83 protein-coding genes and 1 pseudogene (2 of these 84 cut by a window edge) are annotated in these 52,549 nt (G+C 43.4%); 7 read left to right on the top strand and 77 right to left on the bottom strand.

The window, feature by feature from the left end; translation table 11 throughout:
• From addB to AB1K91_RS05410, 3 genes are all read right to left on the bottom strand, one after another.
• On the bottom strand, positions 1–810 hold the 5' portion of the coding sequence (addB, locus tag AB1K91_RS05420; protein ID WP_413088763.1) for a helicase-exonuclease AddAB subunit AddB. It extends 2,694 nt beyond the left edge of the window; the window shows 810 of its 3,504 coding nt (coding positions 1–810); it begins with the start codon at positions 808–810; its stop codon lies off the left edge, out of view.
• Positions 811–938: 128 nt separating this feature from the next.
• Positions 939–1,481: a signal peptidase I gene (gene lepB, locus AB1K91_RS05415; protein ID WP_413088762.1), complete on the bottom strand. Its 543-nt coding sequence runs from the start codon at positions 1,479–1,481 to the stop codon at positions 939–941.
• 57 nt (positions 1,482–1,538) lie between these two features.
• The gene (locus AB1K91_RS05410) at positions 1,539–2,186 is read right to left on the bottom strand and encodes a TVP38/TMEM64 family protein (RefSeq protein WP_413088761.1); all 648 of its coding nucleotides are present in this window, start codon (positions 2,184–2,186) and stop codon (positions 1,539–1,541) included.
• A gap of 201 nt (positions 2,187–2,387) precedes the next feature.
• Between AB1K91_RS05410 and AB1K91_RS05405 the strand changes: the two genes are divergently transcribed.
• Positions 2,388–2,777, top strand: a complete 390-nt coding sequence (locus AB1K91_RS05405) for a YhjD family protein (protein WP_413088760.1) — start codon at positions 2,388–2,390, stop codon at positions 2,775–2,777.
• Here AB1K91_RS05405 and AB1K91_RS05400 read toward each other — a convergent pair.
• The 4 genes from AB1K91_RS05400 to AB1K91_RS05385 all read right to left on the bottom strand — a co-directional run bounded on the left by AB1K91_RS05400 (position 2,725) and on the right by AB1K91_RS05385 (position 5,491).
• On the bottom strand, positions 2,725–3,054 hold the full coding sequence (locus AB1K91_RS05400) for a competence protein ComK (protein ID WP_413088759.1): 330 nt from the start codon (positions 3,052–3,054) through the stop codon (positions 2,725–2,727). The genes AB1K91_RS05405 and AB1K91_RS05400 overlap by 53 nt on opposite strands.
• A gap of 173 nt (positions 3,055–3,227) precedes the next feature.
• Positions 3,228–3,644, bottom strand: a complete 417-nt coding sequence (locus AB1K91_RS05395; protein WP_413088758.1) for a hypothetical protein — start codon at positions 3,642–3,644, stop codon at positions 3,228–3,230.
• A 13-nt stretch (positions 3,645–3,657) separates the two neighbouring features.
• Positions 3,658–4,212, bottom strand: coding sequence for a replication-relaxation family protein (locus AB1K91_RS05390; protein ID WP_413088757.1), 555 nt, complete (start codon positions 4,210–4,212; stop codon positions 3,658–3,660).
• Positions 4,181–5,491: an FtsK/SpoIIIE domain-containing protein gene (locus tag AB1K91_RS05385; RefSeq protein ID WP_413088756.1), complete on the bottom strand. Its 1,311-nt coding sequence runs from the start codon at positions 5,489–5,491 to the stop codon at positions 4,181–4,183. Before AB1K91_RS05385 ends, AB1K91_RS05390 begins: the two co-directional genes overlap by 32 nt.
• Before the next feature lie 264 nt (positions 5,492–5,755).
• Here AB1K91_RS05385 and AB1K91_RS05380 point away from each other — a divergent pair, with 264 nt between their 5' ends.
• Entirely contained in the window at positions 5,756–6,091 is a 336-nt protein-coding gene (locus tag AB1K91_RS05380; RefSeq protein ID WP_413088755.1) for a YolD-like family protein, read from the top strand.
• Between the two features lie 292 nt (positions 6,092–6,383).
• On the opposite strand, the gene AB1K91_RS05375 is transcribed toward AB1K91_RS05380, so the two are convergent.
• From AB1K91_RS05375 to AB1K91_RS05060, 64 genes and pseudogenes are all read right to left on the bottom strand, one after another.
• A complete protein-coding gene (locus AB1K91_RS05375; protein WP_413088754.1) occupies positions 6,384–7,436 on the bottom strand; it encodes a peptidoglycan recognition protein family protein in 1,053 nt (350 codons plus the stop codon).
• Between the two features lie 31 nt (positions 7,437–7,467).
• Entirely contained in the window at positions 7,468–7,734 is a 267-nt protein-coding gene (locus tag AB1K91_RS05370; protein ID WP_413088753.1) for a holin, read from the bottom strand.
• Positions 7,735–7,789: 55 nt separating this feature from the next.
• Positions 7,790–8,119, bottom strand: coding sequence for a hypothetical protein (locus AB1K91_RS05365; RefSeq protein ID WP_413088752.1), 330 nt, complete (start codon positions 8,117–8,119; stop codon positions 7,790–7,792).
• A 106-nt stretch (positions 8,120–8,225) separates the two neighbouring features.
• Complete coding sequence (locus AB1K91_RS05360; protein ID WP_413088751.1) at positions 8,226–8,492, bottom strand: hypothetical protein; 267 nt, start codon at positions 8,490–8,492, stop codon at positions 8,226–8,228.
• 57 nt (positions 8,493–8,549) lie between these two features.
• Positions 8,550–9,806, bottom strand: a complete 1,257-nt coding sequence (locus AB1K91_RS05355; protein ID WP_413088750.1) for an SGNH/GDSL hydrolase family protein — start codon at positions 9,804–9,806, stop codon at positions 8,550–8,552.
• Positions 9,807–9,885: 79 nt separating this feature from the next.
• Entirely contained in the window at positions 9,886–12,246 is a 2,361-nt protein-coding gene (locus AB1K91_RS05350; RefSeq protein ID WP_413088749.1) for a GDSL-type esterase/lipase family protein, read from the bottom strand.
• Positions 12,246–12,482, bottom strand: a complete 237-nt coding sequence (locus AB1K91_RS05345; protein WP_413088748.1) for a hypothetical protein — start codon at positions 12,480–12,482, stop codon at positions 12,246–12,248. Before AB1K91_RS05345 ends, AB1K91_RS05350 begins: the two co-directional genes overlap by 1 nt.
• Positions 12,482–14,290: a phage tail protein gene (locus tag AB1K91_RS05340; protein WP_413088747.1), complete on the bottom strand. Its 1,809-nt coding sequence runs from the start codon at positions 14,288–14,290 to the stop codon at positions 12,482–12,484. The genes AB1K91_RS05345 and AB1K91_RS05340 overlap by 1 nt, the downstream gene beginning before the upstream one ends.
• A 5-nt stretch (positions 14,291–14,295) precedes the next feature.
• Entirely contained in the window at positions 14,296–15,216 is a 921-nt protein-coding gene (locus tag AB1K91_RS05335) for a phage tail domain-containing protein (RefSeq protein WP_413088746.1), read from the bottom strand.
• 2 nt (positions 15,217–15,218) lie between these two features.
• Positions 15,219–17,909: a phage tail protein gene (locus AB1K91_RS05330; RefSeq protein WP_413088745.1), complete on the bottom strand. Its 2,691-nt coding sequence runs from the start codon at positions 17,907–17,909 to the stop codon at positions 15,219–15,221.
• A 4-nt stretch (positions 17,910–17,913) separates the two neighbouring features.
• Positions 17,914–18,174: a hypothetical protein gene (locus tag AB1K91_RS05325; protein ID WP_413088744.1), complete on the bottom strand. Its 261-nt coding sequence runs from the start codon at positions 18,172–18,174 to the stop codon at positions 17,914–17,916.
• Between the two features lie 89 nt (positions 18,175–18,263).
• Positions 18,264–18,713 (bottom strand): tail assembly chaperone, encoded by a 450-nt coding sequence (locus tag AB1K91_RS05320; protein WP_413088743.1) that lies wholly within the window; start codon positions 18,711–18,713, stop codon positions 18,264–18,266.
• Positions 18,714–18,773: 60 nt separating this feature from the next.
• Complete coding sequence (locus AB1K91_RS05315; protein ID WP_413088742.1) at positions 18,774–19,286, bottom strand: phage major tail protein, TP901-1 family; 513 nt, start codon at positions 19,284–19,286, stop codon at positions 18,774–18,776.
• Positions 19,287–19,297: 11 nt separating this feature from the next.
• Positions 19,298–19,699 carry a DUF3168 domain-containing protein gene (locus AB1K91_RS05310; RefSeq protein WP_413088741.1) on the bottom strand — a complete coding sequence of 134 codons (402 nt, stop codon included), beginning with the start codon at positions 19,697–19,699 and terminating at the stop codon, positions 19,298–19,300.
• A gap of 4 nt (positions 19,700–19,703) precedes the next feature.
• Positions 19,704–20,099 (bottom strand): HK97 gp10 family phage protein, encoded by a 396-nt coding sequence (locus AB1K91_RS05305; protein WP_413088740.1) that lies wholly within the window; start codon positions 20,097–20,099, stop codon positions 19,704–19,706.
• 22 nt (positions 20,100–20,121) lie between these two features.
• Positions 20,122–20,475 carry a phage head closure protein gene (locus tag AB1K91_RS05300; protein ID WP_413088739.1) on the bottom strand — a complete coding sequence of 118 codons (354 nt, stop codon included), beginning with the start codon at positions 20,473–20,475 and terminating at the stop codon, positions 20,122–20,124.
• Between the two features lie 8 nt (positions 20,476–20,483).
• Entirely contained in the window at positions 20,484–20,750 is a 267-nt protein-coding gene (locus AB1K91_RS05295; RefSeq protein WP_413088738.1) for a hypothetical protein, read from the bottom strand.
• A gap of 12 nt (positions 20,751–20,762) precedes the next feature.
• The gene (locus AB1K91_RS05290) at positions 20,763–21,083 is read right to left on the bottom strand and encodes a phage head-tail connector protein (RefSeq protein WP_413088737.1); all 321 of its coding nucleotides are present in this window, start codon (positions 21,081–21,083) and stop codon (positions 20,763–20,765) included.
• Positions 21,025–21,333, bottom strand: a complete 309-nt coding sequence (locus tag AB1K91_RS05285) for a hypothetical protein (RefSeq protein ID WP_413088736.1) — start codon at positions 21,331–21,333, stop codon at positions 21,025–21,027. The genes AB1K91_RS05290 and AB1K91_RS05285 overlap by 59 nt, the downstream gene beginning before the upstream one ends.
• Positions 21,330–21,737, bottom strand: coding sequence for a hypothetical protein (locus AB1K91_RS05280; protein ID WP_413088735.1), 408 nt, complete (start codon positions 21,735–21,737; stop codon positions 21,330–21,332). The genes AB1K91_RS05285 and AB1K91_RS05280 overlap by 4 nt, the downstream gene beginning before the upstream one ends.
• Before the next feature lie 2 nt (positions 21,738–21,739).
• Positions 21,740–22,660 carry a phage major capsid protein gene (locus tag AB1K91_RS05275; RefSeq protein WP_413088734.1) on the bottom strand — a complete coding sequence of 307 codons (921 nt, stop codon included), beginning with the start codon at positions 22,658–22,660 and terminating at the stop codon, positions 21,740–21,742.
• A gap of 13 nt (positions 22,661–22,673) precedes the next feature.
• Complete coding sequence (locus AB1K91_RS05270; protein ID WP_413088733.1) at positions 22,674–23,252, bottom strand: DUF4355 domain-containing protein; 579 nt, start codon at positions 23,250–23,252, stop codon at positions 22,674–22,676.
• A 270-nt stretch (positions 23,253–23,522) separates the two neighbouring features.
• Positions 23,523–23,792 (bottom strand): hypothetical protein, encoded by a 270-nt coding sequence (locus AB1K91_RS05265; protein WP_413088732.1) that lies wholly within the window; start codon positions 23,790–23,792, stop codon positions 23,523–23,525.
• Positions 23,793–23,796: 4 nt separating this feature from the next.
• Positions 23,797–23,928 carry a hypothetical protein gene (locus tag AB1K91_RS05260; protein WP_413088731.1) on the bottom strand — a complete coding sequence of 44 codons (132 nt, stop codon included), beginning with the start codon at positions 23,926–23,928 and terminating at the stop codon, positions 23,797–23,799.
• Position 23,929: 1 nt separating this feature from the next.
• Positions 23,930–24,847 carry a phage minor head protein gene (locus AB1K91_RS05255; RefSeq protein ID WP_413088730.1) on the bottom strand — a complete coding sequence of 306 codons (918 nt, stop codon included), beginning with the start codon at positions 24,845–24,847 and terminating at the stop codon, positions 23,930–23,932.
• On the bottom strand, positions 24,822–26,228 hold the full coding sequence (locus AB1K91_RS05250) for a phage portal protein (RefSeq protein WP_413088729.1): 1,407 nt from the start codon (positions 26,226–26,228) through the stop codon (positions 24,822–24,824). Before AB1K91_RS05250 ends, AB1K91_RS05255 begins: the two co-directional genes overlap by 26 nt.
• A gap of 8 nt (positions 26,229–26,236) precedes the next feature.
• Complete coding sequence (locus AB1K91_RS05245; protein WP_413088833.1) at positions 26,237–27,457, bottom strand: PBSX family phage terminase large subunit; 1,221 nt, start codon at positions 27,455–27,457, stop codon at positions 26,237–26,239.
• On the bottom strand, positions 27,453–28,172 hold the full coding sequence (gene terS, locus AB1K91_RS05240) for a phage terminase small subunit (protein WP_413088728.1): 720 nt from the start codon (positions 28,170–28,172) through the stop codon (positions 27,453–27,455). Before terS ends, AB1K91_RS05245 begins: the two co-directional genes overlap by 5 nt.
• Positions 28,173–28,221: 49 nt before the next feature.
• A complete protein-coding gene (locus AB1K91_RS05235; protein ID WP_413088727.1) occupies positions 28,222–28,389 on the bottom strand; it encodes a hypothetical protein in 168 nt (55 codons plus the stop codon).
• Between the two features lie 170 nt (positions 28,390–28,559).
• A complete protein-coding gene (locus AB1K91_RS05230) occupies positions 28,560–29,003 on the bottom strand; it encodes a hypothetical protein (protein ID WP_413088726.1) in 444 nt (147 codons plus the stop codon).
• 226 nt (positions 29,004–29,229) lie between these two features.
• On the bottom strand, positions 29,230–29,472 hold the full coding sequence (locus tag AB1K91_RS05225; protein WP_413088725.1) for a hypothetical protein: 243 nt from the start codon (positions 29,470–29,472) through the stop codon (positions 29,230–29,232).
• A gap of 56 nt (positions 29,473–29,528) precedes the next feature.
• Entirely contained in the window at positions 29,529–29,717 is a 189-nt protein-coding gene (locus AB1K91_RS05220; RefSeq protein ID WP_413088724.1) for a hypothetical protein, read from the bottom strand.
• On the bottom strand, positions 29,717–29,923 hold the full coding sequence (locus tag AB1K91_RS05215; RefSeq protein WP_413088723.1) for a hypothetical protein: 207 nt from the start codon (positions 29,921–29,923) through the stop codon (positions 29,717–29,719). Before AB1K91_RS05215 ends, AB1K91_RS05220 begins: the two co-directional genes overlap by 1 nt.
• Positions 29,923–30,345, bottom strand: a complete 423-nt coding sequence (locus AB1K91_RS05210; RefSeq protein WP_413088722.1) for a hypothetical protein — start codon at positions 30,343–30,345, stop codon at positions 29,923–29,925. The genes AB1K91_RS05215 and AB1K91_RS05210 overlap by 1 nt, the downstream gene beginning before the upstream one ends.
• A 1-nt stretch (position 30,346) precedes the next feature.
• Positions 30,347–30,484 (bottom strand): hypothetical protein, encoded by a 138-nt coding sequence (locus tag AB1K91_RS05205; RefSeq protein ID WP_413088721.1) that lies wholly within the window; start codon positions 30,482–30,484, stop codon positions 30,347–30,349.
• Positions 30,485–30,739, bottom strand: coding sequence for a hypothetical protein (locus tag AB1K91_RS05200; RefSeq protein ID WP_413088720.1), 255 nt, complete (start codon positions 30,737–30,739; stop codon positions 30,485–30,487).
• Positions 30,740–30,742: 3 nt separating this feature from the next.
• A complete protein-coding gene (locus AB1K91_RS05195) occupies positions 30,743–31,168 on the bottom strand; it encodes a RusA family crossover junction endodeoxyribonuclease (RefSeq protein WP_413088719.1) in 426 nt (141 codons plus the stop codon).
• A gap of 230 nt (positions 31,169–31,398) precedes the next feature.
• A complete protein-coding gene (locus tag AB1K91_RS05190) occupies positions 31,399–31,839 on the bottom strand; it encodes a hypothetical protein (RefSeq protein ID WP_413088718.1) in 441 nt (146 codons plus the stop codon).
• Positions 31,840–31,939: 100 nt separating this feature from the next.
• Positions 31,940–32,239: pseudogene (locus AB1K91_RS05185) on the bottom strand (nucleoside triphosphate pyrophosphohydrolase family protein); the annotation flags it as partial.
• On the bottom strand, positions 32,236–32,433 hold the full coding sequence (locus tag AB1K91_RS05180) for a hypothetical protein (protein ID WP_413088717.1): 198 nt from the start codon (positions 32,431–32,433) through the stop codon (positions 32,236–32,238). The pseudogene AB1K91_RS05185 and the gene AB1K91_RS05180, both read right to left, overlap by 4 nt.
• Positions 32,434–32,547: 114 nt before the next feature.
• Positions 32,548–32,991, bottom strand: a complete 444-nt coding sequence (locus tag AB1K91_RS05175; RefSeq protein ID WP_413088716.1) for a hypothetical protein — start codon at positions 32,989–32,991, stop codon at positions 32,548–32,550.
• Positions 32,988–33,206, bottom strand: a complete 219-nt coding sequence (locus AB1K91_RS05170) for a DUF3310 domain-containing protein (RefSeq protein WP_413088715.1) — start codon at positions 33,204–33,206, stop codon at positions 32,988–32,990. The genes AB1K91_RS05175 and AB1K91_RS05170 overlap by 4 nt, the downstream gene beginning before the upstream one ends.
• Positions 33,203–33,469 (bottom strand): hypothetical protein, encoded by a 267-nt coding sequence (locus AB1K91_RS05165; RefSeq protein ID WP_413088714.1) that lies wholly within the window; start codon positions 33,467–33,469, stop codon positions 33,203–33,205. The genes AB1K91_RS05170 and AB1K91_RS05165 overlap by 4 nt, the downstream gene beginning before the upstream one ends.
• Positions 33,470–33,551: 82 nt before the next feature.
• Complete coding sequence (locus AB1K91_RS05160; protein ID WP_413088713.1) at positions 33,552–33,827, bottom strand: hypothetical protein; 276 nt, start codon at positions 33,825–33,827, stop codon at positions 33,552–33,554.
• Entirely contained in the window at positions 33,817–34,044 is a 228-nt protein-coding gene (locus AB1K91_RS05155; RefSeq protein WP_413088712.1) for a hypothetical protein, read from the bottom strand. Before AB1K91_RS05155 ends, AB1K91_RS05160 begins: the two co-directional genes overlap by 11 nt.
• Positions 34,041–34,214, bottom strand: coding sequence for a hypothetical protein (locus AB1K91_RS05150; protein WP_413088711.1), 174 nt, complete (start codon positions 34,212–34,214; stop codon positions 34,041–34,043). The genes AB1K91_RS05155 and AB1K91_RS05150 overlap by 4 nt, the downstream gene beginning before the upstream one ends.
• A 13-nt stretch (positions 34,215–34,227) precedes the next feature.
• Positions 34,228–35,169 (bottom strand): ATP-binding protein, encoded by a 942-nt coding sequence (locus tag AB1K91_RS05145; RefSeq protein ID WP_413088710.1) that lies wholly within the window; start codon positions 35,167–35,169, stop codon positions 34,228–34,230.
• A complete protein-coding gene (locus tag AB1K91_RS05140; protein WP_413088709.1) occupies positions 35,105–35,956 on the bottom strand; it encodes a hypothetical protein in 852 nt (283 codons plus the stop codon). The genes AB1K91_RS05145 and AB1K91_RS05140 overlap by 65 nt, the downstream gene beginning before the upstream one ends.
• A gap of 30 nt (positions 35,957–35,986) precedes the next feature.
• Complete coding sequence (locus AB1K91_RS05135) at positions 35,987–36,514, bottom strand: endonuclease domain-containing protein (protein WP_413088708.1); 528 nt, start codon at positions 36,512–36,514, stop codon at positions 35,987–35,989.
• Between the two features lie 169 nt (positions 36,515–36,683).
• Positions 36,684–37,187, bottom strand: coding sequence for a DUF669 domain-containing protein (locus AB1K91_RS05130; RefSeq protein ID WP_413088707.1), 504 nt, complete (start codon positions 37,185–37,187; stop codon positions 36,684–36,686).
• A gap of 15 nt (positions 37,188–37,202) precedes the next feature.
• The gene (locus tag AB1K91_RS05125) at positions 37,203–38,135 is read right to left on the bottom strand and encodes an AAA family ATPase (protein ID WP_413088706.1); all 933 of its coding nucleotides are present in this window, start codon (positions 38,133–38,135) and stop codon (positions 37,203–37,205) included.
• An 11-nt stretch (positions 38,136–38,146) separates the two neighbouring features.
• Positions 38,147–38,629, bottom strand: a complete 483-nt coding sequence (locus AB1K91_RS05120; protein ID WP_413088705.1) for a siphovirus Gp157 family protein — start codon at positions 38,627–38,629, stop codon at positions 38,147–38,149.
• Positions 38,607–38,843 carry a hypothetical protein gene (locus AB1K91_RS05115; RefSeq protein WP_413088704.1) on the bottom strand — a complete coding sequence of 79 codons (237 nt, stop codon included), beginning with the start codon at positions 38,841–38,843 and terminating at the stop codon, positions 38,607–38,609. Before AB1K91_RS05115 ends, AB1K91_RS05120 begins: the two co-directional genes overlap by 23 nt.
• 55 nt (positions 38,844–38,898) lie before the next feature.
• A complete protein-coding gene (locus AB1K91_RS05110) occupies positions 38,899–39,093 on the bottom strand; it encodes a hypothetical protein (RefSeq protein ID WP_413088703.1) in 195 nt (64 codons plus the stop codon).
• Positions 39,094–39,131: 38 nt separating this feature from the next.
• The gene (locus tag AB1K91_RS05105) at positions 39,132–39,365 is read right to left on the bottom strand and encodes a hypothetical protein (protein ID WP_413088702.1); all 234 of its coding nucleotides are present in this window, start codon (positions 39,363–39,365) and stop codon (positions 39,132–39,134) included.
• 11 nt (positions 39,366–39,376) lie between these two features.
• Positions 39,377–39,580 (bottom strand): YqaI family protein, encoded by a 204-nt coding sequence (locus AB1K91_RS05100; RefSeq protein WP_413088701.1) that lies wholly within the window; start codon positions 39,578–39,580, stop codon positions 39,377–39,379.
• Between the two features lie 13 nt (positions 39,581–39,593).
• A complete protein-coding gene (locus tag AB1K91_RS05095) occupies positions 39,594–40,001 on the bottom strand; it encodes a hypothetical protein (RefSeq protein WP_413088700.1) in 408 nt (135 codons plus the stop codon).
• 92 nt (positions 40,002–40,093) lie between these two features.
• Positions 40,094–40,327, bottom strand: coding sequence for a hypothetical protein (locus tag AB1K91_RS05090; protein WP_413088698.1), 234 nt, complete (start codon positions 40,325–40,327; stop codon positions 40,094–40,096).
• A 16-nt stretch (positions 40,328–40,343) separates the two neighbouring features.
• Complete coding sequence (locus tag AB1K91_RS05085; protein WP_413088696.1) at positions 40,344–40,811, bottom strand: hypothetical protein; 468 nt, start codon at positions 40,809–40,811, stop codon at positions 40,344–40,346.
• A gap of 178 nt (positions 40,812–40,989) precedes the next feature.
• Positions 40,990–41,280: a hypothetical protein gene (locus AB1K91_RS05080; protein ID WP_413088694.1), complete on the bottom strand. Its 291-nt coding sequence runs from the start codon at positions 41,278–41,280 to the stop codon at positions 40,990–40,992.
• Positions 41,277–41,807 carry a hypothetical protein gene (locus tag AB1K91_RS05075; RefSeq protein ID WP_413088693.1) on the bottom strand — a complete coding sequence of 177 codons (531 nt, stop codon included), beginning with the start codon at positions 41,805–41,807 and terminating at the stop codon, positions 41,277–41,279. Before AB1K91_RS05075 ends, AB1K91_RS05080 begins: the two co-directional genes overlap by 4 nt.
• 74 nt (positions 41,808–41,881) lie before the next feature.
• Positions 41,882–42,205, bottom strand: coding sequence for a hypothetical protein (locus tag AB1K91_RS05070; protein WP_413088691.1), 324 nt, complete (start codon positions 42,203–42,205; stop codon positions 41,882–41,884).
• Positions 42,206–42,228: 23 nt separating this feature from the next.
• Positions 42,229–43,023, bottom strand: coding sequence for a phage antirepressor KilAC domain-containing protein (locus tag AB1K91_RS05065; RefSeq protein WP_413088689.1), 795 nt, complete (start codon positions 43,021–43,023; stop codon positions 42,229–42,231).
• A gap of 13 nt (positions 43,024–43,036) precedes the next feature.
• Positions 43,037–43,270, bottom strand: a complete 234-nt coding sequence (locus AB1K91_RS05060) for a helix-turn-helix transcriptional regulator (RefSeq protein ID WP_413088687.1) — start codon at positions 43,268–43,270, stop codon at positions 43,037–43,039.
• Positions 43,271–43,424: 154 nt separating this feature from the next.
• On the opposite strand from AB1K91_RS05060, the gene AB1K91_RS05055 reads away from it, so the two are divergent.
• The 4 genes from AB1K91_RS05055 to AB1K91_RS05040 all read left to right on the top strand — a co-directional run bounded on the left by AB1K91_RS05055 (position 43,425) and on the right by AB1K91_RS05040 (position 46,342).
• Complete coding sequence (locus tag AB1K91_RS05055; RefSeq protein WP_413088685.1) at positions 43,425–43,772, top strand: helix-turn-helix domain-containing protein; 348 nt, start codon at positions 43,425–43,427, stop codon at positions 43,770–43,772.
• A gap of 70 nt (positions 43,773–43,842) precedes the next feature.
• On the top strand, positions 43,843–44,502 hold the full coding sequence (locus tag AB1K91_RS05050) for an LptM family lipoprotein (RefSeq protein ID WP_413088683.1): 660 nt from the start codon (positions 43,843–43,845) through the stop codon (positions 44,500–44,502).
• Between the two features lie 172 nt (positions 44,503–44,674).
• Complete coding sequence (locus AB1K91_RS05045; protein ID WP_413088681.1) at positions 44,675–45,139, top strand: ImmA/IrrE family metallo-endopeptidase; 465 nt, start codon at positions 44,675–44,677, stop codon at positions 45,137–45,139.
• An 18-nt stretch (positions 45,140–45,157) separates the two neighbouring features.
• Complete coding sequence (locus tag AB1K91_RS05040; RefSeq protein WP_413088679.1) at positions 45,158–46,342, top strand: site-specific integrase; 1,185 nt, start codon at positions 45,158–45,160, stop codon at positions 46,340–46,342.
• A gap of 53 nt (positions 46,343–46,395) precedes the next feature.
• Here the strand turns inward: AB1K91_RS05040 and AB1K91_RS05035 are convergent, their stop codons facing one another.
• From AB1K91_RS05035 to AB1K91_RS05020, 4 genes are all read right to left on the bottom strand, one after another.
• Positions 46,396–46,662, bottom strand: a complete 267-nt coding sequence (locus tag AB1K91_RS05035; RefSeq protein ID WP_413088677.1) for a competence protein ComK — start codon at positions 46,660–46,662, stop codon at positions 46,396–46,398.
• Positions 46,663–46,789: 127 nt separating this feature from the next.
• Positions 46,790–47,959 carry a M48 family metalloprotease gene (locus AB1K91_RS05030; RefSeq protein ID WP_413088675.1) on the bottom strand — a complete coding sequence of 390 codons (1,170 nt, stop codon included), beginning with the start codon at positions 47,957–47,959 and terminating at the stop codon, positions 46,790–46,792.
• A gap of 50 nt (positions 47,960–48,009) precedes the next feature.
• On the bottom strand, positions 48,010–49,005 hold the full coding sequence (gene lplA, locus AB1K91_RS05025; RefSeq protein ID WP_413088673.1) for a lipoate--protein ligase: 996 nt from the start codon (positions 49,003–49,005) through the stop codon (positions 48,010–48,012).
• A 91-nt stretch (positions 49,006–49,096) separates the two neighbouring features.
• On the bottom strand, positions 49,097–49,828 hold the full coding sequence (locus AB1K91_RS05020; protein WP_413088671.1) for an MBL fold metallo-hydrolase: 732 nt from the start codon (positions 49,826–49,828) through the stop codon (positions 49,097–49,099).
• 155 nt (positions 49,829–49,983) lie between these two features.
• Here AB1K91_RS05020 and AB1K91_RS05015 point away from each other — a divergent pair, with 155 nt between their 5' ends.
• Positions 49,984–50,541 carry a DUF6434 domain-containing protein gene (locus AB1K91_RS05015; protein WP_413088669.1) on the top strand — a complete coding sequence of 186 codons (558 nt, stop codon included), beginning with the start codon at positions 49,984–49,986 and terminating at the stop codon, positions 50,539–50,541.
• Positions 50,542–50,770: 229 nt separating this feature from the next.
• Here the strand turns inward: AB1K91_RS05015 and hemY are convergent, their stop codons facing one another.
• Together hemY and hemH are read right to left on the bottom strand one after the other, a co-directional pair.
• Complete coding sequence (gene hemY, locus AB1K91_RS05010) at positions 50,771–52,192, bottom strand: protoporphyrinogen oxidase (protein ID WP_413088667.1); 1,422 nt, start codon at positions 52,190–52,192, stop codon at positions 50,771–50,773.
• Positions 52,185–52,549, bottom strand: partial view of a ferrochelatase gene (gene hemH, locus AB1K91_RS05005; RefSeq protein WP_413088665.1) — the end only. The gene runs 583 nt beyond the window's last position; 365 of the gene's 948 nt are visible here — the last part of the coding sequence; its start codon lies off the right edge, out of view; it ends in the stop codon at positions 52,185–52,187. Before hemH ends, hemY begins: the two co-directional genes overlap by 8 nt.

Raw genomic sequence — 52,549 nt, 5'->3', positions numbered from 1 at the left:
TCGCTCCTGTGCTGTCTGTTTGATTTGCAGAAAGGTGTCATGTGTGCGTGCAAACAAATCAAGCTCATCGACATCCTGGCGGTTTGCCCCATCCAAAGTAAGCGTCACTGTCACTTGGTCCGCTTCTGTCATCAGTGCACCGATAACCTCCAGCTCCTGCGGGGTGAATTGATGGAAACCATCCAGATAGATCTCCGATCCTTTGACAGAACGCGACAGCGGGATTTTGGATGCCAATATATGCAGCTGATCCTCGCTGTCAATATATTTATCTCGTAAAAGCGCAGTCAGGCGATCGTAAATATAACTGATATCCTCCAGCTTATCCCGAAGCGTACGTTCAGGGGAATGCTGCTGTTGAAACTGCTCCATTTCCTGTATCTGGGCATGGAGAAGCTCCGGTGTAACACGATATCGCTTCAGCTCTGTGATCATGCTTTCCAGCTGCCCCATAAAACCATTCTTCTCGATTGCTTTTTGGAAGACATTCCAGTCGGATTTACGTTCCTCGGTGATTTTCCGGAGCATCATCTGGATACCGGTCGAGGTGATGAACTGCTTGGTCGCACCGCCTGTCTCCTGCAAAATATACCAAGCCAGCCGCGACAGGCTGTACACCTGTGCACGGATGCTGCCTTCCACACCTGTTTGCCTGATAAGCGCCTGTTCTTGCTGGAACGTCATCTGATCCGGAACGAGATAAAAAATATTCGGTCCCATTGGATCATCCTTCAATTTGGCTGCTATCTCATCCAGGCAGGCCCGGCTTTTCCCTGCTCCGGACCGACCGATGATAAAACGTACCCCCATGTTAAACTTCACTCCTGTCTCCCAAACTAGTAATCTTATTTTATCATGTTCCCCGGTTGAAAGGAAAACAGATACGCACATTTGTTCGCTTGCATATATTGGAAAAGCCCCTTATCCAAGATAAGGAGCTAAGCGCCAAGTCCGGATGCGGACATCGGCCAGAATTGGGCGTCAACTTTCCCGACTACCTGCTCGATCGGAATGAAACCGAATGAGCGGCTGTCCAGGCTGTCCCTGCGATTATCACCCATGACAAACAGCATTCCTTCCGGTACTGTTGTCCGCCCGGTGACATCTTCCAATGTAAAATCATACGTCAATTGGCCCTCGACATCATCGCGATAGTCCTCCAAATAATGTTCCGGCCTGTATTCCCCATTTACAAACAGCCTGTCATTTCTGACCTCCAGTGAATCGCCTGGCATTCCGATGACACGTTTCACGTAATCTTCATCTTCTGTAGCGTGGAACACAATGACATCGAAACGCTGGATACTGCTTGCATCATCCATGAACTTGTTCACCATCAAAAAATTGCCATCCTGCAAAGTCGGCTCCATCGACTCTCCTTCCACTCTGTAATCCGCAAAAATCAATTCTTTGAAACAGAAGAGCACAAGCACGATGCCGACAAGCAGGAAAACATGCTTCCAGCGTATTTTGTTTTTCATATGTGCTTTCCTCCGGTGTAGGTGTTTTGCAACACCTTTACCCCGGCTTGGATGGCTTTAATCCTTATCCGACCGCTCCATCTTCCCGTTTTTCTTTTTCAGCCTTCCCTCGACGTACTTTCCTATCATCCAAAACAGGATGATTGCCACAGCAACAATGACAGTCTTTATCGGATTTTCCGCAAATGACGTCAGGCTGTCCCCTACGAAAGCTATCGAGAAAATCATCAGTGCCTTCCCTAGGAATACAGCGAGCGCAAATTGCTGCAGACTGATTTTTGATAGCCCAGCGACGACATTGATGATAGCCGACGGGGAAAATGGGAAGCATAACAAAATGAATAGCGGGCCAAAACCATGACGATCCAGCCACTCTGTTATTCTCTTTACTTGCTTGTTGTGGCGCAACCAATTGATCATGCGTGTGTGGCGGTACCTTCGGATCAGCCAAAAGACCGTGATTGCCCCAAGTGACGTACCCACCCACGAATAAAGGAAGCCCCATAGCAGGCCATAAGCCACTGTATTCGTAAGTACGAATACAACAAGCGGCAGAAACGGCAGGAAAGCTTCCAAGTAAGGAAGCAATATGCCGGGTATAGGACCCAGATTTTCATATCGATCAAGCAGGGACTTGACATAATCGTCCCATGTTCCGTTGCGGAACATTTCCAGCAAATCGTTCCATCCAAAACCTAAGACCATCTAACCATTCTCCTATTCCCAGCAAAAAACATCTTTTTACCATTTTAAACAAAAAAGCCCGAGCCTGCAAAGTCCGACAGGATGACCCCTTCTTTTCCTGCATTTGGTTAGTAATTTATAAATTACCTGTACTATCCTGTTTTCACTTTGCATAGCAATAGGATATAATAGAACGCACGTTCGCGTTAGGAGGAAAGGCATATGCGTTGTCTTAGTGAGTCGGAATATAAGCTGGGATCCCGGTTTCTGTTTCTATCCATGGCCATTGTTGTCCTGCAGCAAGATATCCGGATTGTGGAAGAGGGAAAGCACAAGATAAAAGCGCATCTGTTACATACATTACAAGCAATGGAGAAAACCGCATTGGAGGAGCGCCGTCAGCTGCGCATCGAGCTCCGCCGGCACAATATGCAGATTGTAACGACGGAGAAAAACGACGCGTTCACCACCTTTTTGTTCATCACGAAGGAATGTGAGGAAAAGCGCAACTATTTCAACCCGGCTATACGGAAGAAAGTCGAGGCTATCCTGATGGAACTCACCCAAAAGGCTCCGCAATCTGATCCCCGCCATACTTCCACAAATGCCTGATTCGCTTATCCAGAAGAAAACGATACTGGGCAGTGCGCTGGACCTGATTCATCATCGATCCATACGACACGTCCAAGGTAAGTGTGTGGCCATTTTTGAAGGTAAGGTTTGTGCACTGATGGGCTGCGGCTTCGATCCGCTTGATGTGGGAATGTGAAATCCAAGAGCATGTATGGGAGAGCGGGGAGGAAGTAGGAAAGAAGTACATACCGCTGACGGGATCGATGGATATCGGGGCTTTATGCGTGATGCCGCAGATTTCATAGGCGAAAAACAAAGTTTTTCAATCTGTTTCAAACCATTGCGGTATTAGGGGATTTTAAGGGTTGTGGATATGTGTGTAACTCAAATTTATTCAATTAATATTAATGCGTTTATGGTCATATTATGGTCAATATGGTCACAAAACTTATTATTATTTTTATCCTCTCTTTACGGGAGGATATTTTTTTATGCCGCAATCGAATCCCCCACACTTTTCAATATATCCAAGAACAACGGCAGCATTCTGATCAAACAGTAACCAAGTCCAACACCTTGAATCCTACTCCAAGCTTTGTCAGCCTGACCAAACATAAAATAAAAGCAGTTGGCCAGGACCATGACGGAAGCCACGGGGAATGCAAGGCTGACGAGTATCTCCACCACTGGATCTAAGGCATGAGCTAATGTTTCGAGCGTTGCATCTGCTATATGAGTAGTTACTCCGCTAACAGGCACTACTTCAGTTGATGCATGAGCATGAGTGACAAAGGTAAACGGCACGACTACCGGAGCCGCCACCTTCGCCAATTTCTTCGCCCTGCTCTTCTTCACCGCCGGCTTTCTTTCCATAAACTCCCCGATAGCCATGCTGTGTGTTCTCATGATGTCTTACCTCCTATTGAATGTCTTGTTGAGTAAATGCTTTAAACGGCAGCCCTTCACAAGCTTGTGTCAGCTGCTTCCTTCTTAATTCTGTTGTCGTCAGCCACATCAGATTAGGTATTTGATCAACAACTTTCAAACCACGACTGTATAAGGCCTTGTACGTAGCAATCTTCTTTCGGTTATTAGCCATGCTTTGCTTTATATCCACTTCCAAAAAGGTCCAATGCCCTTTCCACTTGAACATGGCATCACAAATCACTTTATCCTTACCATCCGATATCTCTATCTCATTCTTCCATTGAACGGGACGGCCGGCGAATATAAAGAAGTCATTCCGGGCGATGCAATGGTCAGCAAAGTTACCCTTCTTCCGTACCTTCCTGCTGTCTACGTACTCCCTGCCTTCCTTATTCAGATAATAAATGGTTTGGAAGCCATCCCTGTATGAATTGAGATAGTCCTTCATCTTATTAAGGACAAAATTTGTATTTCGAACACTGCCCAGGCTGGCAAGCTTACTGATCTGGTCACGATTAAGAAAGTCGAGTTTCTTTAAAAGTAACAATATGTTCTCTTCTCTCTGGCTTAGGTTCCTCATGGTCCTTCTCCTTTTTGGCTACGATATTTATCTTTACGGCATCTTGTATGGCAGCTGCTGTAATAACTGGAGTCTGGACGATGATGCTATTGTCTGCTGTCTGATATATGGCCCTTCCTTTTACTTGTGGCAGCTTTTCTGCACCTTCATTGTCGAGCGCAACCCGGCTGGCTGTGCCGTTCTGCACCCGGAAGCATATTTTTGTATCGCTGTTCTGCTTACACTGGCGAGGAATAACGTCACCAGTAGGGTATTGAGTAGCAAGTATCTGACGGAAGCCCAGACCGGCTCCCAATCGCGCTATCTGGCTCATGTATGTTTGGCATTCTTCCTTAATTTTCTTTTCTGCTGCCGTGACTGCTTCCGATGGATTCAGCTCCCCAGCTTCATCGATGATGATAAAATATCGTTCCGGTATGCCGGCTTCCTGGACATTCTTTTTCCCTTTGTTCCGAAGTCTTTCCTGCACGCTTCGCATCTTCTGGTATGCTTGTTTAAGCGTTACTAAAGCTTCTTCCGGCTCGTATGCGATGCTTTCAGTCTGACGGATATTCTCATAGTCGCACAGCTCTACACCGCCCTTAAGATCGATTAGATAGAAGTGAACGTGCTCGGGTTTTGTGGTCAGTAAGCTAGATATTATCCCATTGATGTAATTGGACTTGCCGTAGCGTGTAGCCCCACCTAAAACAATGTGAGGGGTCGTCTCGAAATCATGTAGCAAGTATTCATTCTTCTGCCGGGTAATGCCGACCGGTACCTTCCACCCTTCCCCTGCTGCATATGGGACATTTGTCGGCATCGGTTGATTGTACACTCGAATAATCAACGCTCCATCATAAGACAACTCTATCTCTTTCCTGGCTGACAGCTGCTTATGGAACAAGTTTTGCAGATTTCGAATGATATTCCGGTCGATTTTAAGCTCCTTGAGTGCTTTCAGATCAGACAAGTTTAGCTTGATTCTACGGCGATTCAGTCCATCTTCCAGGACAGCTTGCTTTGCTGCAAAATCATTGAATGAGCGACCCAACGGGATACGATAGCGATACTCAATTCCCCAGTTGTACTTTTTCTTTTTCAATAGCTGCGTTGTGTAATGCTTACCGGCATGCTGCACATTTAGCCCGGCCAGCGTGAAAATCTTCTGGATCTTATCCGAATCATTGCTCGTTTCCGACTGCCGGAATTTAGCGTACAAAGCGACACCGCCAAAGCATACCATGGTGATACCTTCGAATAACATCGCCCCACTCCTTCCTCGCGCCACCACCTGTTATCTTATGGAATAAGAGTTGCAGCAATCGAGATAATAGAAACAGTCTGTACTTCGCTTGATGTTGTTGTATCAGGCTTTTTCCTGAACGAGCTGGTGGGCTGGCAATGAAATTGGATATAGTTTAGGATACGAATCTGGAAATTGTCCTATTACATGAAATTTTAATGGGACTAGATTTATTTTTTCTTGGGGATTATAATAGGAACAAATGTTCTTATAGGGGTGGACAAAATGGACATACATGAGCGTGGTACGAAGAAATGGACTGCATTGATGATGCCGGAGCATATCGGAATGATACAGGCTATGGTCGGGAGAATGTTCCATGAAGATATGCCGATCATAGCTGAGGATAAGCAAGAAGATATGCAGGTGGACATTGAATGCGCTGTAAAGTATGACAAGGAAATCAGGGTTACATACCATGATGGAAAGTACATTGATACTGTGGTAGGTCGAATAGCATCGGTAAACCATCAGCAGAGACGACTGGAAATGCTGGTGCCAGAAGAATATGGATTGGTTTATATCCCTTATAACAAGTTAGTGGATACGGAGATATTATGAGGACATACTTATAGAGTAAGACTCCGCAAACACAGAAAAAAGCCCCTTTCCAATTACGGAGAGGGGCTTTTGATTTTATATGTACCAGGGGTCGTAACTTGACCTTGCAGGTGCGCCCCTAACACTGTTCATTCATCTACTTGTTCGCGACCAAGCAAATAAACTAGCAAGATAACTACGCAGGATGGACGGGATCAGCGCCACTTACAACCTGTTCCCCGTAGAAGTTGTCTTAATTATAACACCTCGGATAAAATATGTAAATTCCCTCCAATTAAGGAGGGGCTTTTTATTAGAACATCATATTCCAAGTATCAGGTCCAACAATACCATCAGCAGATAAGCCTTTTCGCTTCTGATAAGCTTTGACAGCTGCTTCTGTCCCGCTTCCGAATATACCGTCAGCTTTTACTTTAACAGCCCGCTGAATGCGCTCCACATCTTTACCCCTGGAGCCTTTCCGAATCAGTTTACCTGGATAAGGAACGATGGCCGAACCAGATGCCTTACTGGTCGTTTTCTTTGCTGCTGGCTTCTTGTAAGAATTAAGAGCCTTTGCAGACGCTGGACCATAGATTCCATCAACTGTGATGCCGGCCGCTTTCTGCAATGACTTGACTGCCGCAACAGTTTCATCGCCGTAATGACCATCTGTACCGTATTTAGGAAGAGAGAAACCTTTGGCAATCAATTTCTCCTGAAGATCCTTGACTGCTTCTCCTCTGCTACCTTTACGCAACACTTTCTCCGGATTCGAAGCCACAGCAGTTGCTGTCTTGGTCGGCTGCTTGATTTTAACGTTTGCATCGCCTTCCCATGCATTTACGTAAGTCTTAACGTCTGCGATGAACTCCGCCCATGTTATGCCGTTCGGGTTTAGCCAGCTTTCAGGATCTGTACGACGCTCGGGATCAAGCGTTTTATGAGCGACAATGCGACTGGTGCTTATACCAAACTTCTTACATAGATAAGCGTTGTACCAAACATATCGATCATATGCTTTAGCGAAATTCCCAGTCCGGCAAAGTTCGATGCCAATAGCATCATCATTGGCATCATCGCCGAACATCTGGTTATCAATAGGCTTTTGGTATTGAACATGATAGGCAACCTCATCCAGTGGAATAATCTCTAAGATAGTGTCAGCGTCGATGAATGTATGCGCAGATGCAGCAATCTTGGTTCCTTGGAAATATCGGTAATGAGCTTCAGCATCAGCGCTGTTATTAGCTGTTTCGTGATCTACAATGAAGCTCGGCTTACCTCCAGTCAACTTCTTACGAGGACGAGCAACCTTGTTTGTGATGTACTTTTGTTCAATAGTGTATTTATTTTTAATGGCCATTCCTTTTCCTCCTCATAATAAAAGGCCGCCCTTAGGCAGCCTCGTCATTGTTTGATATAGTTTTTTTACCTAATGAAAATAAGCCCGAACCTGCCAGCCCAGCAAAGCCACCAGCCCACAATCGCAGTACTGTGTCCAATTCGGTGAACGGTGACGCCATAAATCCCACTACCAACCCGATAAGCAAGCTGATCAGTGGCAAGTATCTGTTACTGACAGGAGCCGTCTTTTTCACCAGCTGTACAAGTGCCAAAGCGATAGGGCTGATAACTGTTGCGAAAATCAATACTTCTTCCATTTAAACCTCTCCTTTTTTGTGCATAATTAAAGCCCACCGGCTAGGCCCGGTAGGCTTATTTAGCAAGATATTGTAATAATGCTTGAATTACTGAGTAAAGCGCCCCTGCGCTCCCTCCGATAGCAAGAGTTAGCTTCCAAAAGTTCTGCTTATCGATCAATCGCAATTCATGTTTTCGCTCATGCATCTTATTATTGATGCCCACGAGTTTCTCAATCATATTTTGGTTTTGTTCCCGTAAAAACTTATTATCCTGTTCAATCTTAGTGTTACCATCTGCAACCTGTCGGGATAGATCATTCATCTGTTGTTTAATAGCTTCCTGCCCTTGTTCCAGCTTTGATATGCGCTCTTCGTGGTCATGTAACATAGCTGTCTCCTCCAATGTGTACTCCCCCCTTTACCTTTCTTTCTATTTTTGGCAATAAAAAACCACCAGCTTTCCCTTTCAGGCTGGTGGCAGCCAAGGGGCTTGACCCCTGGCGATTTTATTATGAAAACGTCGGTTCTCCTGCAACTAAATATTCAACCGTGTCTTTTGTATTTAAATCAGATATGGAAATTTGCATTACAGCTTTCTCTCCAGTTTTTGTGGTGACGATTACTTCATCTACTGTAAAGACATCAGGTTTGTTACGGGCGTCAGACACTCTCAAGATATAACAAGGTCGTCCATTATGTTTACCTAAATAAAACGTGGCGCTTCTGAATGTCATCTCTGTGTCGCCGTATTTAATTCTGCTAATTTCTTTTTTCATGTAAAAACCTCCTTTTCCGTCTTTATTCGACAGATTGGGAGGTTATTCCTTTCATAATCATTTCTTAGTATTTTCTCCAAAGAAAAATTCTTCCCCTAATTCATCTACTATTGCATCAGCGATGTTTTCTCCAGCGGCCTTAACCCCTTCAGAATCTGGGTGTACTGCATCAGAATAGGATATCTTCCATCCTTTAGTTGGAATAACATGAATATTATCATCCTTATAATCCTTAGCAACTTCCCTTATTTCGTTGGCAAATGATTGGTTAAAAGGTATTACCAAGAATATAGGTTTATCAGGAAATTTCTTTTTAGCTTTATCCACTAAATCTTTATAAGACTTGCTGAACTCTTTCGCAGTAATATCTTCCTTTTCCATATTCGCGTAATCATTAGTACCATGATTGATTACTACCAAATCTGGATTGTAATCATAATTATCTTCTAGCCCCTCCGCAAGGTAATCAATTGCCTCTAAAGCATTAGCCGTGTCCAACTCCCGCACTACTCCTGTTCCTCCAAAAGAGTTATTTATTACGCGACTATGAAGATAGTATCCTGTATAACTGATATATCCTTTCTCTCCCCTAGAACCGGCAGTTGTACCCTCGAACCCATCTTCTTTATCTTCTTTTGTCCAGTTGGCTTTACCAGCTGTAATACTATCACCCATTGCGTAAATAACACGTCCGTCAGGCTTTACTGGGGTTACTTCAGCACCTTTATCTAAATTAGTTCCTGCAAACAGTACACCTGCATCATCAGAAAAAGAGCCGTCATAAAGGCTTGATATGAATATTCTTATTATGTGGTCCTTTGACTTGTCTAAATCATTTGCAATCTCAATAGACGTATAACCTGGTTTCGGAAAGATTGTTTCCCATTTTTCTCCATCAATCTGATAAGATATCCTTGGCGGCGTGATTTTCCCTCCTGTTGTATCCATGAGTTTGGCAGTAACATTTTCGGTTCCGCTAACTTTAAAATATATCTCTTGAGACTGTTGTATTGCCAGCATTCCTTGTTCTCCGTTATAAGAAGAAGGGTACCAGCGACCAGAGAAATAATAATTATCCAGTCCCCAAGGGATGTCTTCAATGTAGTTCTCAGCTTCTACATATTTATTAACATCAAACGTTTCTTCTTCTTTGCTGTTTTCGGAAAGATCTAATGGCATTAAATCTTGAACATTAGGAGCTTCATAGTCGCTCTCGTTCGCAGATGATTCAATTTTATTATCATAATACACTTTTCCGATAATCACTAAAGTGGCCATGGCTAGAACAGACATAACAAAAGCAAAATATTTCATATTAGTTCATTTTCCCCCAATTATGTTAATGGCTTAATTATCTATCAAATCTAACCAAAAATAAATAGGGGGAAAACTATTAATTGAAAAATGCTGAGCCGAGCTTACTAATTAGTACTTCGGCTAGTTTTTGACCTGCCAAAGCACTTCCCGCTTCATCTGGGTGTAAGCCATCTGTATAGGTAATATTCCAACCTGCCGTTTCAATTACAGCACAAGCACCTTTATACTTATCTTCACTTGCCACAGCTCTAATCTCAGATGCGTAATACTGTCCAAAAGGAATCATCATAAATATAGGTACACCAGAATACTTCCGCATACATCTGTCCAAAAGTTTCCTATAATTATCTTTGAACTGATCTGCTGTAATTCCGTCAGATGCTTCGCTAAGCTTATCATTTGTACCGTGGTTAATAACGACGTAATCAGGATTATAGTTGTTTGTATCCTTTAAACCTTCTCTGAGATAGTCAATAGCCTTTACAGCATTCGCTGTGTTGAGTGATTTAACAATTCCTGTGCCCCCAAACGCATTCCTGACTACTCTTGAGTTAAGAATATCTCCCGCAACAGCAGCATAACCCAGCTCCGCTCGACTTCCTTTAATCGTTCCTGTGCCATTGCCACCTTCATCCTGGTAGTTAGCTCTACCGGCAGTGATACTATCTCCCATATAGAAGCCAGTCGTACCGTCTGGCTCAACAGCTTCAATAATTGCACCTTCATCTACCTCAAATCCCGCAAAGAATACGCCAGCATCCACCGAAAAGCTGTCATCAAACAAGCTACTTACCATTATTCGGATATAATGCTCATTGTCGTCTAGATTTGTAGCGATAGGAACACTAGTGTATCCGGGTTCATTGAGTACCGAAACCCATTCCCCACCATCCACTGAATACGATATTCGAGGAGGTATGATCTTTGCTCCTGTGGTATCCATCAATTTCGCGACAACTTTGCTAGTCCCATATACTTTTGCGTATATTTCCTGTCCTTGCTGAATAGTCATAACACCTTCGATACCGTTAAATGTCTTTGGATACCAACGACCAGATAAGAAGTAATTGTCCAATGAAGAGGGAAGAGATCTTACCTCCTGCTTAGCTATTTTGTAACGAGGAATCGGAAACTCGAATTGCTCAATAGAATTACCGATATCATCATCTTGTGATGCTATTCTAAATGGAGCTGACCTACCGAAAGTGGCTATCTGCTCCTTATCATTGTTAAACGGAGCAAAGTAGCAAATAATAGCGATATTGTTAAGTCCTGCTGTCACGTAATCAACTTTCACTTCGTTAGTATCCAAATTTACATATAGCATTCTGCTGAAATTATTTAATCCTGAGACATCTATGGCTGGAGGATCATTAATTTCCACAGACCTTATCGTAGCGTTTCTAAAATCATTGTAAGAAAGGGTCAGTTTGCTATCCGGAAAAGAAATTGTACCTTTTTCCCAATCGAATAATATTTCGGTATACGGGTCAACAGTTGCGAAGAACCTTTTCTGTATATTGAGATTCGTTGAATTTACAACAAAACCTGTATCGGTTCTCGAACTCGTTTTAACACTGAAAGCCTCTTTATTACCAAAAGCAATTAGCTGATTAATCGTATAATCAGGCTGAAACACAGCTAGAGATACAGCGTTTTCTCGTTCCGTATTCAATGACCCAACCTTTAGTGAGGGAGTTGATGGTATCGATAAATCTGCATAAAGCGTGTAAATCCAACCATTGAATGAGCTAATATCGATGTCGGCTAGATTGTTAACGCTAAAATAAATTATTCCTTTATCGTTTATTTCATCGTTATAGAAAACGGACAAACTTGAGCTGGTAAATGTAATTTTTTTTGTTGTCCAGTCGAAAACGACCTTATTGCTTCCAACAACGGTTCCGGTTACTCTTTTAGGAATCGATAGCTTATCCCTGGTAACAGAACTATCTTTCAGTTCAATCCCCTGATAAATTCCTGCATCTTTCCAAGAAGCTCCATCCCAGAAGTAAATATGACCTGCTTCTTCAGTGGCTGAGTCAGGCAAAACTAAAAATGTACCCGGAGCCCCTTTTGGGTATTGAGCAACTAAAGCAGCGTATGTGGAAAATACGCCGTCTGGAGAGCCATCGAGAATATTTGAAAGCATTGTATCGACGTAGGATTGATCTGCTTTAGTAGCAAGCTCAGAATCTCTTTTTATCCCTTCTGAATCCATTCGATCTCCAATAGTTAAATATGTTTCCCCTGTATAAGATGTTCTTGCCGCTATATTTTCAGGACTACTATCTCCTGCTTTAAGAATTAAGTTCTGTATCTGGCGATAAATTTGATAAGTAAAAGTGACATCTGCATTTAGGACATTACGTGTTTCTCGAAAATCATATCCTACAGCTCCAATTCCGTCCCTTACATTTTCTAAATAACTCGGCATTACGCATCACCTTCTTCGTTGTTTTTAGGAATTATTGCTTGTCCCTCTCCTTTTTCGTTAACTGCTACTTTGTACTGAAGGGCATCTGTTCCCAATTCATACGGCCAGCCAATCCATCCTAACCCTCTCTCATCTAATTCAGCACGCCATTCTTCACTGTCAAATACAGAAGTGATCCGGTTGTCTTCTGTTGCTATGATATCGCCTGTCTTTTTGTCAAAGATTATTACCGCCATTAGAAAGCCACCTCTTTGTATATGAAGTATCGGAAGGTTAGTTCTTTAGCTGGAAGTCCTGCAGCATAGTCGTTCGCTCTATGCACCCGAATATAAAGCCTGTTCGGGTCTGCTTCCGCTCGTACAAGGGATAAGAGATTCAGCCCTCCACTAGCTGAGCCAAGTATATGTCTTGGCAATACAAAGGACATTCCATTCTCATCCGGTTGTGTACTATCTCCCTGCATATAGCAACTGAACGCTGGCGTATAGCCAAGTCCGTGGTACACTGACAATGAAGCATAGTTATCGCCAGCCGCTGTATTCATCTGTACGACCCCGGTAGCCAGGATCTTGTGCATATTTGAGGTTCCGTCGATAATAACCGTACCAGCTTCACCTTTCACCTCGATCATTCCGTAATCGATTTTGATTCCGTTTGAGTTGATCACCACTCGGCGCGTCTTATCATCCTTATTAATCGCATACAAACCAGAACCATCCCAATAAAAATAATCGCCGTCGCCGACGATTTTAATGTTATTTGTATAGATGGAACCAGCTGTAAGTAACTCAGTTGCGATACCGTCAGCTGTGATAGCTAGTCGAGCTGTTTTGCCACCGTCCAAGCTGATAAGCAGCCCGGCACTGTTCAAAATGAGCATGTGATCTGGATTATCCTTAGTGCGAGCGACTATGCCATTTTCGTTATAATCGACCTGTGATTCTGTCTTGAATATTTGATTTGCAAGCCGTTGAAGCTCTCTATCCAGCGCTGAGAAAGGAATGGACTTGTTACCCTCCATGATATCCGTAATGTCCGCTATGGCTTTCTCCTGGCGTTTTTTCTGTTCTGTAAGGTTGGTGAAGTTGGATAGCGTCACATCACAGTCAATAACGTTTCCGGCAGCATCAAATACTTCCACAATCTCGACAATGCGTGTCCGAATCTTCAACCCCAACCTATCCTCAACCATTAGAACTGAATCGCCTTCTTTTGGGACGGCACGATTGTATCCAGCAGCACGCATATCTTCAAATTTGAAGGTGATTGCTATTTTCAAGCTATCATCTACCGCTTTTTTCGCCCGCTGATACAACGTATCGTAATTAGTCACCCGATCATCTGGCTCCCCAGAGTTAGCATGCCTGTATCCACCATTCGATAATGGATACATATCAGCCAATGGGCTTGTGTACTCTGCAACCAAACCATCTTTTCCTTCGAATCGCGCATAAGTTGAGAAATCCAGCGCATCTATCTGACGTTCGACTGACTCGATATTGAACTTGTGCCGGTACTGGTAATCAGTTTCGTTCCCAATCTTTGCTCGGAAGGTAATATGCATACCTGATTCTGTGAATTCAGCTCCGTATCTCTCCAATGCAGTAAAGAACAGTTCGGACCGGAAATCATTTCCAAAGTTTTCGAACTCCTGTGCTTTGAAGAAGTCGATAGTGCTGAAAGTATATCCAGAACCATCAAGAATGAAGTTCATCATCGCATCAAAGGTACGGGATCCGCTAAACGTTTCATATATCCGGTCATTTCTCAAATCGTCATATAACCTGTATATGGCATCTACTTGCCGGACATAGCTATTACCTTCTGTAGCATCAACAATCAGTGGAGCGATGTATTTCTCACCCATCCAGTCCACACGCCACATGTGAGACAACTTATCGAACCAATGAGCATTGGCAGGTGTCTTATGCAGGTCGAATGTGAGCGACTTTTCACCGTTAATACTTCGTTTTCGCCTCATTTGATCGAATCCAGTAAGGTTGTATGCTGTTGTTTCTAATGGATCGTATATTCTTCCAAGCATACCGACTACCTCCAATACCATTTGAAATCAAATTCTGTCTTACCAGCAGCATCTGCGCCGCTTATCGTTATCTCATTCCATCCTCTGGCTATTGTCAGGACATCTAGGTCAGTGTCGCCAGTAATGGAAGAATTGTTTTTATATGAATCTAGCTTATCCAGCCTGATAACATCTCCAGATTTGCTAGTGCCACTGTACTTCCATCGGGAACCGTTGGTCTTGTTCGTAAACGCAAGCCCGTTAGAAGCCCCTGTGTAACGTACAATGATATCCATAAAGTGAGGGTCAACTGTTTCAGTGCCGCCATTCCAGACTCTGACTGTTCCGTTACCTGTGAAGGTGTAAATCAAGTCATCTTGGAACTGACCACCTTGACCGGTTAACCAAATGTTATCTACTGCCGGGTCACCTGTTTCAGTTATGACAAATGGCTGTGTTGTTCGCGCAACACTTTCGCCGAATGGAAGGCCGTCTGTTACAAAGGAAAGGGAGGCTTTACCCCACTTGTTTGTCTGGTCGAAGCTGAATGCGCCGTCCCGGCGTACTAAGTACCGCTTACCATAGATAATTTCGCTGTTATTTCTGTCCAGTGGATCTCCATTCTGTTCACCAGGTACTTCAAATGCGTACATTTCACCATTTGAGCGTCCTTCATACAGATAAAAGGCATCCACATCGCCAAGCCAGTCAAATATTTCATCTCTGGCAAAAGGGAAGTCCAGCAAATCAACTGCACGCATAATAAAAGGAACAGCCACAGTCCTTGCTCCGTGGTCTGCTCCCTTTGAAATTGTCCCCGGTCGTCCTTGTAACTCACTTGTATAGCGACGAATGCCTGTGCTGGATATTTGAATATCTAAAGGGATAAGTCCGAAGTCGCTAAACTTCTTCCTCTCCCCGTTCAACTTTTCAATGAGAATGTCCATAATCAACCCCCTTTACGGGAAAATCCTTGTTGCAATCGTGTGTTTCTTGCGCTTTCAGTTTCCACCATTGATGTGATACCACGCTTATCAACGTTGTTAATCACATAAATTGGCTGCTCCGGCAACTCAAAATCATCCATCTGCGCCCCAAAGTCGTGCTGCACACGCCCGAAGTCGCTACTGGATAACGAGGTATCGAATGCCAGGGAAGTGCGCTGTGGTTCGATCATGGCAGCTTGTGCGAGTTTCATAGATGCTGCGTTCACTTTTGATTGCATCGCATCCATTCCGACGATCATACCTGCGCCGATATTCTTACCTACCATATTTTTCATCCATCGGGATGGTGAATGTATGTCTAAAGCACCGGTGATTTTATCTTTGATGCCACCTGCAATGTCAGTAACTGTATCCCATACAGCACTAGCCATGCTTTGGATACCGTTAATCAATCCATTGATGATATCCTTACCTATCTGAACAAGGTCGATGTCCTCAAAAGTGCTGACAATCGTATCCCAAATATCACTAGCTGTTTGCTTGATGGTATCCCAAGCACCTTCCCAATCACCTTGGATAAGAGACATAACAGTATTGATAATGCCAGATATCAAATCTATACCGATTTCTACAGCGCTTGAGATTAGCGCCCACGCTACTTCTACGACACCAGAAATGGCAGGCCATACGGTTTCAAATAAACCTTGTATAAAGCTTAGCGCCCCCTGGATAACTGACCATATCACGCCAGTTACCGTGCTGACTATTGTACTAATCGTATTCCAAGCTTTCTCAGCGACAGACATGATGAACTCGCCATGCTCATCCCAAAACTCTTTGATTCGGGTAACAATCTGCTGTATCCAACCCCATACCGTAGTTAGGACGGTCACTACTGTGTTGTACACCGCATCCCATATACGCTGCGCTGTTGCTCTGATGGATTCGTTGTTTTCATCCCACCATGCTACGATGGCGCCCCATACGGTCTGTATGAACGTTGAAACTGCTGTAATGATTGTCGTAAGGAATGATTGGATGTAATTCCATGCTGTTGTAACGCCATTTCTGAAGTTTTCATTTTCATTCCACAGCCTGATGAATACCGGGATCAGTAATCCCAGCGCAGCCACTGCAATCCCGATTGGTCCAGTAAGCACTGAAAGCACTCCACCAAGCAAAGGTATCTTTGATACTAGGTTAGTTATCGGACCTACCAATTTAACAAACCAGCCCCATAGCGTGGATATCGCCGTACTAATGAACGTTAGAACCGGCGATAAGATACCAGAAAGGAAAGTTCCTAATCCAGCAAATGCTGTTCGCAACGCTGCTATCCATGGAACAATAGCAATCAGAGCACCGACGATAACAGTCAAAGCTGCGATAATCTGTCCGATGATTGGATGCGACTGCATCATGCTATTCATCCATCCGATGAAGCCATTGGCGATATCTAGCAATTTAGCACCTAATGGAGCCAATGCTACACCTAGATTAATCATGAAAGTGATCAAGTTACCAACCAAGGCTATTACCTTCGGCGTTACCTCTGCGATGTATCCAAGGAACTGCTGGAATCCATCGTTACTTGCCAGGGAGGATGACCATTCTCTGAATTTAGCCATCATACCTTCCAGGTCAGTCATCATTGTTGCAGCAGTGCCGCTGAAACCAGCAAATGTATTGATGATACCGACAATCGCATCACCGACAATCGACTTTATCTTCGGCATGTTCTCGCTTACGTAGGAGACAAACGCTTGGAATTTATCGCTTTTACTCAGCTGTGCTGCCCATGTCGCGAATCCTTCTGACATATTCAAAAAGCCCTTAGCCGTCTCTTCTGCCAATGGGCCAAAGGCAACAGCCATGCTCATGAACCCTTGCGCAAAATTACCAATTGATTTACCGATTGTTTCGAGCATAGGTCCAGCCGATTTATTCAGATATTCAAAGAAATCTTTCATCGGTTTGGAATCTATAGACTTGGATAAGGAATCTACCAAGCTATTGACAGCATCCGCAGCAGATTTGAACATCGGGGTTGTTGCCTGAAGAACCTTGTTAGCGACCTGCATGGATTTAGTGAAGGCATCCAGTACTGGCTGTTCCAAGTCTTTCACGACGCCCTGCCAGGTTGACTTCATTTCCTCGAATGCATCACGTGCTGTCCTCTGTGCTGCTGTGAGTGTTTCTATATCTCCAAATACAGCCTTTATAGTAGGTGCCGCCGCGAAACCAAATGCTAGTGCAGCAGTGCCGGCCGCACCGAATGCTGTCGCAAGAGCGAATGCCGACCCACCAACTGTACCGATCATCACACCAAGATTACCAATCAATCCAATCACAGTGGATATAATCGGAACTAGCGTGGATGACATCATTACTCCAAGTCCACGGAATGTATTGGCTGATACTGTACCGAAAGCGTGAATGGTGTTGGCAATCCGGCTCATTACAGATTGGAATTTATTCACCCTCGCTTCTATTGGCACAACTACTTTATCCCGAGCAAGAGCTCTTGCCTTGGCTGACACCTGCGCCGCTTTGCGTAGGAACTCAGATATATCAGCACCAATCTGCTTGTCCGTCCCCATAGCAGTTCGTTTCACAGCAGCATCGACCTGTTTCATCTTTGCCTGAAACTCTTTTATACGCGCACCTATACGCGCCATAAACGACTCATGCATGGCGTCATCCCCCTTTCTTATTTGCTGTCTTGAAATACTCCCTCATGGCTGCTTTTGCTCGTCTGTGTTCCTCTAAAGAGATAACATCACGGCTCTTACGCCAGTTTTTAGCTCCTCGATCCAATCGCTTGCGAGCCTTGTCAGCATTGAACAGCTGCGTTTCTCGTACACGTTTCTGATTATTTGCCACACGGCCAAACATAGCAGCGCGAGCTTCCTTTTCATATTCGTCGATTTGCCTGTGTTGAGCGCCTTTTATCTTCAACCGGAACTCATGGGGAGTCCAGGAGAAGATAAGGTCGTTATCATAGACTTGCAGGTAGTGTGCTGCCTTCTCTATGACCTGATCTTCGTCTACGCTGTCATCGCTTCTCTGTTTTCTTTCATGTTTTGAACGTAAGCCCGAATCTGTTCCTTCTCCTTCTCGTCCGTCACGAAGTTTTCTGTTTTCTCCATGTCCTTCCAGAATTTCTTCGCTTGTGTTTTGAAAAAACCCGACTGGTCCATTGCGTTGAAGCAGTCTTTGAACAACTGTTCAGATTCGCCTTCTTCATCAATGCGCGCTTCCAAAGCTTCCTCGATTTTGAACAGCTTCGGGCGATTCTTCACTGAATTGAGCGCGCAATCCCAGAAACCGATAAGACCTTCATGATCGTATTGCAGCAACTTTTCGTAGATATTTGTAAGACCAGAAGACTTGTTACCTTCTTTGTCCTCTTTGAAATACTTTTCCTTAGCAAGTCTGTTGAAAGCGTAGTTTACCTTTGCTTCGTAATCGATTCCGTCAATGTTTAAAATTGGCATTCTGTATTCCTCCTGAATAATTAAGTATTAGAAAAAGCCAACCCGAAGGCTGGCTCTTGATTATGCTCCTGCAGCTGGTGGTTCTGTTCCTGTTTCTCCAGGGACCTCGAAGCCGTATTGACCGAAGTTAAGCATTTCATCCGGCAGTTTATCCAACTCGCCTTTTTGAGATTTACCGATAACCTGCAGCGTGGAAGAAAATTCCTCAAGGCCGTCACCAGAGCTATCTTTGTCGGTGTTTTCTACCAATGCATAAGCAAAAATGGCATCGTGCTTGCCATTCGCATTCAGGTCAGTGTTGATTTCCCAAATTTTGATTTGTCGCTCATTGTCCAATGCATCAGCAACAGCGTTTTGCCCTGCATCTGCTGGATCACGATATGCTGTGATTTCAAATGATTCAGATGTATTTCCGTATGCAAGGATACGTCCAAACTTCGTTTGCTCATCCAGCAACTCATTTTCTTTAGAATGAGTGTGTTCAGATAGTTCGCCGATTAGTTCACCGCCGTCACCGAGTGTTTTCGTAACGTCCTGAACTAGAATAATTGATTTCTTACCTGATCTAGCCATCTCATTACCTCCTAATTGTTAATTGTAAATTTGATACGCAGCACGCCATGCCTGGTCATGCCATCTATGTCATCAAATACTTGTAATTGGTCTAGCTTTTGCTCTATTAACTTGAACCCTTGTACTTGTAAAGGTGCTGTTGTAGCTCCTAAGCAAGCATTCAATATGTTGTAAGCTTCTGCCTTGCCACGATACTGCGACCACGCATGAATAACGACAGCCACTTCCTCGCCTTGCGTCGTCTTGGTGACAAAAGGCGTTACTGTCGGCTCGCCTATTCGTATATAAGGAAATGCCGTCCCTTCAGGCACATAATCAAAAACGCCTTTCACCAGACCCTTGACCGTAGGATCAGATGACAGGCGTTGGAACAATGTTGTCTGTAATGCTAATAAACTTGTACGTGTTGCCACCTGATCACCCCAGCCTTCTCATTTCTTTCAGGAAATACCGCCTGGCTTGATCTATAGATGGATTCCAAAACGGCTGTGCTTCCATACCGCGCGTCCAGACCCATCTGTTAAGCTTGTCCGACCAGTAGACCCATGGAGTTTTTCTTCCACTGTTATCCAAGGAATAAATTCCTGTTCCGTACTCCACGTACACGGCATAACTTGCTCCTACGCGTACTGTACAGGACATTCCATCGGTCGAACTATCAAAAGATATCGAGTTTTTGAGGTTACCACCATCGATTTCAGCTACCGGCGCAAGGGATACTGCTTGGTTGAACAATATCAGCCCGGTATTCTGGATGATCTCCCTTACCTGGTCGAGTATTTCATCCTTGAAGTTGCGTAATGCCCTTTCCAACAACTTATCACCAAACTGTATCCTACTCCTGGCCATCGCTAGCATTCCCTCTGCTGCATTCAATCATCATGATTTCATGCTGGCCGCCTTGGTCCATCGGTGCTGTCTTGATGGATAACAACTCATCGCCGTATTTAACACGCATAGAAGGCGTTATATCAGTCCGATAAGGGTAATAGACCTCGAAGTCGATAGGATTGCGTGTCTGCTCTGCCTGGGCTATCTCACGGCTTGATACAGGAGTGACAAGTGCTTCTGATGTGGCGTGGTCCTGCCATCCTCCTGGAATCCATCCTCCCATGCCGTCTGACTGGCTTTCTACCTCATGTTGGAAAGTAATCTCGTGAGGGAACTCGTCGTACGGACTGTAAAACATTTCATCACCTACTCTGCAGCTGATACTCCCGAATCAGCTTTAATCGCTTTGATCAGGTCGTCTTTCTTTGCTTCTGCGCTGTACTCGACGTTATTCTCATCGAGATACTTAGCAAGGTCTTCTTTTTTGACCTTTTTTAGCTGCGCTTCTGTTTTCGCCGTAAAATCTTCCTTAACAGGCTCTTTGTAAACCTCGACAATCTGATAGCCTACTGGAATCATAGATTTCTGCACAATCATGTAATTTTTACCGTTGGTTACACGTACTTTTTCCACCCGAATACCTCCTTACACGAATTTGAGACGCTTATAAGGCGCCAGGAGCTTCGTTATCGATGTTGGGAACTCTAATTCGTAAGAATAAGAGACATTTCCCATAGTTCTTGATTTAACGTTTGTCGGCTGCATATTATGCTGACACGCTTTAGCGACGAATATTTGAACCCCGCCCGGCAAATTCTCTTCACCAGTTATGGGGTCCAAAAATAGGTTGTTACATTTATGCTTAGCGAAATCTTCCACAAGTGGGATCATTATTCCGAAAAATTCATCATGCTTCGTCGTTTTGATTTGCAGTATCTTCTTGACTTCCTCCGTTGTCATCGCCATTATCGTCACCTTCTCCAGTGATAATGCTGATAAGCTCATCCTTAGTAGCCGAAGAATCAAATTCGATTTCCTCTTGTTTCAAAAATGATTTGATTTTTTCTTTGCCGATTTTGTTCAGTTCAGCAGCTGACTTGTCATAGAAATCAAGTTCTTCCGACTCCTGATAAGGTTTAAAGCCAAGAGGCGCATAAACAACGTTATACGCCTTCTCAGTCACTTCGATTTCTTTTCCATCTTTCACTATCTTCATGCTGTACCTCCTCCAGATGCAGCGATTTGACGCGCAATCTCGTCATGAATCATTTTTGCAGTGAATAAGCGTGGTGTGGTATCCGTTCCTGCTTCGAGCTGTGCAGCCGTTCCAGTTGCGACCGGTCCACTTGCACCAATTGCAGTGCGAGCCGCCGCCGCATCCTGAGCTGTTAGAATGCTTCTCCCTACTGTAGAAGCATCGCTTATTTGACTTGCAGTATGTGTATGAGTCGCTGGTGGGAATGAAGATGGCTTACCCGTTACGTCAGCCCAAGCAACACCGCTGCTTCCTCCGCTTATCGGTTGACCGTCTACAGTGATCTTCCCGCCATCCTCTACACTTAGCTCCCCTGTGACAACCCACTTGTTAGCTGTTTTGTAGTTTTTGGTAGTGTGTCCCATGATTACTCACCTGTAGCCGCAGGTGTAATTGCAGCAAATGCATCATCAGCCAATGTCATGAAACCGACTTGCTGCGTCACACGCAAGGCAACCATGTCTCGCTCGAATAGGTTGATTGGAACATTGTTTTCATCCACGACAGTAGTAAGTGTCGCATCTTCGGAAATTGCATATTCCATGCCTTGTGGGATACCGTAACGGGTGTAATCCCAATCAGCAGCCAACAATAGTGCTTTTTCGTAGTCCCATGATTTGGAGTCCACGTAGCCAATCGGCAAGCCAAGCGCCTGCTGTGTTGCTCCGGCAGTGGCATCGTTGAAGATAGGCAGACCATTGCCATCTTTTGTGCCACGAAGTTTTTGACGGAAACGACGAGTGGTAGTGAAACCATCAACGTCTTTGTCCGCATCCTCAACCAGAGCCATGATCCCGTTTAGCTCATCATAAAGGTTGCCAATAGAGTTCAATGCGACTGTGTTGCCGGATGTTTGGATTTTTTCAAATACAGATACCCCTGTTCCGAATGGGGAATTCACACCGAATAGTGCTGCCTGGTCGAATTTGATCGCGAATGCCTCTGCAATTGCTGGGCGCATTTGTTCAAAGAAGTTGCTCACGCTATAACGCAAGAATTCCTTAGATACAGGGATAATGACACCGAGCTTCTTGGAAACCATTTTCGCTGTGAGCCATTGCGCCTTAGAAGTTTGGATTCTTTCACCTTCACCAACCCAGTAAGCCCCAGGACCTGATGCCAGGTAAGTGAATTCTTTTTCTGGTTTCGTCATTTCTTCATACTTGGCTAGTTTTGTGACCGCCGATTGTGTCATGAATTCTTTTAGAACAAGGGTTCCTTGTTCAGATGGTACCTTTCCATTTACTGCATCTTGCATCAATACGTTTGCCGGGTTAAAAGTTGGCATTCAATTTTCCTCCTTATTTTCGAATACTTGCTTCTGCTGCAAGTGATCCGATATCCATTTTGGTTGTTTGTGTATTTCCGCCGCCGTTCTCAATCCGGCGACCGTTCTTATCGAATGTTTCATCCACACGGGCACTAACAGACGCTTCGTATTTCTCTTTCAACAAGTCCAGGTTCTTTATGGTGGAATCTTCATCCTCACCCAAGAAGAACGACACAACATCAGTTGGTAGACCGTTTTCAGAGGCATACGCCACCGCCTTATTCGTTAGTTTTTCACGCGCTGCAGCTTGTTTTTGATCTTCAAGCTCTTGACGAAGCTTCTCCAGCTCCAATTGTTCCGGTGTTTTATCCGGGTTACGCTTCTTGACTTCTGCATCAACCAGCTTTTCGAGGTTGTTTTCCTTCCAAGTGGTCAATCCTTTAGTAAAATTGCTATCCAAACGTGGTTGCAGTAGCTTTCGTCCTTCCTCTGTATCCAGGAACCCTTCCACATCCTGAGCAGTTGGCTGTCTAAGTTCTCCTAGGTATGATTGAACGTCTGCATTGTCTTTGTTCTGATCGAAAAACGCTTTGATTTCTTCCAATGTCATATAAATTCTCCTTTCGCCCTCTGCTGTACTCGCCAGTATGAGTGCATAAAAAATAAGCCTATAACGCTGTACTTAAGCGACTATTTAACGCATAGCTGCGAGATATGTGATCACCTCCGGCTTTTCTCCGCATTCAACAAGTCTTCGTGTACGGAGACAGCCAACCATAGTTTGTAAAGCTCACTTGTCGAGATAAATAGAGACACTGTTTGACCCTTTAGTTTTCGACGATATTGCTTTTCAAACTGCTCAAACGTAACAGCCACGGCATCACCCCTTTGCTTCTTTCTGTTTCTGTTCATATACAGCTTGTAGAGCGATTAGAGCATCAGTTTCGATGTCTATGTCATCAGGATAAAAGCTAACTGTAGCTTCAGCAAATCCATCTGGTATTAACTTCAACTTTAACTCAGTCATAAGATCAATCTCTCGACCATCAATGCTGGTTTCCAGGTCTCTCCACGTTGGAACATACAAGCCATCGTACTCGTCTTTTCGTTTTCGACCTTCTTCGTTAAGCTTGATTACCAATTTAGCCATAATATCACCCCTTTTTCATTTGTTCTTTTATCGCCTGACTTATCTGCTTACTGATATTTCCTAACTCAAACCTTTCTGCCATTCGATTTGCATCTTTTGACACTACTGCGATCATTTCTTTCGTTATCTTCCCCATGCTATCCCGCCTTTCCGAGCGTCTTCTCCCAGTCTTCATACGACTGATAAGGTATCACAACGTTCTTACCTTCCACTCTCGCACGCCTCACCTCTGGATACTCACCATTTACCAGATAGATCACTGAGCATCTGCAGTTCACGTCTTGGGATGCATTGAAAAACAGATGCGGGCCCTTTGCTTTCAAACCTTGATGATGAAAATATCCATCCTTGTCCGCTTTCCGCCCGTCGAGCTTGCGATGAGATGATCTTGTGCGCTCATCTAGCGTTGCACTCCAAACCTTATCCAGCTTGGCGAACTTAGAAGCCTGCTCACCGCTTGCAATCCTAGCCTCCGAGCGTACACGACCAGCCTCAGTTCTAGCCACTCTACGAGCCTTGGCACGGCTGAAATCGACCACCTTCGTGATGCGCTTTGCCATCCGCGAGTAATCCTCACCAGCCAATAATGACTGGGATATTTCGATATTGATATCACGCACAATCTGATTTCGATGTTCCTTCATGATTTCCGGTAGTGTGAGCTTCGGGATAGGATTACGAATAGCAGCCTTAATCAGCTTGGCACTTGGCACTGTGAACCCCATTGATATCTGCGCTTCATATTCGTAAAGAAAGGCACTTCGCAAATAATTTTCCAGAAAAGTGTTTTCCATCAATTCTTGGATCATTGGCATGATGTACTTATAATGATCTGTCATCTGTTCTGTAATTAGCGCCATTTCCTCAGCGAATCTGTTGTATTTATTCAGTTCAGTGATACTCAATTCACCGTTTTTAGAATACTTTTCATACATCGCAGCAATCTGTGCCAAAATATCCTTCAAACGCTCCGCAAACGCCTTGTCCAGGTTCTTTTCAGCTTCGACAATCATTCGATCTAGGAGTTTATCAATCTCCTTCTGCGTCCGCGTCATAATCATCACCCTCTATCGGGTACTGGTTGTTTAGGTATTCGTCGCGTTCCTCTTGTTCTCGCTTCATTTCAGCCAGCTCATAATCCACATCGTCGATGAATGAAGCAGTAGCAAGTCGTGTCTTCTCACTTACCACACCCTGAAGCGTAGCCAATACTTGCGCTTCTTCCACTGTGTTAACCGGCAGATTACGTTTGAATTGAAACCAGACCTTTAAGAAATCGTCTGCGCCAATGAATGAATGCCTTTTCCTCCACGCAGAAAAGATGACCTTTGCCTGGTATCGCAGTGCAGCAGTCATCTTCCGTTCCATCGTTATGCATTTGTTTTCGAGCGCCATGATTTTGAATTTCATTGCTACGCCTGATATATTCCCGGCGAAGCTTTCATCTGTGAAGTTCACTGATTTAGCAAACCGTAGGATATTGGCTTCTAACCGATCTAAGTGGTGCTCAATCAGCGCGTCGTTTATGTCCTTAGTGAGATAAGAAACGTCGTCCTTCTCGTCAAACAGCTGCATGATCCCTGTCTGCTTAAGCTCTTGCAGTGTTTCCTCGTCTGCTCCCAAGCCTTTTAGGATAAGATAAGCCAGCCTGTATTGCTCGATCTCGTTACTCGCATCAGATAGGGTTCGATCATACGCGTCAATTAGCTGGTAAACCTTTTCGGCGTCACCCATGAGCTCCTCATTGTTCGGTAATCCGAATAGAGGACAGTAATCGAACAGGTGAGGTTGTTCTTTTTGCAATCCGAAGTTACCATTTTCCGGCGTATCGAAGAAATAAATGTTCTTGCTGTCGTAAAACTCGGCTTTCAATTGATTTCTGTACCCATAATAGTACCTAAGCGCAAATTCCGGCTCTGTCATACCCTCGTCGCCAAAGAATACAGTCTCCCAAGGGTCTATGTTCCTTATTCTCTCATTCTTCTCTGTGTCGATGTATGCAAGCCTGGAACTATAGCCACATATTGCAGCTTTCTTGCCCCATTCACTGTCAGAATCCTCTACATGGTTCCGAAGATTGAATTTATTGAGCATTTCTTGAAGTTCGGATGATTCACCCGGTTCGCTGCCATCATCTACTTGATACGTGATAGGATGACCGAACATGTAACCCTGCTTCGTATCGACTATATCGGAATCGAATGAGTTGTTCAGCGTGTTATTTACCTTGTTATCAAGACGTTTAATCGCGCCAGTCTCGAAGTCCTCATAATCGACAGCTTGCCTGTTGAATATTGGTACACCATCGATAGCAGCCTTGTATCGCTGATAAAAGCTCAACATCCGGTCATGGTCCGCCTTGTGATCATCGATAATCTTACTGATCAGCGCAGCATCCGGTGTTCCTTCTCTTAGTCTTTCCAAGTACTTATTCATCGTATCACCTACCTTTTTTTACCTTTAATGATTTTATACTTCAAATGCGTATATATCGCATATCTAATCGAATCAAGTACATCATCATTTTCTTTTTTTGGTTCACCAGATTTTTCGTCCCAGATGTATTTGTAAATCTCTTCTCTGAAACGATGCGCAATATCATACACGACAAAAAAGCGCTGATTCTTAATCAATCGCGCTACTTCTTCAATACCGGACAAAACACTTTTATCAGCATTTAACGCTCTTATTCTTTCTTTTCTGAACCTCATAACATGCTCTGGTCGAGCTGTATCACAATAAAAGTTGATGTTACCGTATCGGCTTTTAATACCCTTAGCAACCTCAACCCAATAATCGATTTCCTCATGCTGTTTCGCATGTTCTTCAATCATGTAATAGTTGCCGTTCCCATCAGTACCAATCACTATTATGGATCCATAGTGTTGATAACCCCAGTCAACGCCAGCAAAATATGATGACAAATTCAGTTGACCAGCTTCTTCTCGGTTAATGAAGTGTATATCTTTGTTGAAGTCTGCATATACAACTCCGTCACCGCTTACCCACATCCCTTTGATGTTCCTGTCATAAAACATCCCGGATGGAGTAGAGGCCTTGATATTGCGTATATAGCGCTCGGACAAGAACGTGTTGTCATCCAGCTGGAATGAGAAGTCGATAATGCTATCATCTTCATTCTCAATGTAATCCTTCAATAGCCAATGCTCCGGGTGATCGGGGTTAGTATCCACTACGATACGCGCTCCTTCACCAGAACAGCGCGACTTTATCTCATCAAAGACTTCTTCATTAGCAAGTGATCCTTCGTTTATATATGCCCCGAATGCCGTCATACCCCGAATCTTATCCAGATGAGATATTGTTGAATGACCTGCTTGTATTACATAAACGCCAAATAAGGTGAAATTGTTATGCTTATCGAAGCTAAAGGTGATCCCGTATTTATTTGTGAGCTCATTTAGGATGTTGTTCTGTATTGTCCCCAACGTTGCTCCGGATAATATATACATCGGCCTGTCTATATTCAAGTCACTTGCTATTTCTCTCACTCGTATAAGCTCCTGAAGGAACAAATCATTGTCCAGCACTGTTTTACCCGACCTCTTCGCTCCATGATTTATTAGCATGAACCAATCATCGTTGACACAGCGCCTGTATATTTCCTGCTGTTTCTTCGTGTAGATTTTATCCAAATCTTTAATCACGGAACGCACCACCTAAAGCAGTGAAGTATTCCTTCAGCTTATCTTCTGTTTTGTTGTCAGGTGAATTTCCTTTTTCAATTTTGACAATCTCGGCTTTGGTTTTCTCAATTCCCACCTGCATCTGCTCCAACTTAAGCTTACGCGCATCATCTTCATGCGCCATATCGTTGAATTGCTTTATAGATGTCCTGAGCTCTGATATAGCTCTTGATTGCGCTGTAAGGAACGTCGCTTGTCTATCCCATGCAAACTGTATTTCATACTTATCAGCACCGGAATCACCGAAACCGAACTGACTCTGTTCTTTCGCTAAATCATCCTTATCCTCAACCCACATAATCTTTTGCGAACGAATGATAGCAGCATATTGAATCTGTATCTGATCCCACAGTAAATCAACCGGATTCCTGTCCTCAATCATTCCCATGATCTCTAATGTTTCCTTCGGCATATATCGCGAGAACAATCCGTGTTTCATTGCTGCGCTGTTCCGTTCTGTGAATTGATTCTTCGGATTAGGGTTTCCACTGCGTTTCTTTTGTTCCTTGCGTTTTTTAGGGGATGCAACCTTCACTTGGGTTGCATCCCTTTCCCATCCTTCACGACTCTTCCTGCTCTTTAATGTTCCGAGCTTTATATCGTGTTTGTCAGCCAATGCTTTTAGTGTAATGTCACTCGTCTCGTATTCTCGTTTTATCTCATCCCAGTTCATTTACATCACCACCAGCACCTCCGCTATTTAATCGCATGAAAAAAGACGCCTAATCAGCGTCCTGTAATCTTCTATCCAACTCATCTAACTGTTCAGCAGTCAATACGACCATCTGTGGTTGATCCTTGCCATTCTCGTCTGTAAAGCGGAAGTTTAATATTGCAGTCTCATTTTCTTCGTCAATGCTTATGATTTCGCATCCAATAGTAACTTGCATATCATCACTCCTTTACACCATCGTAGCAAGGAATTTTGTAGATAAATGCTATCGAAAATACACAAAAAGACACTCGATGTGAGTGCCTCTAACGATCTCTCGGGCTAGGGGAGTGTCCGCCTCGCCGTCCTCACCTTCCAGTATACAGAATTTTTTCTTAGAAAAATAATTTATGCATTCTGTTCCATTTGTACCATTTGTTCCACCTGTACACTCATATAAATCTCGTTAACTATGATGTCTTTGCGTCGTTTAACTGCTGTCAGGCTCATATTAAGCTGAGAAGCTATCTCTCGTAGTGTCAGACCGTTTAAAACTCCATCTAAGACTAATTGGTCTTTCATTCCCTTAACCGCCTTAGAATGCTTCTGAATCATCCGTACTTTATCCTGCAGCTTCTTGTTGTTCTTATCGAATCGTTCTATGCGTAGCATTTCCTGATAGATTGGATCGGATGGATCTCCCTGTGGTTTCGGTAAAGTGGCTTCAATGCCCCATTTAGCAACGAGTCCCTGGCTCCCATTCAGTGATTCCTTGCGCCGTTCGATAAGCACGTTCATCATCCAGCGATAGTCATCGATAGCTTCATGAATGTCGTGTTTGCTTACTCTCATTCCAACCAGCCCCTATCATCATCAATTGTTTAGCATATCTGCTGCACTTGATTGGCTCCTGCGACGGCTTCCCTTTGTCCCTGCGATACTGGTTTTCTACGAATTTTATTTTGTGTATCATCTTCATCACAATTGCTCCCCTTTTAGATAAATAAAAAAGGCACAAACCAAATGCTCCCTTTAGGATTTGGTTTGTGCCCTGCGTTCTTCGCTCAGGCTTATTCAGTTAAAAGCGCTGTTTATCAGACTTGGTTATGTCAAAAGGTTGTCCATCCTTAAAGCAGATATTGTAATTTCCAAACCCGCTTTCCGGAGGAAATACTGCTTTAATATCTCCTGCAACCACCGTATAAATCATTCCATCTACCAATGGGACTTCCGCCACCATCCGACCAGAATCAATTTCGATGTTTCCCTTTATCATATCTTCTGCAGTAGGCATTAGATCAGGCTTTCTAGCTGTATTCATTATACCACATCTCCCTTAAAATATGGTGCATAATCTGGTAAAGATGGACTATTTTTCTACATGTATTGAAAGTTTGTTATCACGACATTTTTCAGGTCGTTTTCCTCTTCGATGAATTCCTCAATTTCTTTCAAATGCGTTTCACTCATGCGTCGCTTGTTGGTTCTAAGTGTGCTTCTTCCTACGCCTGAGCCATCCTTGCTGTCGCATTGGTAGACAACCAATACCGAGTACCTTTTATCCATCACTGACACCCCTCGCACTCGTAATATCTACCAGAGCTAAAATCACCCTTAGCAATCAACGTCAACTCAACATCCATTTCATTTACATCTTCAAAGTCTGCGATAGCTGCCGTTGCTCTCAACACTGCTTGTCCATCGCTATCTGCCTGTACAGTACGCTCTCCACCGTCACCGTCCGGCAGCTTGTATGCGAATTTATAGTCCATTACAGTTCCCCCATTTCTTTTGCTTGTTGTAGCTGTTTTTCCGTAATTTCTAATTTGACCGGATCATACATTTCCAGCCATCCATCTACGTCGAAGCTAACCATTGCATCATCACCAAAGTTATCTTTCATAAACTGTTTGTACTTTCGGGATGATTCTAAAAGCTGTTCGATGTCTGCCTGGTCTGGTTTAGATAAATCTTCACGCCATACAAGATAGGCGCAACCGATATCTCTGAGCGTCACATCTAAATCCTCATCCGACCAATCCCCTGCATCCATAGATGCTGCCAAATAACGATTATCTTTATTTTTATTTTTGAACGCGATAACTGGTATAAGTTTGGTTAAACCTGTTGAGAACACCTTATCGTTCTTCTTTCCGAAATCAACGCCAGCAATGTAAGTATCTTTTTTACTCATCTCATTTCCTCCCCTTCTTCATCGCGTATTCCACACCGTCTATCTTCACCACAGTAGGCTTGCCTTTCTTCACCTTCACCACTTCTGCAAATACCGCTATACGCTGTCCCTTTTCGAGTAATAGTGGATCGTTAGCCATTTACACAACCCCCTCCGTCAATCTCTGTCGCAGCTCCTCAAACCATTCCTTGTCGTTTATATCCACTGCGTAACGCATGAGCATGTATATCTGGTTGTTATCCAAGGTTGAAGTCATCGGCACTACGATTTCTTTCACTAAGCAGCTAATGGAGCCATCTACGTTGTAAATGTTAATGTGTGTACTTGAGACATGATCAACGTAACCAACTTTGCCTGTCGCTCTGTTTTGCACCCAATCTTGGACTCGGAACATGTTTTACGCCCCCACTTCCTCCAGAGTGTAGACTTCCACTTCTATCCTCGGCTTGTCCGAATAGTATTTAGATACAGAGGTATCAACTATGATGCTGTCGTCACGCCATATAACACCTGACAGAGCATCTTTCACGCCCTTTAAATAATTATCTGTATCTGGCTTGGTAATCGGTCTTAGAACGCCTGTTATGGCTTCCTGTGTCTTTTTCTTGCTGAATGACTTAGGTATAGGACGGAATACCTTCACGATTAGATGCAATGGCTCGTCCAGTAACTGTGCCGGCGCATATTGTGCAGCTGCCAGCTTTACATATTGCTTGTATTCCTTGGACTTTTTCGGATCTCGCATTGTTATCTTACCGTTGTATGCTGATGCTCTGGGGCGACCTTGAGCGACAGGATCTCCGAGGACTTGGAATTTAATCATTAGACCATCCTCACCCATTCTTGAGTATTGTCACAAGCTGCATAGCAATCATTGCAAAGGTAAATACTCCGATAAGTTATTTCTCTACCACGCTTGTCTTCTGCTTGTGTATTAAAGTGAATATTAGTCCCTTTGCAGTAAGGGCAAGAGATAATGACGCCGTTCTTTTGTTCCTTCAAGTACCACCGGAACAATCGTACTTTCTTCCAAAACGTTAGTTTCTCACTCATTCACCCAGCCACCCTTTCGCTCTCAACCTTCACCCACTGTAAGCACACACCACATTGATGCTCTGTTGCTTTCTTCTTCACACGCTGTTTGCTATCCCGATAATCATTCTCCTCGCCACATTCACAATGCCATTTGTTTGGATCGTGTTTCTGTTCACTGGATCGATGAACAACCTCCCGTTTACCATGTAGCTGCCGCACCCTCGTTGTTGGTGCCATATTCAACAGCATCATATTCTTCGTCGGTGTATATGTTTGTTTGATGCTCATGTTCACTCCGGTTACTGGGCTGATGTACAAGCGAAGATTACTCAAATCTTGCAATGAATTCCCCTTATGAATCACTTTGCAGTCAGATAGCTTCTCGTTCACCAGAATCACAGTTTCATAATGTTCTGAAACTATACGTTTTGCTGTTTCCAGATCCATTGCTTTTGCCATGTTTATCGCTCCCTTTTTAGTAGCCGTTCTCCCGCTTATATCTAGCGAAATGATAATCATCGACACCATCTGAATTAGATACATTTTCCTCGCGATTGATACTAGCTTCGCTGCTGAAACCCTCCGGATATCGCTTTTTCAGCTTTTCAATATTCGCTTGAGCTACATCCCCTAAATCAATGCCAGCTTGTGTAGCAATTTGAGTTAAATACCAAAGTGTATCACCCAACTCTTTCTTAACTTCATCAGTTGATACATCATGACCATGAAACTGGCTTTTCTTAATCAGATCAGCGACTTCCCCTGCTTCGCCAGCTATACCTAGTCCATAATTGATTAATGCGTGTTCATGTGGATTGGCAGTACGCGCCGACAACTCCTGGTACTCTTTGAAATTCATCCCTGCCCCTCCAATACTTCAAACTCCCCAAAGACTTTCTCTTTCACAGTTAGGAAATAGTTCAAGGATCCCTGATCAGATGCCAGAGTCATATAATCACTTTTCTCAACCACCTCGTACACTTCACCTTTCGTCCATGTGTGTACGTCAACTTGCAAGTCATCCTTCGCCTTTACCTGATATGTTTTGTTCATCCCTGCTCCCCCTGATCTGCTTTTTCAAGCTTGTTTATTTTTGCGTCCCCTTCGAGTATCTTGATCGTGAACCAGAATACGGCTATTGCTACGGCTCCCAGTATGATCATCCCTTCATCTCCCCTTGTATTCTGAAATTTCTTTAATAAAATAGTCCTCTTCTTCTAAATCATCGAAAAATTCATTTAGGCTCATTTCCCCAAGAAAGTTTGGTACATCACCATTCAAATAAGTATCAACTGTATAGTGATAAGCTTTTATCGTGTCACCTTCTATAAAAGTTCTGTAACTTAACGGATCTGCAATTTTATCTTTTTTATATAAGTGAGCAAACACTTCACCTAGAGTCATGATGTACATGCTGGCTTCATCTGGATCGTACAGTGCAAACATTCTTTCATTTGCTTTAAAATCGGTTTTTGATTCCATGATTTCAACAATAAAATTCCATTCCGCCAGATTCAATATAACCTTGTTATTAAAGGTATCTTTTTCAAGTTGGCTATTCACTTCCTTGTAAATTTGATTTTTCTTAATATAATTGCGGTTTTCTATCATTTTTTTATCTCCCCTTCTGCATGTTCCAGCAGCATCTGTGCATAGCGTGCCAGCTTCTTGTAATCCTCCACGCCGTTCTTCTTATTCGCCCGAGTTGCATATTTGATGATGTTACCTAACAGGAACCCTTCTAGTTGTTCGTGTGTATAGTGTTGTTTCATGTATGATATTGGGTCCGTGGTTCCTGTTCCGTAGTAGGTTGGTGTGTCACTCATCCGCTCTCCTCCAAATAATCGAATATGGTTGTCTGCTGCATTGAAAATGGTTCAAGCAAATGATCATCCAGCTTTTTATGATCTAAATCAGTCAGCCTGTCTATGGATTTTTCTGTTTTCAGATTATTAGCTTGTCTATGCGCCCAAATCATGTATCTATATAGCTCGATTTCCTCTCCAATTTTTACATTGTGATGGTGGAGAAAAGCCATAAACCTGGGCTGAGTTACTTCAGAATCAAAGTGTTCTACGGTTACGATCACTCTCTCCACTCTCCTGTCGTAAGCCATAAAATAATAAACAATGCTGTCGGTATCGTGATGACTATGATCCAATCCATGATTGTCAATGCACTGTCGCTATCGGCCGCTCCAACTTCTGCGCCATCGCCAGATGTAATAATGCAACCATGACTTCTGGGTAATAACGCTTCACACATTTACTGATTTGCATTGGCGTGTATCCTTCGTTATGCATCCGAGCGATGCAATCAAGCTTGTCCGTTTCGATTGCAAACTCCAATCCTTCCAGCATGATTGTCCAGTGTCCAGGTTCTTCTATTGGCAGAATGTATCTGTCGCTTGCTTTCTCCCGTCTGAATACGGATGCTTCAGCTGGCATCGTTAGCCACCTCTTTCAAGCTATCAACATCAATCTTCTGCAGATACGCAGTGTCAAAGGATCCACTAAAATCCTCTAGCATTACAACTGTGTGCTTGTGATTAGGGTGATGCTTAAACTCGTTTGACCTACAAACCCAGATTCTCCCGAAATTATCCGGATCTTCCGCTTCGATACATGTATGCATTACAACCAAATCACCTTTTTTTAATTTCATACCGCTTGCTCCTCCCTCATAACAGCCAGCAACCGCTGCATCTGTCTTTCAATCCTGGCACTCAATTCTTCCGGCGTTGCTCTCCTGCAGCCATTGGGGCAACCGTGGAACTCTGTGATGCAGCCCCACTGGTTGCGAATGACTCCCTTTCCGTTGCATTGGTTACACATTCGAACCTCTCCCTTACCGTTTCAATCTGTAATCCGGTCCCTCAACCGAATATAGTCTGTCTCCACACATACTCAGTAACCTGCTTGTCGCTGCATAACCGATCTTGTCAGTGATTGTTCCTTCATCCTCATTAGAACTGAATATGATCGGCCGTTTGTGTCTGTATCGCTCATTGATGATGGCGTAGTATGCATCCTCTTTAGCCCTGGAATAGTTTGTCTTGCCAAGGTCATCCCACACTAGTACGTCAGCATCCATTACAGACCGTTTCAGGTTGTTGAACTGTTCTCCACCATCATTGAGCCGTTTTGCGTTCATCAGCTCGTCCATGAACTCTACATCCGATATACATAGCACCCGACATCCACGTTCTACAGCCGATCTCTCTGGCATGAACTTTTTCTTAATCCTTTTGTTCAGAGTTTTATTCATTTCAAGCTCGTCGCTTATCTTCACGTTCTTAAGGATCCATTTAGCTGCAGCCATTTGCAGGTGAGTCTTACCTAAACCAAAGTTGTTATGATCGTTCTTTGCCAGGTAACGCTCGCTTGGGTCCAGTTCTCGTATTCTTGCTTCACCGAATGTTGCGATAAATCCGATGCTGTTTGCAGCTGGCTTGTCCAACAATAGCTGTTTAAACTCACGTAGGTAGTCAATAATGGCGTTGTACAATGTGTTTTGGACATCCGATTCCTTAATATAGTTATCGAACCTAGCTTCTTTGAACTCATCCGGTATAAGCGCGTTCTGTAATCGATTTTGGAGAGAGCGCTGCTCAACGCAGCTGCATCTCCTCCAATAATCCCTGGTGATCTCCTTTTGATAAGGATTGTCTTGATGTCCGACAGGCAGAGTTTCTTTTACAAGAATGGATCCAGTGTCACCACACTCACTGCACTCGTGTTCTTCCGAGAACTTGTTGCTGTTTTGCGAGGAGCTGGCTTTGCTCTGCATAGCTTGAGCTCTTGCCATAAGATCCTGCATTTCTGGACTTCGCATAACCTCTCCGACGCTCTGAAATGCTTGTGACATTAGATTCTCTCTCCTTTTCTTCTTGATAACGATCCAGTACATACCCAACGCAGTAGCTTAGACTGTTTATCCGATCACGCTTATGCTCTGGCTTGTACGTTTCAAATCGTTGCTCAAGGAAGTGAATTGCTCTGTCTACAGGAACACCAGCTTGTACAATTTCTTTTGCTGCAGATATATCAGATGCACTACCATGCATTTGACCTTTTAGCTGATTGAATCTATCAAGGATAGAAACATAGTTTTCAGGCGAGCCCTTTTCAGCAGCATTATTTAGTAGATTATTATTTAGTAAATCATTACTTAGTAATTCATTACTTAGTAGTGGTGGATTATCCACCGGTGGTTTTGCCATAGGTGGTTTTTCCACCACTGGTTTATCCATAGGTGGAATATCCCCCAATGGTTCACGATCCTTCTGTGGTATTTCGTATACGATCGTTTCCCACTCCAGCTTTCCTTGTTCGTTGTTTCTTCGCTCTCGTTTTAAGTAACCGTATGTGGTTAATTCCTTGAGAGCTGTCTTTACTGCATCTACTCCGTCCTTGGCATGGGTGGATAGCTCCTCCCTGTAAAATCTCCAATCGTCCGGCATTGACAACATATATGCGTGAAGGCCTTTGGCTTTCCATGACAATCTCTCGTCCCTTAACGAGGTCTTGTCCATCACTACATAGTTGCTGTTCTTTTTTACTCTGAACACTCCCATGTGTTGCACCTCTCCCTTTAGGCGTTAACTCTAGAAAATCACTTGCTCCATGATCTCGTAAGCTTCTTTCGCGCAACCCGCTGCATCATTCCATATCTCTGAACCAGAGAATCGAATAACTTTTATCCCTTTTGATAGCAGTGCGCGCTCCCTTTGTTTATCTTTTCTAACCTGTTCCTTTGTCTTTTCGTGAAACTCATGGCCGTCACATTCGATAGCGAAGAAGTGAAGCTTGTCCTTCGCATAGCAGCGAACCATAAAATCAACTCTGTAATGCTTGTCCTTTACTACAACTTCTCTTTGAGTAGCAATTTCATCGATGTTCGCGTACTCGTCATATCGCTTAAACCAATCAGAATAAAGAGATTGGTAAAGCTGCAGTTCCACAGCGAGCAATTGTTCTATTGGAGAATCAATTTTGCTCATGTAATCAATCATTTTCATTTCGTGCAGGGTGCAATGCCGATATAATGCTTTTTTAGCTTTGTCCGAAAGAGTGTTGTAATCATCCTCATGCGTTTTCTCTATCTGCTTAATCGTTTCGATTGCAGAACTCATGATGCCCTCCTCTCAAGAACTGCTGTCATACCCTCAATCCGCACCACCTCCCAGCCAGGATAGGAGCGAGCAAAGTAACCATTTACATATGCTCTGAAAAGCGCTCCGCGATCCTTGTTGGCTTTTGAAAGGTCCAGGTATATATGAGGTATCGAGCTCTTAATCTGCATCAGAATGGAAGATCGTCGTCACTGATATCAATTGGACCGCCATTATTTTTAAATGGATCCTGATTGCTTTGGTTATTGTTCTGCTGCTGATTGTTGTTATTACTGAATGAAGGCAGTCCACTCGCTTGCGGTTGTTTGAACGCCTTTACCTCTGGGTATTTCTTGCCGTTATGCTCACGCTCTCCGACCACTACGCGCAATGGACGGCCAATCATAGCTTGAGCCCACTCCTCTGCAGAGTTGAATGGAGTACCATCTGGAATCATTGCTGCTTTAGAAGCAGAGTTAACTCTCCACTGAGCGTTTTCAACGATAGTAAAGTTATCAAAGCGAATTTCCTGTCCTTGTGAAGGCTGATCTACATCGGAACGGATTTCATAATTGAAAATGATTCTTTCATTGCCGTTAGTGGACCATTTTTTGTCATAAGTGACTGGGACTACTTCGTATTCACCTGGTTTAATTGGCTCGCTACCTACGTTGTTATGATCGATTTTGAACATTTAAAATTCCCCCTATTAGGCTGATTGTTGGTTTTGATTTTTCGCTGTTTCGACTAGCTTGTAACCTTTTTTCAGAAGCTCTAGTTTCCATTCATCAACAGGCTGTTTCGCTTTGAAGACAAGCTGCTCGAGCTCCCTACCAGCTGCTTCGTCTTCCTCTGCCATCTGTTTTATTGCTCCGATAAACTTCTGACGACGTTCCTCTTCTTCTGCCCTTACGTCTACGCCCTGTTCGAGCCATCTGAACAGCTTTTCGCCTGCTTCTGATGTAATTGGTGCAACGTTGTTTTCAAACATCCCTGAGTTGTCCTTTGTAGCTCTGGCGTTGTGGTCTTGATCAAGTTGGAATACAATCATGAACTCATATTCCAAGTCGTCCTTCTGAATTGGTTTAAGACCGATCTTTTTGATTTCTATCTTGCCTGTGTCTGATTTCTCCACTTGGTAATCCTGCTTGGTTCTCATGGATACCAGGATGTGTACATCGTTCTCAGTTAGGCTCTTAACAAACTGCTGCATAAACGGCTTGACCTTGTTCCATGCTTGGAATGTGCCACCGAACTCTTCCTTCTTGTCGAGAAGCCCACCAGCACCCTCCCAGGCGTGTGAAATGGAATCGATGATAATAACTTCACACCCTGCGTTCTTAAGCATCTGTATGGCTTGGTCGTAACGCTCAGTAGAGTACGGAGCTTGGAAGTCAATGTGTTGGAAGCTTTGAATCTTCACTCCTGCACGTTCCATTCCGGCATATATCTGGGCCCGCTTATGCTCCGTATCCACTACACCGATTTTTTTGAATATCTCTTCGTCGGACAGTTCTGGATAAGCTTCTTTCATCATTCCGTAAGCTGTAATGATCATGCTGAGTGTTTTGCCACTACCACTGCCACCGATAAAGGCAACAGCAGCTTTCATCTTTTCGCGTCTTGCCATGGTTAACTGCATATATGTCTCTCCTATCTAATCCGAATGGATTCAGTTTGTTTGATGACTGCTCCCGGCACTTCTTCTCCGGCTTTTATCTGAGCGATAATGGCTTTCTTATCGAGCTTAGGATCTTGTGCTATGAAGAAGTGTTTTGGAACCAATTCAGGATTCTCGATATCGACACTCGGAGGATTCTTTTGGATTCCTACAGTGAATGTCGGCCGTTTGATCTTTGTTTTTCCTGTACGTTCCATAGACTGTTTCAGATAATCTTTGAGTGATTGTTGATTCTTCTCTGCAGCACGACGTTTCTCGGCTAGTCTGTGTTCTTCAGCCTTTATTGCGTTGATGTCTCCCTCGATATTCCGAAGAACGTAGTAGATGTTCTCTACCTTGTCTTCTAGCGCTTCATCAATGGATTCCAGTGTGTCAGCCAATGCTTCTGGATCAGCGCCTTCTTCAATCATTCGCTGGATAGTCGCATAGTTGTCAGCTAGCTGATATAAACTCATTACCTCTCTCCTTTTCGAATTGCATTAATTTATAATCCGTGTGAATCTTGGTTATCTGCTGCAAGTCCTGTATGGTGCCGAATATTCCGATAACCTCACACGTTACTGCATAAGCTAAATCAGCTTGTTCACTGCTGCTAAGGTCCGGTTTGTTGTCACGAACACGCTTCATGTTCACAAAGTAATTGTCGATATAGAACAACGGATCGCTCACCTTATCACTCCCTTGATATTTGCCGGCCAATCAGCTATTCTAAAGGTGCGAATCTTTATAACTGATCGACCGCCACCTTATGGGTGGTTTTTTTGTTTTTAGTGGATTCAATTGCTTTATGAACTTTGTGGCTTAAGTCACCAAATGCTTTTTGTTCCTCTTCAGGATGGTCTGCACCGTCAACGCAGTTATCAAGCAATCTTGTAATCAGTTTAAGTTGCAAATCCGTTAAATATATTTGCTTTCCCAAGACCATCCACTCTCCTATTCCGCTGTATTTATTCCACCTTATGGGTGATTTTTTGTTTGTGCTCCGAATGGTTTTCCGATTTTCGCGAATCTGTAAATTAGTAATGCTGATGTGTGTAAATCTTCAAGATGAGAGCACCGCGAATACTTGATATCTACTACTTCTATAAATGGTGTCTCTTCCAGAAACGCATTGATTTCTTCATCCACTTCTACAAACTTTCCAGCTTCTTTAAAGTAGCCTTGGAACAGCTTCGTTCTTGTATCGTTCATTTTCACCCCTCCTATTCCGCTGTATAAAATTTGGCGTGGCACACTTCACTCAGATACTTCTGTAAGTCATCCTGCAGCACCAAGTCTCCATCAATCTCGACTACATCCTCACCGCGAACGATTTCTTTGCCCCAGTAGTCATAGCCATGTATATCTGAATGAATCGGGAACGGGTAGCCTGTCCGCAGTGTGCGCTCGATTAGTGGATGATTCATGTTTGTCCTCCTCTCAGACAGTCTGTGCTTTTAATGAATTAAGCTGAGCAGTCCAGGTTTCGACCATGTATTCTGCATAATCAACGTTGTATTGATGACGCATCCCCTCTTGTTCCTCTTCGATGGATTGCAAGTATTCCAGAAGCTTTTCTGCATCCTTTAATGAACCGGAGTACAAATAACCGCGGTGAACATCAATGATTTCCTCAAGTGTTTCGATCGGAGTGTCACTCTCGCTGGTATAGTCTTTTTCGCAAGGGATATTGAAGAAAGTACGTAATCCTAACTCCCTTACTTCAAGTGACTGCTTTTCATCCGGGAACATGAATCTAAATGCAGCTGATTCATCCTCTGGGTGTAGCAAATCAAATTTTCCAGTGTCCTTTTGAACAAATACAAAATTCTTTTTAGGTGCTTCCATAACTAAATTCCTCCTAAAATGTATTGGGATCAGATATCCCTCAGTAAGCACATTAGATATGCTCACTGAGGAAGACCGGATGGTCATTCCTTTTAGTCGATAACATTTCCCTTCTCGTCAAGTTCAAAATAAGACTCCAATTTAATGCTGTAATTAATTTCTTTAATCTCTGATTCTTGTAAATTGCCATCATCATATTCGTAACTCTTACCTCTGAAAGAAATCATCCCTATAGCGATATCTAGGCTTATTTCCGTTGCAATAACGAAACCGAATACGCTGTCTAATTCAATTAGCTTTGGTTCGCTTAATTTTTGATAGTCCATAACTTCCTCCATCCCGTCACACGGACTTTTTCATTTTTCTTGCAGCCTTACCGACCATATTTACAGGAGTTGTAATTGCCTTTTCTAAGCTCCACCCATATCTCAACCGACTGTGTACTGTTTCTTTACAAAGGCCGTTCTGGAGCATGATCTGCAATACTTCATCTGTGATAATCTGCTTCTTAGCCCTTGCTGCCACAAGAGAAGCCATCGTATCTTGGATCGGAGTTGTGGCTGCTTTTTCCTCACTCCATCCTTGTTCTGATATCCTTTGTCTGAATCGCTGTCTGCTGATTCCGTTCTGTCTGCAAACATCTTTCCAACGTGCCCATGGCGTATATTTGTAATCCTTTACCGGCCTGGTGATTGCATCTTGTTTATCCCAGTGATAATCACGGATGCGCGCTCTCAATGTGCTTGGTTTTATCCCGTTACTTTCAGCTATCCGATAGTCTTCATCAGATATGAACACGTTCCATTGCATTGCTACCAGCCTTTCTCCGTGTTATAATTTAGGTACAACAACTTTCATAAGGCGCAAACAGTTACCGCTGTTATGCGTCTTTTCTTATTCCATAACTTTTGATGCATATATGATTCCGATGTACAAGAATGCTAGTGTCAGAGTCGCAAATACATAGATTTTGATTGTATGACCGCGTTCACTCATGACCCTTGGCGTTCCTTATCATGACGTTTAGCATGTGCTGCTGATCCATCTGACCAAATATCATCAATGCTCTGTCCAGAGCGAATTTGTTCAAACGAAAATTTTCAAGTTGATCCAGTGACCTGATTGCATCGATTAGCTTTAGTTTTGCTTCTGTGTAATTCTTTGCTTCCATCTGTTCTTGAGCGATATCTAGGTTGTGTTCAAAGCAATGAATCTCTGATTGTGCTCTTACCATGTCTTTTTCTGAGAAGTCTCCTTGTTGGATGTGTGTGAAATTCATCGTATTGCTCCCTCCGATTTCATTTTTCTTGTTACGCGATCGTTCACTTCATCATTATTGAATCCATAAGCTTCTATAAGAGTTGCTATCGTGTTGTCTAAGTACCAATCCATTTCTCTGGCTTCAATAAGGAAATTTAGTATGCTGTTTCGTTCATTGTCTGTAGCGTGTTGTGGATCACGCAGCATATCATTGATGTTGATAGCTTCTTTTACATCAGTGATTTCTTTCTTCAATCTCATAATCATAGCTAGGTGATTGTTCACATCGACTGCCAACCCGTCCATAACTGGCGCTGTCTGGTTATTAGAAAATGCTCGGGTAAGCATCATGGTGAACTTTGGGGCAGTATCACCAAAGGCTTGTATTGCCTTCTGTGCCGTTTCTCTGCCCATTGTGCGCTTATTGTTCTTCATCGCAGATGCTGACGATTTGCTAATGTCCAAGGTCTCAGCGAAATAATCTCCATAGATTTCTTCCTTCTCTTGTAAATGCTCGATAGCTGGTCCAACGAATTTTCCTTTCATTTTTCTGGCTCCCTTTGTAAATTTTGATGTATGTTGTTTTACACAAATCCGCGTTACCATATAGGTACAGGTTGTTAGCCAATCCCTTTACGGCGAAGCTGCCTAACGTTACTAAAATCAACTTGCATATCATTGCGATTAAGCCATTTTAAAAACTTCTCTGTGACTACATATGGAGTGCCCAACTCCCTTTCAACACAGGCCTCCTTGAAGTCCTGACGCTGCATCAGTTGTGACACGGTACCGGCTCCCTTACCGAGAATCCGTTGCATATCTTTAGCAGTCAGCAGCAATGGCAGATCGTTAGCATTGACCTTGGCTTCAAGCTCCCTTACTTGAAGTTGCAAAGGCTCAATTGCTTCTCGTACAGCTTGTTTAAGTGTTTCTTCGAATGTCATATTCTCACTCTCCCTTGTGAGGATTAGATTGCTGAAGCTTGTCCGATGAACTTGTTTACAAAGTAAACCTGGCCCTTACCAGTTACTTTTGTTGTCCGAGTTTGTCTGAGTGCTCCACCAGTTCCAGTTCTTACTCCCTTTTTGATCTGGAACAATCCCATATCTAATGCGCGCTGTGTTGGTAAGTTGTAGTAACTCCCTTTACTGCAGATGTAGCCGTGTTCTCGTAGCCATCGATACAAGCGCTGTTCGCCTGTGTCGATTCCTTTTTGTTTCAGCAGGTTAGCCATTTCTTTGACAGTGATTGTGTCGTCAGATACTTCGTAGGCTTCTGCGAAAACGACTTTCGGGCGCTGTTCTTGTATGGCTGTATTTAGCTTCTTATTTTCAGTCATAAGTTTCCTGTTTGTTTCAAGTGTCGAGGCAATCGCTTGTTTCGAAACATCATCCAAATCAGGCATCCAGTTATCAACGAAATCTATTGCTCGGTTTTCCTGAACGTAACCACCAGTTTTTCTAATGGAAGGTAGTACTTCATTAGTTACATATTTTCGGAATCTCTTAGCTTCTGGTTTCCGACTATCAAGAATCACGTCATACAGTCCGTCTTCGTTAATAAAAGTAGCTTGCTGAGTTCTGCCTAGAGAATCAATGATGGGGTGATTTGAAATCACGTCATCCGAAAGCCTTCTCTTTACACCGGCAACTTGTCCGAGTTCCAATATCGAACAGACATCTTTAAGCAAAAAAATCGGATCACCGTTATTAGGAATGATTGTCAACTTTTCACCATCAAACATTTTGCTGATAAGGTTCATATTCATCCTCCTATTAGCTAACTTCTTGTTTAGATTTCTTCGTTTCGTATAAATCTTGATCAAAAAAATTTTCGATAGGCTCGTCCAAAATCGCTGCGATATCTCTTAAAGTTTCTACATTAATTTTACGTCTACCAAGCTCGTAACTGTTGTAAGTAGATACTGATAAACCAAGCTTTTTGGCTACATGTACTTGAGTGATTCCTTTGGAGAACCTAATCTCACGAACTTTTTTATTCACGGTCATTTCCGCACCTCCTTTATACGTTTCGTATAAATCCTATAACCATATATTACATATACGTTTCGTATAAGTCAACAGAAAAATATACTTTTTGTTTAAAATATTTCTTCATACTGTAGAACGTTATACAATATGAATAATATAGGAGGATTGCGAGATGATTGGTAAAAGACTGAGATATCTTAGAGAACAAAGAAAGCTATCTCAACTAGAACTAGCTAAGAGACTAGATATACCTAACCAGAACATATCAAATTACGAACGTGAATTTAGACAACCGGACTACGAAACTTTAGTTAAACTGGCTGAATTCTACGAAGTAACAACAGATTATTTACTGGGAAAATCAGATGATCCTCAAAGTACACACGAGGAAGAATTTGAGGCATTCCGTAACCGACCAGATCTAGAGGTATGGTACAAGGACTTACCGAAATCCAGCGAAGAAGAATTAGAGATGCTTAAAGAGATGTTTGAGTTTTGGAGAAACAGAAATAAAAAGTAAGATGGAAAGCAGCCAGAGCTGTTTTACATAAATAGTCTTAATACAATCTATTAAAATGGGGGACAATAATTTGAAAAAAATTCTAGGCATCATGTTTGCTGCCATGTTGATCTTTGTTTTAGCTGCATGTGGAAGTGACAACACTTCCAAGGAAGAAGAAGGCAAAACTTCCGAGGAAGAGACAACTGCAAGCGCAGAAAGCAATAAGGAAGAAGCCGAATCTGCCGAAGAAGAAGCTACTACTGAAGGTGGTACATCTATCGGAGAAACGGTCTCTAATGATGGTGGAGATCACAAGCTCGTCAGCTTAGCTGAAGACGTTGGCACATTCGAATCCGGTCCCATGACGTTGAATATCACTAAAGTAAATGGCGTTTCCTCTACTTTGAAAGGCGATCTTGCCGACTTAATGGAAACCGATAATCTTGAATATATCCAAGTGGATATGAACGTAGAAAGCTCCAGTGATGAGAACCTATCGTTCTACCCTTCTCAAGCTACATTGGTTACTGATACTGGTGAACAGCTTGAACCAGATATGATTATGAGCGAACACATTGATGGTGAATTCATGGGTAAAGTTAAAAAAGAAGGTATCAACTATTATATGCTCGAACAGTCTAAAGCAGCTGACGTAAAACACGTCAAACTAGTAGTAGATGGTGCTACAGACTCAAATTTTGAGAAAGTTGGCGAAGACATTACAGTAGAAGTCGACCTAAAACAGTAAGAATTGCCCTATAGGGCTTTTCTTATACCACAAACAAGAACATATGTTCTTATTTGTGGGAGAATATGGTGGATATTGTCAAGTCTTACCGTGGAATTATCTGACTATTCTTCCCTATAATTAAAACAAGCTGGCAGATAATCCAGCATTTAGGGGAGGGGATCTTATCACCATGAAAATCGTGTATAGTCACAGCAATATCGAGGGGAACGTCAGAGATTTGTATCATAAACTAGAGATCCGTGAGCCGCATCAGATTGATAGGTTTGAGATTAGTCGGAAATTAAATATTGACCTGCAATGTTCCGACAAAGGCAGTCTTGCATTTCGACTGGATGGCTTGGAGTTCGTCATTTTAAACCGGAATCTGACCGAACAACAGCTCCACGCTGAGTTCTTTCATGAATTGGCGCACATACGCACGCATACAGGCTCCCAGCACCGCCTTCCAAAGTTTATGAAGGATTACCAGGAGTGGCGCGCAGAATTATTTATGCTGCACTGTTTAGCGCCAACGGACATGTTGATAAGAGATAACTTGCCCGGGACAGAAAAAGAAGCACTCTATTTAATGTGCGAACGGTATAATATATGCGAGGAACATGCTAGAAAGAGATATCGTATGTTCTTCAGATAAGAAAGGGAGTGAATCAAAATGGCGTATATGAACGAATACGAGACCAAGAAAGGTAAATTCTATAAGATTACCGTTTCCGCTGGAATCAATCCTGCTACAGGGAAGCAACGCCAAATAACACGCAGGGGCTTTAAGACAAAAAAAGAGGCTAAGGCTGCAATCAATCAAATTGAATATGAGCTTGGATTGGGTACGTTTGTGCACCAGGCTAACATCAAATTTGAAGATTTCGCTGAGGAATGGTTTAAAACGTACAAGCTGTCAGTAAAACCTAGTACTATTCGTACGAGATCATTAATTCTTCAGCAAGTTAACGAAGTCTTTGGCAAAGCGAAGATTAAAGACATCACCAGACGAAACTATCAGATGTTCATTAATGAGCTGAATGATGCTGGATACAAAAAGAACAGCGTATCGCAAAGGCATGCAGTCTGCAGAATGATTTTCAAGAAAGCGAAGCAGATGAAGATTATTAATGAGGATCCTACCGAAAACGTAACGCTTCCAAAGGAAAAGTTTACTGTAGAGGATTTGGAATCAAAGGCCGAAAGTGTAAATTACTTAGAAAAAGAAGAATTGGCCGTCTACTTAAAGACAGCCAAAGAACACGGTTTGGAAAGCGATTATGAAATTAATACCTTCCAAGCGTATACCGGAATGCGCTCCGGTGAAGTATGTGCGCTTAAATGGTCTGACATTGATTTTGAAGAGAAAACCATACGTATCACCAAAACACTCTATTGTGATAATAACCTTAATAACTATGAGATTATCACACCTAAGACTAAAAGTTCCATACGTACTATAGAAGTAGATGAATTTATTATTGATATGCTCTTAGAGTATCGCCGACAGCAAAATGTCCTTAAGATGAAATATCGTAACGAATATCGCGATGAAGGATTTGTATTTGCAAATGCTAACGACTACAAAGGTTACCCTCGACTAACTCAAAACATGCTGTGGCGAATGGGTCGCTTATTAAAGTTAGCTGGAATGGATAAAGGAATCAAACCACACTCCTTACGTCACACACATACTTCTCTTCTTGCAGAAGCTGGAGTTAGTCTTCCAGAGATACAGGAACGACTTGGTCACAAAGATGACGAAATAACCACAAGTGTTTATTTGCATACAACAAAATCAGCCAGAAATAAATCGGCTGAAAAGTTTTCTGATCTTATGAAAAGCGTCCGAAATTGACCATTTTCTGTGTGATTATGGTCAATTTATGGTCACAAATTTGTAAGTAACCTCTAAAACCCTACTACCACAAGGTTTTTTGCCACTTTAAAAGAAATGCCGCAGATGTCTTTCACCCCAGCCTGTCTGCCTTTCAAGCTGCTTCCATAGAATTTGCAGGCCAAATCGATGAATTTGCTTGGGGAGGTGCGGAAAGTGAAGCTGTTTTCTGTCTCGAGCACCTCGCAGCCCGGCTGCCCGTTTTCGAGGAGCTTCGGCAGTATTGCCATTGTAAGTGGAGTAAGTTCAGCCACAGTCGGGCTTTGTTCTATTTGCTGCATCTAAACAATCCTTTCTGATTGCAGGAAAAGAAGGTTGTCTCTACAATAGCAAAATCGCGACAGAAATACAGGTGAATTTTATTTTCTTAATAGAATCCTTACAAAAACAGGTAGAGATATAAAGTCTCTACCTGTTTTCTTCATAGTCTTCTATTGCTTCAATGCGATCCTGAATGGAGGGGTGAGTGGAGCGCAGCCATTCAAAAACCGGCCAAGGATCTGGATCGCTTTTGGAAACCTCCTGCATATTCTCGAACATGCGGATGCCTGCCGCCGTATCAGGTGCATGCTCCAGCGCATAAGCATCCGCCTGACGCTCCATCTCACGTGATACATAGAGGGAAACGGGCGAACTTGCAAACTGCAGGAAACTCAAGATCAAGAGAAAGAGCGGCACAGCCCGCAGCTGATATGCATTTATTTGCTTTTTGGCTAAAAACTTATCTGAAACCCTTTTGGTCACCCAAAGGAGAAGGAAGCCCAGTACAAGAAAACCAGCTGTCCCCCAGTACACATGGTGCAGCACATAATGACCGATTTCGTGGGCGACGATGAACAGCACCTCTTCTTCTGCCAAACCATCAATCGTCGTATCATACAGCACGACCCGCGCACTGCCGAACAAACCGGTCACATATGCATTATATGTTATCGTCTTGGCGCTTTTATCGACCTCCAGGAGTGTCGCATCGGGAATACCGGCAGCATTGGTCAACTGCTCGATTTCCGTTCGCAATTCACCTGCAGGAAGGTCATGGAAGTCTTCATAGAGCGGATCAATCCACATTGGCTGGATATAGACGACAAAAATCGCACTAGGGACGAGCAACATCCACACCACGATCCACCAGTTTTTATGGAATCTTTTCATCAAGAGCTGTGATACAAAGACTACTACCGTGACGGCCAAATAAAAGAGAAATAGGCTCAGCAAGTACTCCCCTGCCCAGTCTCCAAACGGCTGGACGCTGATTTGTGCTTGCCGGGCATTCCAAAATCCTGCTAAACGGAATGGCAGCTGCACAAGACCATACAATCCAACTAAAAGGAGCATGAATACTGCTGTCGCGAATAATCTAGGCAGCCGCCGTTCCGTTGAAGCAGCGATTTCCTGCAGCTTGCCGTTCTTCCACACTGCAAAAAGGAAAACAGGTAATAACGGCAGCCGGGAAAAATAAACTGCATGTCCGATGCTGGCATATGTGCTGACATCCTGATTTAAATTCGGGTAGACGAACGGAAAAAACATCCAGATTGCCAATAGATAGACGACATAAGCAAACAATACTTTTTTCATCCGATTCCTCCTGTAAAAAAAGAGACGGCCCCCTGGTCGTCTCTAACTAATCAATACATAAGATCAATGAAATCGTCTTTGTCGATCTTACCTAGATAATGGCTCACATTCACATCCGCCAGTGCCTGTTGGATGGACTCGCGTTCATAACGGACACCTTTTAGTTTTTCCTCGAGCTCACCGACTTCGCCGACACCGAAATAATCGCCGAAAATCCGGATTTGTTCAATGATGCCGTTTTTCACATCCAAGCGGATATCGACATTGCCTGATGGGAATTTATGTGTCTGCTGAATATTGAAGCTCGGCGATTTGCCGTAGTTCCATTCCCATTTTTGATAGCGTTCCTCACTGATTTTGTGAATTGCTTTCCAATCCTCTTCAGTCAGCTTGTAACGTGGTACATCACTCGTATCTTCCACATCAAAGATATAACGAAGCAGGATTTCCTTGAATTCGTCCATAGGGATTTTATTATCCATGAACTCAGAGATATTCGCTACCCGGCTGCGAATGGATTTGATCCCTTTTGATTCGATTTTCTCTTTCTTCACCTTCAACGCAGAGACAACATGCTCGATTTCCGAATCGTACATCAACGTACCATGGCTGAACATCAACCCGCGTGTGGAGAATTGTGCATTCCCGGAGATTTTTCGTTCGCCGACCAGCAAATCGTTGCGCCCTTTCAATTCGGCAGGCACGCCCAGCTTATTCAACGCATCTGTCACAGGTTTTGTGAATTTCGCAAAATCCTGGAAGCTATTGCCGTCATCTTGTGTGATGAAGCTGAAATTCAAGTTCCCCAAATCGTGATATACTGCTCCTCCTCCAGAAAGACGGCGCACAACCTTGATACCATTATCATCCACGTACTTCGTATTGATTTCTTCGATTGTATTCTGATTACGGCCGATGATGATGGACGGTTCATTGATATAAAAAAGCAGGTATGTATCGTCCTTGCCGAAATTTTTCAACACATATTCCTCAATCGCAAGGTTGATCCTTGGATCTGTGATTCCTTCATTATCGATAAAACGCAAAATAAAGACCCCCAGTGTCAAAAATTGTTTATGCTAGTAATATTCTACCGAATCATAAGTCTATTATCAATCAAGACAAAATGGGAAGGTGTCACCCTTCCCATGTCAGTCCTTCATACGCTAACTTTACTTGTCCGCTGTATACGCTGCTGGCTTCCTCGAGCAGCTGCCGGTGTTCTCCGAAATGCGGCAGATGACTGAGGAATAGATTTTTCACACCAGCTTTCTGTGCAATGCCGCCTACTTGCAGGCTATTCATATGACCTGCTGCCTCTCCATCCTGGTGCTGATAAAAATTACAATCGCTAATGAGCAAATCAGCATCTTTGCTGAATTCCACCCATTCCTCCAAATAACTGGAGTCGGCTGTATAGACGATATCCGATACACCATCCGATATCCGCATGCCGTAACAAGGTACGGGATGCTTCGTTTTCATGAAAGTAATGGCAAAGGGCCCGATGCTCAAAATGTCATCCGGCTTATAGGCAATCGCTTCAGTGAATTTATGGTTCAAGTTCTTGAAGCCTGCTTCATCCTCTTCATGACCATATATCGGCAGTACCTCCTCTGTTCCTTTCAAGCTATTCTGTACTTGCCAAACATGCTGCATTGCCCCGATATCCGCAATATGGTCAGGATGATAATGGCTAATGACAACTGCATCCAATCCCTTCGGATCAACGAAAGCTGGCATTCGGGAAAGTGCACCGCTTCCGCAATCCAAAAGCAAGGAATAACCATCCTTCTCCACTAAATAACAAGAGCTGGCACTCTCCCTGCCAGGGTATGCTCCCCAAAATCCTATCACTGTCAATTTCATATTCTCTGCACCTCTCCTTCTACTGATACCATTACCGAAATCCCTTGATATTAACCCTCATCTATCAAGAGTTCCCCTTTAGGGGCTGGTCTACTTTATGCTTATATGACATAATATAACAAAAACAGAAAAAAACGCATATGGGGGGATATCCGTTGAGACCGGAATTGACACGAATGACAAAAGCAGATGATTTTTTGGATTATTATTGGCTGAAAGAAGAACTTGTTCAATTCTGCCGCGAAAACGGACTGCCTGTCTCTGGTTCCAAAATGGAAATCACCGCCAGGATCGAAAGCTTCCTGCGGGAAGGTATCGTTGAAAAACCGAAACAAAAACAATCACGCAAAAGAAAAAAGACTGCCAAACCGCTCAGTCGTACCACCATCATTACAGAAAATCATCGCTGCAGCCAGAATGTGCGGGAATTTTTCAAAAAGGAAATCGGCGAACATTTTCATTTTTCAACTTACATACAAAACTATTTTCGGGAAAACGTCGGTAAGACATATGAAGATGCCATCATAGCGTGGCATGAAGAAGAAGCACGCAAGCAGGATCCTGCTTATAAAAAGGACATCGCTCCCCAATTCGAGTATAACCGTTTCATCCGTAAATTTTTCGCAGATCCCAAAAACAAAGGAAAAACGCGCTCCCAAGCGATCGAGGCTTGGAATGAGAAAAAAAGCAGGCCCTATTCCCATAGTTCCTGACAGAGCATCACCCTGAATAGAACCTGCGGACTTATATCTTTGCAGGAGTGATGATTTGTTGAATGCTAAAAATAAGCTAACCGTTGAAGATGCGAAAGTTTTTTTGAAATTAATTAATGCCAGGTTCGATATATTCGGAAGACCAGTTGATGTTTGACAACTTTCCGACAAGCCCCAAAGGCTGTCGAGATTAGCAAGAAGAATAACAAGTTATAAAAAAGCTTCTCCCTCAGGAGAAGCTTTTTTCACGCAAGTAAGCAAGTACGTTCTGGACGGCTTGTTCACCGCTGTCGATACAATCTGGAATACCGATTCCATCATAGGAACCACCGGCAAGGAATACACCTGGCAGGTGGATGGCCATATTGGCGCGTACGTCGGCAACGCGCTTCAGATGACCGACAACGTATTGCGGCATCGCTTTTTTCCAGCGACTGACAACGGAAAACAGCGGCTTGCTTTTTATTTTCATGATCTTGTTCAAATCTTTCAAGGCGATTTGGACGATTTCCTCATCCGATAAGTCCACCACACCGCTGTCATCGGGTCTGCCAACGTAGCAGCGGAGCATGACTTTGCCCTCGGGAGTAGTATCTTCCCACTTTTTATGCGTCCACGTACAAGCCGTAATCCGATATTTACTGTTACGGGAGATGACGAAGCCTGTGCCATCGATATCCTTCTTGATTGCCGAAGCATCGAATGTCATTGCTACCGTAGCAACGGAGGTCGCCTTCATTTCTTTCAACTGTTCCATGAAATCATACTGGCTCAGCATGCGCTGGACAGCAAAGAAAGGAGATGCAAGCACCGCGGCATCCGCTCGGAATACCCCGCCATTGCCAAGCAGCAAGTGATAATGTTCCGCTTTGCGCTCGATATGATCCACACTTGTTTCCAACTGGACAGTGTCTGGATCAAGCTTCGCTTCCAAACCTTCCACCAACGATTGCAACCCGTTCTTCAAGGAAAGGAATGCGCCTGGAGGCTTTACACCTTTCTTCTGTTTCGGCGGCTTTGGCATCGTCGCCTGCAGTCCTTTGATGACACTTCCATATTGCTGTTCTACTTCATAGAACTTTGGATAGGTTGCCATCAGACTCAATTCATCGATATCCCCGGCATATACACCAGATAACAGCGGTTCGAGTACATTCTCTACCAACTCATCGCCAAAGCGGCGGCGGAAGAACAACCCCATGGATTGGTCCTGTGCTTCTTTTCCTTTCGGCAGCATCGGTTCGACGCTGATTCGCGCCTTCGCCTTCGTAGAGAGCAGGCGTGATTGATAGAATGGTTTTAATTCTGTCGGTACACCCATGAAAGCTCGTTTTGGCATTTTATGCAGCTTCTTGCCCGCCAGGATATAAGATTGTCCCGTATTATTCCGGACCAGATCTTTTTCCATGCCGATATCGTGAATCAAGCGTGATGCTGATTCCTTTCGTGCCAAAAAGGAATCCGGACCACGTTCAATCATGAACCCATCTTTTTTCAATGTCTCGATCTTCCCGCCAAGATGGCTGGAAGCCTCAAACAGCTTGACCTCATAATCCAGACGATAAGCGCGGATCTGCTTCTGCAGGTAGTAAGCGGTCGTCAAGCCGGCTATGCCGCCCCCGACGATCGCTATCTGTTTTTTTTCAGCCATGGCGCTCAACTCGTGCCTGCTGATCCAATACCACCTTCGCCAATGTATCGATGAATTGCTGGTCTGTATTCGGCATTGCCGGACGATAGTATTTTGCACCTAATTCGTCACACACGACCTTACATTCGTAGTCATTATCGTATAGTACTTCCAAGTGATCCGCGATGAAGCCAACTGGAGCATATACGAATGAACGGTAGCCTTTTTTCTCGTATAGCTCACGAGTTAGATCCTGCACATCCGGCCCAAGCCACGGATCAGGCGTATTTCCTTCACTCTGCCAGCCAAGCTCCACATTCTTGATGCCAGTCTGCTCCTGAATCAAGTCAGCCGTACGCTTCAATTGATCAGGGTATG

Source organism: Terribacillus jepli, from assembly GCF_047228925.1.
Taxonomy (GTDB): Bacteria; Bacillota; Bacilli; order Bacillales; family Amphibacillaceae; genus Terribacillus.
Note: the sequence above shows the minus strand (reverse complement) of the source record. Positions and strands in the feature narration are given on the sequence as shown.

Excerpts from the sequence above, each read along its gene's own strand:
- AB1K91_RS05030 (WP_413088675.1), bottom strand. The coding sequence starts at position 47,959 with ATGAAAAAAGTATTGTTTGCTTATGTCGTCTATCTATTGGCAATCTGG.
- AB1K91_RS05135 (WP_413088708.1), bottom strand. The coding sequence starts at position 36,514 with ATGAGTTCTGCAATCGAAACGATTAAGCAGATAGAGAAAACGCATGAG.
- AB1K91_RS05230 (WP_413088726.1), bottom strand. The coding sequence starts at position 29,003 with ATGAGAGTAAGCAAACACGACATTCATGAAGCTATCGATGACTATCGC.
- AB1K91_RS05260 (WP_413088731.1), bottom strand. The coding sequence starts at position 23,928 with ATGGGGAAGATAACGAAAGAAATGATCGCAGTAGTGTCAAAAGATGCA.
- AB1K91_RS05340 (WP_413088747.1), bottom strand. The coding sequence starts at position 14,290 with ATGCTTGGAAGAATATACGATCCATTAGAAACAACAGCATACAACCTT.
- AB1K91_RS05045 (WP_413088681.1), top strand. The coding sequence starts at position 44,675 with ATGAAAATCGTGTATAGTCACAGCAATATCGAGGGGAACGTCAGAGAT.
- AB1K91_RS05315 (WP_413088742.1), bottom strand. The coding sequence starts at position 19,286 with ATGGCTAGATCAGGTAAGAAATCAATTATTCTAGTTCAGGACGTTACG.
- AB1K91_RS05255 (WP_413088730.1), bottom strand. The coding sequence starts at position 24,847 with ATGACGCGGACGCAGAAGGAGATTGATAAACTCCTAGATCGAATGATT.
- AB1K91_RS05040 (WP_413088679.1), top strand. The coding sequence starts at position 45,158 with ATGGCGTATATGAACGAATACGAGACCAAGAAAGGTAAATTCTATAAG.
- AB1K91_RS05130 (WP_413088707.1), bottom strand. The coding sequence starts at position 37,187 with ATGTTCAAAATCGATCATAACAACGTAGGTAGCGAGCCAATTAAACCA.
- AB1K91_RS05065 (WP_413088689.1), bottom strand. The coding sequence starts at position 43,023 with ATGAACCTTATCAGCAAAATGTTTGATGGTGAAAAGTTGACAATCATT.
- AB1K91_RS05190 (WP_413088718.1), bottom strand. The coding sequence starts at position 31,839 with ATGGCAAAAGCAATGGATCTGGAAACAGCAAAACGTATAGTTTCAGAA.
- AB1K91_RS05195 (WP_413088719.1), bottom strand. The coding sequence starts at position 31,168 with ATGATTAAATTCCAAGTCCTCGGAGATCCTGTCGCTCAAGGTCGCCCC.
- AB1K91_RS05095 (WP_413088700.1), bottom strand. The coding sequence starts at position 40,001 with ATGGAAGCACCTAAAAAGAATTTTGTATTTGTTCAAAAGGACACTGGA.
- AB1K91_RS05170 (WP_413088715.1), bottom strand. The coding sequence starts at position 33,206 with ATGAGTGACACACCAACCTACTACGGAACAGGAACCACGGACCCAATA.
- AB1K91_RS05105 (WP_413088702.1), bottom strand. The coding sequence starts at position 39,365 with ATGAACGATACAAGAACGAAGCTGTTCCAAGGCTACTTTAAAGAAGCT.
- AB1K91_RS05120 (WP_413088705.1), bottom strand. The coding sequence starts at position 38,629 with ATGAGTTTATATCAGCTAGCTGACAACTATGCGACTATCCAGCGAATG.
- AB1K91_RS05370 (WP_413088753.1), bottom strand. The coding sequence starts at position 7,734 with ATGGAAGAAGTATTGATTTTCGCAACAGTTATCAGCCCTATCGCTTTG.
- AB1K91_RS05250 (WP_413088729.1), bottom strand. The coding sequence starts at position 26,228 with ATGAATAAGTACTTGGAAAGACTAAGAGAAGGAACACCGGATGCTGCG.
- AB1K91_RS05345 (WP_413088748.1), bottom strand. The coding sequence starts at position 12,482 with ATGGCGGTAATAATCTTTGACAAAAAGACAGGCGATATCATAGCAACA.
- AB1K91_RS05355 (WP_413088750.1), bottom strand. The coding sequence starts at position 9,806 with ATGAAATATTTTGCTTTTGTTATGTCTGTTCTAGCCATGGCCACTTTA.
- AB1K91_RS05275 (WP_413088734.1), bottom strand. The coding sequence starts at position 22,660 with ATGCCAACTTTTAACCCGGCAAACGTATTGATGCAAGATGCAGTAAAT.
- AB1K91_RS05280 (WP_413088735.1), bottom strand. The coding sequence starts at position 21,737 with ATGGGACACACTACCAAAAACTACAAAACAGCTAACAAGTGGGTTGTC.
- AB1K91_RS05375 (WP_413088754.1), bottom strand. The coding sequence starts at position 7,436 with ATGGCCATTAAAAATAAATACACTATTGAACAAAAGTACATCACAAAC.
- AB1K91_RS05235 (WP_413088727.1), bottom strand. The coding sequence starts at position 28,389 with ATGCAAGTTACTATTGGATGCGAAATCATAAGCATTGACGAAGAAAAT.
- AB1K91_RS05265 (WP_413088732.1), bottom strand. The coding sequence starts at position 23,792 with ATGGCTAAATTGGTAATCAAGCTTAACGAAGAAGGTCGAAAACGAAAA.
- AB1K91_RS05100 (WP_413088701.1), bottom strand. The coding sequence starts at position 39,580 with ATGAATCATCCACTAATCGAGCGCACACTGCGGACAGGCTACCCGTTC.
- AB1K91_RS05200 (WP_413088720.1), bottom strand. The coding sequence starts at position 30,739 with ATGTTCCGAGTCCAAGATTGGGTGCAAAACAGAGCGACAGGCAAAGTT.
- AB1K91_RS05385 (WP_413088756.1), bottom strand. The coding sequence starts at position 5,491 with ATGTTATTCGAAGGTATCACCATGGTATGCTTTGGCGGTGTCGCTTTG.
- lepB (WP_413088762.1), bottom strand. The coding sequence starts at position 1,481 with ATGAAAAACAAAATACGCTGGAAGCATGTTTTCCTGCTTGTCGGCATC.
- AB1K91_RS05220 (WP_413088724.1), bottom strand. The coding sequence starts at position 29,717 with ATGGATAAAAGGTACTCGGTATTGGTTGTCTACCAATGCGACAGCAAG.
- AB1K91_RS05160 (WP_413088713.1), bottom strand. The coding sequence starts at position 33,827 with ATGCCAGCTGAAGCATCCGTATTCAGACGGGAGAAAGCAAGCGACAGA.
- terS (WP_413088728.1), bottom strand. The coding sequence starts at position 28,172 with ATGAACTGGGATGAGATAAAACGAGAATACGAGACGAGTGACATTACA.
- AB1K91_RS05055 (WP_413088685.1), top strand. The coding sequence starts at position 43,425 with ATGATTGGTAAAAGACTGAGATATCTTAGAGAACAAAGAAAGCTATCT.
- AB1K91_RS05215 (WP_413088723.1), bottom strand. The coding sequence starts at position 29,923 with ATGGACTATAAATTCGCATACAAGCTGCCGGACGGTGACGGTGGAGAG.
- AB1K91_RS05180 (WP_413088717.1), bottom strand. The coding sequence starts at position 32,433 with ATGAACAAAACATATCAGGTAAAGGCGAAGGATGACTTGCAAGTTGAC.
- AB1K91_RS05330 (WP_413088745.1), bottom strand. The coding sequence starts at position 17,909 with ATGCATGAGTCGTTTATGGCGCGTATAGGTGCGCGTATAAAAGAGTTT.
- AB1K91_RS05350 (WP_413088749.1), bottom strand. The coding sequence starts at position 12,246 with ATGCCGAGTTATTTAGAAAATGTAAGGGACGGAATTGGAGCTGTAGGA.
- AB1K91_RS05125 (WP_413088706.1), bottom strand. The coding sequence starts at position 38,135 with ATGCAGTTAACCATGGCAAGACGCGAAAAGATGAAAGCTGCTGTTGCC.
- AB1K91_RS05175 (WP_413088716.1), bottom strand. The coding sequence starts at position 32,991 with ATGATAGAAAACCGCAATTATATTAAGAAAAATCAAATTTACAAGGAA.
- AB1K91_RS05405 (WP_413088760.1), top strand. The coding sequence starts at position 2,388 with ATGCGTTGTCTTAGTGAGTCGGAATATAAGCTGGGATCCCGGTTTCTG.
- AB1K91_RS05060 (WP_413088687.1), bottom strand. The coding sequence starts at position 43,270 with ATGACCGTGAATAAAAAAGTTCGTGAGATTAGGTTCTCCAAAGGAATC.
- AB1K91_RS05090 (WP_413088698.1), bottom strand. The coding sequence starts at position 40,327 with ATGGACTATCAAAAATTAAGCGAACCAAAGCTAATTGAATTAGACAGC.
- AB1K91_RS05140 (WP_413088709.1), bottom strand. The coding sequence starts at position 35,956 with ATGGGAGTGTTCAGAGTAAAAAAGAACAGCAACTATGTAGTGATGGAC.
- AB1K91_RS05205 (WP_413088721.1), bottom strand. The coding sequence starts at position 30,484 with ATGGCTAACGATCCACTATTACTCGAAAAGGGACAGCGTATAGCGGTA.
- AB1K91_RS05335 (WP_413088746.1), bottom strand. The coding sequence starts at position 15,216 with ATGGACATTCTCATTGAAAAGTTGAACGGGGAGAGGAAGAAGTTTAGC.
- hemY (WP_413088667.1), bottom strand. The coding sequence starts at position 52,192 with ATGGCTGAAAAAAAACAGATAGCGATCGTCGGGGGCGGCATAGCCGGC.
- AB1K91_RS05380 (WP_413088755.1), top strand. The coding sequence starts at position 5,756 with ATGGACATACATGAGCGTGGTACGAAGAAATGGACTGCATTGATGATG.
- AB1K91_RS05075 (WP_413088693.1), bottom strand. The coding sequence starts at position 41,807 with ATGAAAGGAAAATTCGTTGGACCAGCTATCGAGCATTTACAAGAGAAG.
- AB1K91_RS05360 (WP_413088751.1), bottom strand. The coding sequence starts at position 8,492 with ATGAAAAAAGAAATTAGCAGAATTAAATACGGCGACACAGAGATGACA.
- AB1K91_RS05080 (WP_413088694.1), bottom strand. The coding sequence starts at position 41,280 with ATGAATTTCACACACATCCAACAAGGAGACTTCTCAGAAAAAGACATG.
- AB1K91_RS05150 (WP_413088711.1), bottom strand. The coding sequence starts at position 34,214 with ATGTGTAACCAATGCAACGGAAAGGGAGTCATTCGCAACCAGTGGGGC.
- AB1K91_RS05155 (WP_413088712.1), bottom strand. The coding sequence starts at position 34,044 with ATGAAATTAAAAAAAGGTGATTTGGTTGTAATGCATACATGTATCGAA.
- AB1K91_RS05285 (WP_413088736.1), bottom strand. The coding sequence starts at position 21,333 with ATGAAGATAGTGAAAGATGGAAAAGAAATCGAAGTGACTGAGAAGGCG.
- AB1K91_RS05145 (WP_413088710.1), bottom strand. The coding sequence starts at position 35,169 with ATGCAGAGCAAAGCCAGCTCCTCGCAAAACAGCAACAAGTTCTCGGAA.
- AB1K91_RS05290 (WP_413088737.1), bottom strand. The coding sequence starts at position 21,083 with ATGGCGATGACAACGGAGGAAGTCAAGAAGATACTGCAAATCAAAACG.
- AB1K91_RS05320 (WP_413088743.1), bottom strand. The coding sequence starts at position 18,713 with ATGCCAATTTTAAACATTGACGGAATCGATTACGAAGCAAAGGTAAAC.
- AB1K91_RS05395 (WP_413088758.1), bottom strand. The coding sequence starts at position 3,644 with ATGAGAACACACAGCATGGCTATCGGGGAGTTTATGGAAAGAAAGCCG.
- AB1K91_RS05410 (WP_413088761.1), bottom strand. The coding sequence starts at position 2,186 with ATGGTCTTAGGTTTTGGATGGAACGATTTGCTGGAAATGTTCCGCAAC.
- AB1K91_RS05225 (WP_413088725.1), bottom strand. The coding sequence starts at position 29,472 with ATGAATACAGCTAGAAAGCCTGATCTAATGCCTACTGCAGAAGATATG.
- AB1K91_RS05210 (WP_413088722.1), bottom strand. The coding sequence starts at position 30,345 with ATGAGTAAAAAAGATACTTACATTGCTGGCGTTGATTTCGGAAAGAAG.
- AB1K91_RS05270 (WP_413088733.1), bottom strand. The coding sequence starts at position 23,252 with ATGACATTGGAAGAAATCAAAGCGTTTTTCGATCAGAACAAAGACAAT.
- AB1K91_RS05070 (WP_413088691.1), bottom strand. The coding sequence starts at position 42,205 with ATGACATTCGAAGAAACACTTAAACAAGCTGTACGAGAAGCAATTGAG.
- AB1K91_RS05300 (WP_413088739.1), bottom strand. The coding sequence starts at position 20,475 with ATGTTTTACAGTCCGTACGACGAGTTCCCTCACGAGATTACTTTCCAA.
- AB1K91_RS05085 (WP_413088696.1), bottom strand. The coding sequence starts at position 40,811 with ATGCAATGGAACGTGTTCATATCTGATGAAGACTATCGGATAGCTGAA.
- AB1K91_RS05035 (WP_413088677.1), bottom strand. The coding sequence starts at position 46,662 with ATGCAGCAAATAGAACAAAGCCCGACTGTGGCTGAACTTACTCCACTT.
- AB1K91_RS05020 (WP_413088671.1), bottom strand. The coding sequence starts at position 49,828 with ATGAAATTGACAGTGATAGGATTTTGGGGAGCATACCCTGGCAGGGAG.